This window comes from Psychrobacter piscatorii, from assembly GCF_001444505.1.
Classification (GTDB): Bacteria; Pseudomonadota; Gammaproteobacteria; order Pseudomonadales; family Moraxellaceae; genus Psychrobacter; species Psychrobacter piscatorii_B.
The window spans coordinates 1-57,671 of the sequence record NZ_LNDJ01000107.1; the positions used below are offsets into that span (position 1 = coordinate 1).

Consider the following 57,671-nt stretch of genomic DNA (forward strand, 5'->3'; position numbering starts at 1 on the left):
AGCATGAATTTTGTCCATTACACCGCAAATTATCAAGCGATACCGTCAGTAAATTATGATGAAAGCATCAAACCAATCCCCACTATGAGCCAAATTTATTGGCCAATGCTGTTCAGTATGCGTACAGCTTTGTGTCATAATGCTATGATTAAAACTTTGATATTGGCCATTTTTGGGCTGCCTTTTTCGCTCTTTATTTATTACGATTTTTAATCGCACTTACACCGCTACACGCTCACAGGTGATCCACTCTATGTCTACTATACTTCGCTCATCAGAAACTGGGCATATCGCCTTATGGAGACTTGCCAGTCGCCGCGCCATTATTACTTTAGTCATTGGCAGTGCGATGATGGTAGGGATGTCAGGCTGCGGGCAAAAAGGCGCTTTGTACTTACCAAAGTCCAGTAGCCAAACGGTAGAGGGTAGCCCATCTGTACTAAATAGTACGAGCCATCCACAAGATGCCGCTTTTGCTGGTATTGATGATGATACCTATCAAAAAAATGACTATCTAGATGAACAGCAAATACTGCCCGAGCCGAGTACAGATCCTAACGATTATTAATGTTTATTCTTACCCTTGATACCCTGATTATATTAGAGATGTTTATATGAGTCATTCTGAACTACATGCTGACGTAACCGATTCTGCTACTGGCGAAACTGTCACTATCCAAACTGAGCACGGTCTATATGTTGATCCTAAAGCGTTGAGCGCTCATCTGCCCGCGCTAAGCTATCGCGACGACGCGCTATATATGGAGCAGGTCAGTGTTGATGAGTTGGCAAAACAATATGGTACGCCATGCTATGTCTACTCAAAGCAGGCGATACTGGATGTTTATCAAGCCTATACCGATAGCTTCGCCAGTCTCGATCATCAGGTATGCTACGCGGTAAAAGCAAACTCGAATCTTGCAGTGCTTGGAGTGCTTGTGCAGGCAGGTGCTGGGTTTGATATCGTCTCTCGTGGTGAGCTGATGCGTGTATTGGCTGCAGGTGGCGCCGCGTCGCGCGTTGTCTTCTCAGGTGTTGGCAAAACTTACGGCGATATCGAATACGCACTGACCCAAGGTATTGGTTGCTTTAACGTCGAGTCGATCAGTGAGCTGACCTTGATCAACGAGGTAGCGGCAGCACTGAATAAACGTGCGCCAATCTCATTACGCGTCAATCCAAATGTCGATGCCAAGACGCATCCGTATATCTCAACAGGTCTTAAAGACAACAAGTTTGGTATTACCCACGAAGACGCCTTAGCGGTCTATCAGCAAGCGGCGGATTTATCGCATATTGATATCGTTGGTATTGATTGTCACATTGGCTCGCAGTTGACGGAAGTCGCGCCGTTTGTCGCCGCACTAGATAAAGTCATTGAGCTGATACATAGCCTGCGCGATCATGGTATTGAGCTGCGTCATATTGATTTGGGTGGCGGTCTAGGCGTGCGTTATATTGATGAGACGCCCGTGTCTATCGATGAGTTTGCCGAGGCTTTATTACCAAAGCTGAGCGAGCTTGGTTTGACCGTATTCTTTGAGCCGGGTCGTAGTATCGTTGCCAATGCTGGTGTGCTATTGACGCAAGTCGATGTACTTAAGCCGACTGAGCATAAGAACTTTGCGATTGTCGATGCTGCGATGAATGACTTGATTCGTCCTGCTTTATATCAAGCTGAGATGGCCGTGATTCCAAGTACCTTGCCGAGCGATGGTATTGATACAAATGGTACAAAGCCGTGGGACATTGTTGGCGCGATTTGTGAGACAGGGGATTTTTTAGCAAAAGATCGCTTACTGTCATTAGAGGCAGGAGCTGTCTTGGCAGTGACGGGCGCAGGGGCTTATGGCTTTACCATGAGTAGTAATTACAACTCGCGTCCGCGTGCCAGCGAAGTGATGGTATCAGGCAATAACCATCAGCTCATCCGCAAACGTGAAACGGTTGAAGCATTGTATGCTGACGAAATACTGTGGCAGGATAAATAAAGCCGCCAACCCGCCAGCACTGACACTGTTTTTGCATAATAAATAAAACCCACCGAGATAATAACGGTGGGTTTTTTATGGCAAACTCGAATGGGGTATATCGAGTTTGAGGTATAACGATAAGTTAGTATTTGATAGCGGTGATAATTATGATTGTATCTGACAGCGTGCTAATATAAGCCATACATAAAAATAGGATAGGACATCAAAGATATGCTAATAGAATTTACTAAAATGCATGGGCTGGGCAATGATTTTATGGTTATCGATTTGGTGACCCAGCGCTTAGATTTGACCAAGGAGTTGGTAGAGTTATTGGGAGATCGCCACCTAGGTATTGGCTTTGATCAACTGCTTGTGGTCGAGCCACCGATGCGCCCCGATGTTGATTTTAGTTACCGTATTTTTAACACGGATGGCACCGAGGTGGAGCAATGCGGCAATGGTGCGCGCTGTTTCGCTCGTTTTGTGCAAGCACGTAAACTGTCATTTAAGCAGCGTCTACGGGTTGAGACGGCGAGCGGCATTATCTCTTTGACCACTGATCGGTTTGGTTGGGTAGAGGTTGATATGGGTAAGCCCAAGTTTGAGCCAAATGAGATTCCCTTTAGCCCAAGAGCCACGACCAAAATCCAAAACACTTATCACCTCGATGTCAATGGCACACCTGTACAGCTATATGTCGCCAATATGGGCAACCCACATGCCGTTATCAAAGTTGATGACGTTCTGGACGCTGAGGTCGAGACGTTAGGCAAAGCCATTGAGTCCCATCCAGCGTTCCCAGATCGCGTCAACGTGGGCTTTATGCAAGTGATGAACCAGCGTCATATTCGTCTGCGTGTGTATGAGCGCGGCGTGGGCGAGACGCAAGCTTGCGGCACGGGCGCCTGTGCAGCAGTTGCAGTCGGTATAAGAGAGGGCTGGCTCGATGAAGGCGAAGAAGTGCGCGCGCAGCTCTATGGTGGCAGCATGATCATCAAGTGGCAGCCTGGCTATTCAGTTATGATGACAGGTCCGACTGCTTTTGTTTATGAAGGAGTCTTTAGTCCGGATGGTTTGATGGCGCAAGCAGGTATTAAACCAAGTTCTGAAGGCTGATATCTGTCGTTAGAAAAATGATATCAATAACATGGGTGCTTCTGATATGGTTATGTCCACTCATCAAGACGGTCAGACAACGCAAACGGCACCTTGGCTATCAGCTGAGTTGGCGGCGAATATAGAGTCAGATGCCGCGCTACGAGCGTTATTAGCACCTGTCCATCGTTGGCTCAATACGCTGTCCGTGCGTAATCACTCACCAAATACGCTGACCGCTTATTTTGCTGGCTTAAACCAACTGGCACTATTCTTACGCGGTAAGCGTCTGACGTGGACGCGTTGTGATAAGCGCCAACTGGCTCAGCATATTAGTCAGCGTCTCGATGAAGACAAGCTTGCGCTTGCTAGCGTTCAGCAAGAGCTGTCAGCGATTCGGCATTTTTATGGTTGGCTCATAGAGGAGGATTTGGCACGTATCAATCCAACGACTGGCTATCAGCTCAAGCGTAGCCCTAGACCATTACCCTCTATCGCTGATGTGGATTTATTGACGCAGTTACTCGATCAACAAATCCCTGATACGTCAGAGCAAGCGCGCCTGTGGCTGCGTGATAAAGCCATGTTTGAGCTGCTCTATAGTAGTGGTCTACGTGTTGGCGAGTTGGTCGCACTCGATATGGCTGATGTGGACTTGTCTGATTTACGGGTGCGAGTCACTGGTAAGGGTAATAAAACTCGCTTAGTACCATTAGGTGCAAAGGCAGCAGAGGCGATAACACGCTATCTACCGCATCGCAATCTATGGGTCGAACAGATGGACAGCGCCTTGTTCATTAGCGAAAAACTCGGCACCAGACTATCGACGCGAGCAGTACAGCAGCGTCTAAAAGTTGCGGCGACTCGCGCAGGTATTGCGCAAAACATGTATCCACATCTACTGCGTCATTGCTTTGCCTCACACATGCTGTCAGGTAGTGGTGACTTGCGTGCCGTGCAGGAGATGTTAGGACATAGCGATATCAGTACCACGCAAATTTACACCCACGTTGATTTTGCCAAATTAACACAAGTCTATGATCGCGCCCATCCACGAGCCACCCACACTCAAAATGATGAAAATCCTACCTAATTAAGTAATCTATGGTTTAAGCAATCTACGGTTTAAGTAATCTACGGGACTTCCTAAACTACGCCAAACGATGGCAATCAAAGATAGGTAATTTCTGTCGACCTTGCACTTGAGCTTGCTTGTCTAATGATGCCATGACGATGGCGTATCCTTTATCTATGTCAGATGTCGTAGACAGATTTAGCTCACTGCTATCATGGCTCGCAATAACGCTGCCATCAAAAGCAGTAATGGTAGTATGTCCCCACGTCTGGCGAGTATTGCCATCTTTATATGCATGATCGCCGCCCTGTGCTGCCCCGATCACCATACACTGACTGTCCAAAGCACGTGCCTGTAACAATAGCGACCAATGCGCTTGTCCAGTCAGATAAGTAAAAGCAGACGGTGCACTTAATATATCAGCACCTGCTTGACGTAAGCGCTGCGCTAGAGCAGGAAAGCGCAAATCAAAACAGACCATCATACCCAACTGATAGACAGCGTCGCCGGACTCAAGAGGCGCAACCACGGTCTGCGTGCCCGGCTCAAACGTCGCCGCTTCATTGTAGCTGCCTTGCTTGTCGGCTACGGTCGCGGTGAACAGATGAATTTTATCGTATCGTGCCACTCGCGACCCGTCTGGCGCAAACAATTGACTGACTTGGCGCAGCCGACCATCAGGAACGACCATGCCATCAGGCCGATAAGGGCAAGGCAGTGAGCCTGCCAGTAGATATATATTATGAGTGCGGGCATACTCTGCCATCGTCGCTGATAGCGCGTCAAAACGCTCTGCAGTCGCAAACTGCTGACCCATGCTACAGCAGTTTTCAGGTACGACAACGAGTTCAGCACCTTGCGATTTGGCATCAATGATCGCCGCTTTTATATTCGCTAAATTGCTATCGATGTCTTGCTGGCTGTTCATTTGAATGGCAGCTGTGCTAAATTGAGAGGGCATTGTTGTGTCAGTCATGACAATATTCTCCGTGACGGGTAAGTCTTGATGGCTGCTCATGACAATTTTTTATGACGTTTTTTATTATAAAATGTTGATGACGCTGAACAAACCATTCATAGTTATCGGTTGGTTATTAAGGCAAACATGCTAAATTTGTATCACAAACATACCAATCGTATCTGGATAGGATATAAATTAACGTAGCAAAATTGTGATAAAAAATGCTATCGTCATGTCCTGTTAAGGTGACATCATCGCCTTAATTGGCAAAATAAATACAATATGACCAAGACTGGAGTGTAATAAGCCGCCCATGAGTATGTCATTCGGATTGGCGAGCACGCTAAGCACCTCACAAAAACTGACACCGCAAATGCAGCAAGCCATTAAATTGCTGCAGCTCTCTAGTCTTGAGCTCGCACAAGAGGTTCAAGCCAAACTGGATAGTAATCCGCTGCTTGAACGTATCGAAGAGGATGATGACGAGTACGAGAATAACCGTGACGATAGAGCAGATGAGCTAAGCGAGTCATTAACACTTGATAGCTGGAATCAAAGCAGCAGTGACGCATCTAGCGCAGGATCTGATAACCATACAGACTATGGTGACGATAGCACTGACAGCTGGGAGAAACTGCAGCAATCTAGTATTGATGATGGAGCGATGGATAGTGATAGCAGTTTTGAGACGGATAGCTTCGATGCTAGCAGTTTTGATAAAGAGAATTACGCTTCGACATCAACAGGCGCAGGTAATAATAGAGGCGATGAGGATTTTGATAGTTATCAGGGCGGTACTTCGTCGACTATCCAAGATCACGTACGTTGGCAGCTCAACTTTAAGCGCCTATCAGAAGCGGACACATTGATTGCAGAGTATTTGATGGACTCTATGGATGACATGGGATTCATACGAATTGATATCGATGAGCTGCTACAGAGCTTTGATACCATGGCCAACTTTTATCAGTGGGATGAACGTGTCGAGTACGACGAGGTCATGGCCGTATTGCGTATGATCCAATCTTGCGATCCGATTGGCGTTGGCGCACGTCATTTGAGTGAGTGCCTAGCGATTCAGTTATCCAAGCTAGACGCCAATACTGCATATCTCAAAGAAGCAAAAGCGCTGCTAACAGCCGGCGAGCATTTAGTCAGTAACAATATCAAAGCGCTTACTGAACGGACAGGCCTTGCCCCTGAGAACATCACCCCTGCGCTTAACTTACTGCGTACCTTAAACCCTTCACCCGGATTACTCTTTCAGATCAACCAGCCTGATTATACCCAGCAGCCCGACAGTTACGACATTCCAGATGTATTAGTCACACCCATTAGGAGTCGTAAAGCCACTGCCAATGCTGAGGCATTAGAAGACGGTTGGCATGTACGCCTCAATCCTGACACCTTGCCGAAGCTGCGAGTAAACCAAGAATATGCCAATTTAGTCAAACGCGGTGATGACAGTCCGGACAACCAATATCTACGTGAAAACCTTACTGATGCGCGCCTCTTTATCCGCAGTATCGAAGAGCGCAACCAAAACCTATTAAAAGTAGCAACCAGTATTGTGCGTTATCAGCAGGAGTTTTTGCAGCACGGTGCGACGGCCATGCAACCACTTATTCTAAAGGCAATCGCAGAAGAAGTAAATCTACACGAGTCCACCGTTTCACGTCTCACTACCAGTAAGACGATTTTGACACCGCAAGGACTATTTTCACTAAAGCACTTTTTTTCTTCTCACGTCAGCAGTTCGGATGGCGATATCTCATCAACGGCCATCAGTGCCATGATTAAAAAGCTAATCGCTGATGAAGATCCTAAAAAACCGCTCTCGGATAGCCGTATTCAAAAAGAATTATTGGCAGACGGTATCGATATTGCCAGAAGAACTGTTGCCAAATATCGTGAAGCCATGAATATAGGTTCATCCACTCAGCGCAAACAGAAGTATTAATCGTTTAAATACAGCCATCTATAAATACATTGAGTAATTATTAATATTTCTGTGGCAAGATATAAAAAATAAAATTTTTTGATTATATAGAAACATGATAGAAACAACAGGTATTGTTACACTTAATTACAATTTAACGTCTTGCTACTATCTCTCTTTCATGACAAATTAGAGTCATACCAACAACGAAATCTAAGTGCCAATCTATAGTATTTACTTATAATGAATAAAGGAGACGATAAAAGGATACGTCGAAATCTTACTAGAGGCATTAGATAAGTTATTGGTAAGGCAGGATGATAAGAGCAGGAATGCGACTTCATCTGTTGAATGTAAGTTACAAATACAAGGACAATAATATGAATGTTTCTATCAGTGGTCACCATATCAGTGTTACCGAAGCTATGGACACAGCAGTTCGTGAAAAGCTTGAAAAAGTAGAGCGACACTTTGATCAGATACAGAGTATTAAAGTGATATTATCGTTAGACAATAGCGGCGCAAGTGATGGCGGTAAAAAAAGCCATAAAGCTGAAGCAATTATGCGCGTCTCAGGTCAAGAAATGTTTGTCCAAGCCTTAGAAGATGATATGTATAAAGCCATTAATGAGATGGCAGACAAACTTGATAGACAAGTACGCAAGTACAAAACTCGTCAAGAGCGTAAAAAGACGCAGGGTGCTGGGCGTGAAGACCGCTATCAAGACACCGCGCCTGCTGAAGCTGTACCAGCAGCTTAATCATACGTTTAATTGACGTTGATTAAGTGGGCAATCAAATCATCAAGAGCGTCTGAACAAGCTAAAAAATAAGAAATTTGACAAACAGCTATTTCATTCATTGGTGATCTATAAAAGAAAAAAGACCTCGAACGTTTGACACGTTGAGGTCTTTTTTAGTACGTCTCTAATGATGCGGTTAAGACTTGATAATTAATAAAAACTAATGACAGACTGAAATATAAAAAATTATCCTCCGCCCACAGCCTGTACGACTTCTATATTCATACCTTCTACAATACGCAATTGAGCCAGCTCACTCTTTGGTGTTAGCTCACCATCTACTTCAACGGCATAGCGTCCTTGACTGAGTCCAAGTTCATTGATGACTAATTGCACTGTCTGATGAGTGGTTTGTAAGTTTTTACCATTAACACTAATGGTGCTCATATAAAATCCTCCTTAATAATTTGAGATTCCTTGTAGTAATGGTCCTATAAGTATTAGTCGCAATATAGATGCTTTTAATCTTATAGGCGACTATTTGTATCTATACTCATAATATCAATCAATCTTCGGCAGGTATGAGTAGAATGGATTAATCCATTGAGTTCTCAAGTCGAAATGTAGAGATAGCAAGCCATAACCAACCTGCAATCATAAGAACCCCGCCAATGGGCGTAATCGCGCCAAACCAGCGCGGTGCTCCAAGCGTCATGGCATATAGACTACCGGCAAATATAATAATACCGATTTGCAATAACCAAGCCGTAGCTTGAGTGGTATATTTTAAGCGTATCAGTAAGCCCACAACTAATAGGCCCAGCGCATGTATGAACAAATACAGCGTCGCGGTATGCCACCATTCAAGCTGTTGTGCGCTGACAATATTCTCCAAACCATGAGCACCAAATGCACCCAAAGCGACAGCAATAGCCATATTAATCGCGGCAATACCGATCCAATTTAGCATGGCAAAACTCGTATTTTTTTAGAGCTACTGAATGTCATCTGGTAAAATCACGCTATCAATGGTCATGGCATCGCGGATTTTGTCCATCGCGTTTTTTTCGATCTGACGGACACGTTCAGCAGAGATAGAGTAAACCGCGGCCAGCTCGTGCAAAGTGGATTTTTGCTCAGAGAGCCAACGCTGCTCGACGATATCGCGTGAACGCTCGTCTAATGTCCCCATAGCAGCGATCAATGCTGACGAGTTGTTTTCTTCCCAGTCTTCTTCTTCCAACTGCTCAGCAGGATCGATGCCATCTTCCAAAAACAGCTGCGGTGCATAGCGACCGTCATCATCGTCGCTGGATTGCGCTTCAAATGAGGCGTCATAAGAGGTCAGACGCGACTCCATCTCGAGCACTTGCTTACGCGTGACATTCAAATCTTTGGCAATCGCGTCTGCTTCTTCTAGTGTGAGCTGATTGTTGGTTTTTTTTAGGCTGCGCAAGTTAAAGAACAATTTACGATGCGCTTTGGTGGTCGCAACTTTTACGATACGCCAGTTACGAATCACAAATTCGTGAATTTCAGCTTTGATCCAATGCACGGCAAAGGAGACTAAGCGCACGCCTTTATTAGGATCAAACCGTTTGACCGCCTTCATTAATCCCAAATTGCCTTCTTGAATTAAATCAGCTTGTGGCAGTCCATAACCTGAGTAGCTACGTGCAATATGAATGACAAAACGCAGATGTGACATCACCAGCAGACGCGCTGCCTCAACATCGCCCTCATCATAATAGCGATGGGCCAATTCTTGCTCTTGTACAGGCGTTAAGATCGGAATTTGATGCACAGTATTGATGTAGGCGCCCAGATTAACCCCCGGCGCTGCCAAATGGGTTGGCATTGCTGGCACCAAATCGCGTGTACTGGTATTGCCTAATGTACTGGCATCATAAGGTGGGCGCTGAGCTGCGGCTTTTAGTGCCGCATCGCGTTCCTCATTTTTTATAGGAGCTGTGCTGTCTTTTTTATTCGCATTCGCAGCATCAGAAGTAGTAGTAGCCATATTCTTGACCTTGGTTAAATAGTTAAGCAAATAGTCAGATAAAAATCTCTATAGTTGTAATTGTAAAGGACAGCAGCGTTTAGTTGCTATCAGTTTTGGTAATGATGAAGTGATATATTGTAGCGAAACGCTGCAATGATGTGCTATTGCCTGACAAATCAGTAACTTCATTGACGATTAACCCTAAGTAGTCGCTCGTTTGTGTTTGCTGACTCTGACGACAAAACGCTGTGATATCAGCTTGTGAGTTGGGATCCGTCGCGACCACATATAATGATTCACCAGCGGCTACATCGCGTAACGCAACCTTGGTTTTCAGCAGTGGCATTGGGCATGCAAGCCCGCGACCATCGACGAAACGCTTGATATTTAGTAAAGGTTGCTCTTCATCTATTTTCGTCTCAGTGCCAACATCTGGGCCACCATTCTCTACTGGCAACAAGTCTAACAGATGATTGATCTCTTGCTGTTCTGGATCGGATAAGCTCGCTGATAAGTAAATAGAGTGTGATGCACGTTTGATGGGTAATTGGCTATCAGCGGACATAATACAAACCTTACAAGTATCAATATTTCGGTTTCTTTATCAAAAAAGGCTCTAACAATTATTTTGATTATCGTCAATCTATTTACGGCAACCATGAGCTTACTATTATTGTGTTTAACCATTATACCAAATAGCCAATGTATAATTGCATTTGAATATAATCAACGCCATGTTCGGTTCATTAGAATCACACAGTCATGTTGCACAATCGTGACGGGTGGCTGAGTGATTGGTAGCTAAGCACATAGTAGAATTGACCTTATACAAACAAGCTCGTATAGTCAAAAAGACGTCGTCAACAATCTGATAGGATACGAATTTGTACCACGCTAATAGACCGCCACGACTTACTAAAGCCGCCAGCCATTCGTTAAATAAGCTGTCGGAAAGCTCGCTATCTAAACTATTTGGGCAAACAGATAGCCGCAACTCTGTGGTTTTATCTTTTTCAAATAGTATCAAAATCGGACTGTCAGTGACACTGCTGGTAATTGCTACAAGTGCTCATAGCAAGGATGGTGATGATAGCCAAGCTATGCCATTTGCCAATCATTCATGGCAAACAGTAGAGTCACAATCGTTAGAGCTACCCAATTTGCGCGGGCAAGGACTGAGCTTTGCTGAGCAGTATCAAAATAAAATGCTGGGTGAGTGGTCATTACAGAACATCAATGGTCGGGTCAAAATGGAGCACGACCCTTGGGTGCAAGAAACGGTAAAAGACATGACGTGGCGATTGAACGCGCAAGCCCGTCAGCAAGCACCACTTGGCTTAGTTATTCTTGATAATCCCAGCATCAATGCTTTTGCGGCACCTGGTGGAGTCATCGGGATCAATACAGGGACGATATTGGCCGCCAAAAGTATGGATGAGCTGGCAAGTGTCATCGCCCATGAAGTCGCGCACATCAGTCAACGTCACTATGAGCACAGCGCAGACGAGCGCAAAAAAGCCTTACTGATGCAAGTAGGCGGTATGTTGGCTGCGATTGCCGCATCAGCAGTCGATGGTGATGCGGCGGCGGCTGTAATGGCGGGTAGCCAGACAGCTTCTATGAATAGCAGCATGGCTTTTAGCCGTAACAACGAGCGCGAGGCCGACCGAGTAGGGATGCAAATCATGACCCAGGCAGGCTATGACCCTCGGGCAATGCCACGGTTTTTTGCCACGATGAATCAACAAAGCCAGCTCAATCAGGTTGAAAATCGCTTTTTACCAAGCTTTGTGCGCTCGCACCCGCTCAGTGATGAGCGACTGAGTGAGTCGCAGAGCCGTGCTGGGCAGTATCCCACACTGTCATTGAGCCAGCAGCAGCGCCATCAAGCCTTGTTTGATTTGCTCTATTGGCGTGTACAAGCTACTGGCAAACATGCTTCTGAAGTGACGCTCACAACCGCTGCTAAAAATAGTCTGGGTGCCAAACTTGCCTTAGTGAGTTGGTACGGAGAACAGCAGCGCATCGAAGAGGCTAATGAGGTATTGGCACAGATAAATAAACTCCCAAATACGCAGCGTCAAAGCCTAGAACCTTTACTATCGATTACTCATAGCCAGCTTTTAAGTGAACAAGGCAAATGGCAACAAGCTGCAGATATATTAGAGAGTCAGCAGCGTCTGTATCCTGAGCGCCGTGACTTACGCCTGTATTTGGCGGAAGCACTGACCAATAGCAATCAGCCATTAAGGGCACAAGCACTGCTAAAACCACTCACAGAGCAACAACCAAGCGATCGCTACGCATGGCAAAGTCTGCAGCTTGCTAATGAAAAGCTCGCTAAAACCGCAACGTCACCACAACTGGCTAATATTGCAACGATCAACGCATTGCGTTATCGCAGTTATGATCAACTTTGGAATGGGCGCTATGAGAGTGCGTTGACATCACTGACGCAGGCCAAGCAATTGACTGAAAACCTGCAAGCCACAGCACAAAGCAATAGTGCGCGCCCATTGCTAGCCAATATCAATGCAGAAATCAAAGCAATAAAAACCGCCAAAGACTTTGAGCCTTAGGCGGTTTGTAAATAGTCAGTTTTTCGTACAACAACGGGTGCGCTTGACGACATCATTTTCAGTAATAGCAGCTCATATGCCGGCTTGCTACCCAAAACGAAAAATTAGCCTTGTAGTGCATCTTTAACCATTTTAGAGATCAACGCAGGATCAGCACGACCAGCGGTCTTGTTTTTCAGTACACCCATCACGCTGCCCATATCACGCATAGAAGTGGCACCTTGCTCTGCGATTTCCGCGTTGACCAATGCCATGATTTCATCTTGATTCATTTGCTGCGGCATAAACTCATTGATAATATCAATTTCAAACTGCTCTTTGGCCGCCAAATCATCACGGCCATTTTCAGTAAAAATAGTGAGCGACTCTTGACGTTGCTTTAGCTGCTTTTGTAGCACTTCTAATACTTGCGCGTCATCAAGCTCTGTCTGACGATCAATCTCAATTTGTTTGACCACTGATTGTACGTTGCGCAGTATTTTGACACGCTCAAGCTCACGAGCTTTCATAGAAGTTTTGATGTTGTCTGATAACGTCTGTTTAAGTTGGCTCACTGCTATTATCCTTATTCGTTTGTTAAATGCTATTTGTTGGGTACTGTTTAATAAGTTTTTTTGGGGTAAAACCTGCTGAGAGCGGGCTTTGATAAAAAATTGCGTCAGCAGTAACAACGAAAATTGTAGCATAAAAAACGCCACTGATATCGATGGATAACAGTGGCGTTAGTGTAGCACTTGTACTTAACTAATCAGATTATTGATTAGTACATACGAGTGGTACGAATAGTTTCGCGTTGTAACTTCTTCTTATAACGCTTTACGGCAGCAGCTTTTTTGCGCTTACGTACTTGCGTTGGTTTTTCATAAAACTCACGCTTACGTACGTCTGATAATACACCAGCTTTTTCACAAGCGCGCTTGAAACGACGGATAGCGATATCAACTGGTTCGTTTTCTTTAACCTTAACTGCAGGCATGAAGACTCCTCGATTAGGATGAGATATAAGGGCATTAGTTTGGCTGTGTATTAGTATTTAGCCGTAATATCTCAAGATTACTGGCATCAGCTCAAACTAGGACAATTCTCACGCATTAGCGTAAGGGCAGGTATTTTAATAAAAAATACCAACAAAGTCAATGATTTTAACGGTTTATTGTCTATTTATACTTTGTTTAAAATGTATCGAGGCTGAGCTGTCAGGTTTTAGGTGGAGTTGGAGCATAAAGTTTAGTGTTAATAAAAAATCCCTACCGTCTATAACGGTTTAGTGGGAGTTTATGCTATGATATTTCCCATATTGTAGTCAGCATATAAACCGTTTTGTGCGTATTTTATTGAGGATGTTGGAATGAAAAAAACAGTATTGAACATGGTGTTAAGCACAGCTTTTATCGTGGCTTTGGGTGCGGGCGTGAGTGCTTGTAGCGGCGGCGAAGAGCATGAAGAAGTATTGGCGATCGATATGGTAGATGAAGCGGCTGAGCTAGCACGCGCAAACGCCCCTGAAGCAGAAGACATGGAGTTTCCAGAGACGGCACCGATGCCAGCGGCTGATGCAACAGCTGCAGATGGGACAGAAGCTGATGCCACTGCTGAAGCAGGTACGGCGGATATAAGCATGGCAGACGCGACCACCCCAGCCACAGAGAGTGCTGATACCGCGGCTGCGCCTGCTGCCACTGACAGCGCCGATATGGCAACACCTGCTGAATAAGCTTTTAATTAGACTCGTAATATAATATTGTGAGTTTATGAACTGCTACAAAAAATTTGGCCACAGACGCAACAAATAAAGGTAAGGTCATGATCGATATACAGCAGCATATAAAAAGACTGAGCTTATCTGTTATCAGTCTGAGTGTGTTATTAGTATTGAGCGCTTGTAGTGGTGATAACGCGACTACGGAAGAGTCCAGCGCAGCCAACGAACCTGCTGCTACGAGTGTTGAAGAAACAGTTGCAACAGAATCTGAAATTACGGTGCCTGAGCCTATGGCTGAATCTGAGACTACCGACATGGTGGTTGAAGAAAAGACTGCTGTTGTCGCTGAGCCTGAAGTGCTCGCTGCAGATGCTGGTGCTAAACTTTACGAGTCAAACTGTAAAGTCTGCCATACAGCGGGTTTATTGAATGCACCGAAATATGGTGACACAGCCGCTTGGGCGACTCGTTTGACCAAAGATAAAGAGACACTATACATGCACTCCGCTAAGGGCTTTAATAAAATGCCAGCACAAGCGGTAAATGGTGTCAGTGAGGCACAAGTCAAAGCCGCTGTTGATTATATGCTCGCGTCAGTAAGCTGATATAGTATATATAGAGTATACCAGTCATTGAAATTTGTTAAACTGACCGTCATTGTGACTGACAATGGCGGTTTTTTTATGCGCGTTTTCTATTACTATCGATTTTAAAAATATGACTGGCTGTGCGAAGCGGATTTGATTCGCTATTCAAAATTTTAAAGCGATATACAATAAAAACGCGGCAAAAAATAGTCCGAAAACAAAAGCATAAAGGCAAAAGTATGAAGGTATTGGGTTTAGAGACGTCTTGTGATGAGACAGGGCTTGCCATCTTCGATAGTGAGCAGATCAATAATGACAATCAAGGGTTGGTCGGGCAAGTACTGTACTCACAGATTGAGCTGCATGCGCTCTATGGCGGCGTTGTACCTGAGCTTGCCAGTCGTGATCATATTCGTAAGCTCGTGCCCTTACTCAACGAGCTGCTTGAGCAGTGTGATATGAGTAAAAACGACATCGATGCGATTGCCTATACTAAAGGGCCAGGGCTGATCGGTGCGTTGATGACCGGCGCATTATTTGGCCGCAGTCTGGCGTATGGTTTGGATATTCCTGCCATTGGTATTCATCATATGGAAGGGCATTTGCTCGCGCCGCTTATGGGTGCCAATCCGCCCGCTTTTCCTTTTGTTTCGCTGTTGGTCTCTGGTGGTCACACTTTACTTATAGCCGCTCATGGTGTGGGACAGTATGAGATATTGGGTGAGTCGATCGATGACGCGGCGGGTGAGTGCTTTGATAAAGCTGCTAAGATGCTAGGCTTGCCTTATCCCGGTGGCCCTAATATTGCCAAACTGGCAGAAGCTGGCAACCCTGATGCTTACGCACTGCCAAGACCGATGCTTCATCGAGGTTTGGACTTTTCATTTAGTGGTATGAAAACAGCGGTGCATAATCTGATTAAAGACACTGCTGGCTCTGATAGCGATCCGCAAATTCGTGCGGATATCGCTGCGAGCTTCCAACATGCAGTGGTCGATACACTGGTGAAGAAATGCGTCAAAGCACTCAAGCAAGCAGGTATGAGCCGTTTGGTCATTGCGGGCGGGGTCAGTGCCAATACGCACCTGCGCGAGATGCTAGAGGCAGAGCTGGCTAAGATCAATGCGACGGTCCACTATGCACCGCCCGCGCTGTGTACGGATAATGGCGCGATGATTGCTTATGCAGGGTTTGAGCGCTTGCAAGCTGGGCAGTCAGATGATTTGGCTGTTAGCTGTATTCCACGTTGGCCGATGACAGAATTGCCAGCCGTATAAATGAGCATTTGGTCCAACACGTTTATATGAATTAAGGACAGTCTATGCAGTGGCTTGCTATTGGTCTGGGAGCAGCATTTGGTGCTTGTTTGCGTGCGTGGTTGTCGCGCTTTAATGCGTTACACAACTGGATACCACTTGGCACGCTCGGCGCTAATATCTTGGGTGGACTGCTGATAGGACTGGCACTGGTGTGGTTTGAGCGCATGGGAAGTGGTCTATCTGATAACGTTCGTGTGTTTGTGATTACTGGGTTTTTGGGTGGGTTGACTACCTTTAGTACTTTCAGTGCAGAGGTATTTGGCTTTATCCATGACGGGCGACTGCTGGCAGGCTTAGCGCTCATCGGCTTGCACGTTGGACTGACATTATTAGCAACCGCGTTTGGCTTTTATTTCTTTAAGCTAGTTTTGTAGGCGTTGATAGATATTAATCGTTTAAGAGTCTGTTATCAGTGGTTCCATATTAACAGTCTGTTTTAAATGGTCTATTAATGAGTTTAAAGGGTGAAATAACTGGTTTCGTTGGGAATATACTATGGTATTAACCATCGTTTCTTCAGCTCTGGAGTATCTTCAACTACAGAATACAAGATAGCGACCCTATCAGTTAAGCAACTATCACTAGCTCTTGAATCTAGCTTTGGAAGGTATTTACTATCTATAAACCCTCCTCCCAACATTAAATCTTTATCTAAAGATATTACCTCTCCGTTCAAGTAAATTTCTCTTTTTTCAGCGTTAAATTTCACATCGTCTGTATTAAATACAGGCGTAGTAATGCTCTCACCGTCCGCCAAAAATAAACAGTTGTCTTTGAAGATAAATTTTCCCGATATCAAAGCAGCAAACTGAACATTGTTACTTTCATCGTAGTAAGAGAAAAAGTTACTTAATTTCGGCCTGTCATTTGCATTAACGACACTATTATTCATTGGCATACTAGAAGCACAAGCTGATAGAAAGGAACTTAATAAAACAAAAGTAAATAATTTTTTGATATTCATATTGACTCGCCCTAAAAATAAGATTGCATTGATTTTAAACTCTACGACTGAATACAGAAAGCTCTTAGTTAATATTTATCCTCGGAAAGCTTATTGTATGTACACTCTGACTATTTCAGCGAGTTAAACCCCTGATTTCATTAACCTAAAGCTAGATATTCAAGTCCTCACTAGGGAACCATCATTCCTCCAGCACCTATCTTAATGTAAGAAAGGGAACGATATTTTATAACCAAAAAATGTAATAAGCAGTGAAGTATTAAACGGGCTTTACAATCCCTTCCAATAAACTGGCAAAACCCTGCATATAAGCCATATCTTGGCTCGCCGTACGCGTCGCCGCATACAACTGACAATGTACGCCATCACCTAATGGTCGCGAGACGACCCAGCCTTTTTTCTCATATTCAGCAACCACCCAATCAGGCAATGCTGCCACACCGCGCTCGCTCGCGACCAACTGAATTAGCATCGCGGTCAGCTCTGTCGTACGAACACTCTTAAAGCTTACTTGTGCTGGCGTCATAAAATTGGCAATGATGTCGAGACGCTTGGCCTCTACTGGATAGGCAATCAATGTCTCGTTAATCAAATCATTGGGGTTAATAAATTTTTGAGCAGCTAAATCATGTGTTGGTGACAGCACCAAACGACTCTCATACTCAAACAATGGCTGATAGCTGATACCGTCGAGCGGCAAATCACTGGTCGTAATTAGTAGGTCAATATCACCTTCCATCAAGAGATGGTGCGGCTCAGGCTCAAACCCTGTGGCAAAATCCAGCTCAACATCCGACCACTCACGGCGATAGTGATTGAGTATCGGCATCAGCCAATCAAAACAGCTATGACACTCTGATGCCAGTCGTAATCGACCAGCTTGACCGTGCGCTAAGCGCTTTAGATCGTTTTTGGTACGCATGACTTGCGGCATGATATTATCCGCTAAGGCTAGCACAGCTTTACCTGCTGGCGTGAAAGTGAGCGGGCGGGTGCGACGATTAACGAGGCTGATATCGTAGTAGTTTTCTAACTCTTTTAATTGATGGGATACCGCAGACGCCGTGACATGTAGCTCATCGGCCGCTGCCGCAAGTGAGCCATGGGCTCTAAGCGCGGTTAATGTATTAAGATGACGAAGCTCAAGCATAATAGTACCTAACCGCTAAGGTGAGAAAAATTCATTATAGTGGATACTGTGTTGATTTTCACTCATAGATGTTGTCAATGAGTGATTGCTGCTAGCGTTTACGTAGCAACAGCTGTGAGATGACCACCAATACTAGCGAGGCAACCAATAATAACGTACCTATTGCATTGACTTCAGGTTTGAGACCGACTCGCACCATCGAATAAATACGTAGCGGTAAAATCTCATAACTAGGCCCTGTGACAAAGGTGGATACCACCACATCATCGAGCGATAAAGTAAAAGCAAGCAACCAACCGGCCATGACCGCTGGCAAGATAACTGGAATCAGCACTGTGCGCACCATCGTTGACTCACTGGCACCCAAGTCGCGCGCCGCTTCCATCAAGCGCTCATCTAAGCTGCTCAAGCGTGCAAAGACAGTAATCACAACAAAGGGTAGGCAAAAAGTAATATGTGCCAATAGCAATGAGACAAAGCCCAACTGCAAGCCAATTAATAGGAACAGCGCCAATAACGAGATAGCCAATACAATCTCAGGCGACATCATCAGGACAAATAGCAGCCCATTTAGTAAGCCTTTGCCGCGAAAGTTGTAACGATGTAAGGCGAGGGCAGTGAGCGTTCCTATTAAGGTTGAGACGGTAGCCGCGACTAACCCCAAGACAATAGAATGCCAAAACGCATCGAGCATCGCTTGGTTATTAAACAGTGATTCGTACCACTTTAGGCTAAAGCCGCCCCAGTTATAGCCAATTTTTGATTTGTTAAATGACATCACCACCAAAACAATGATGGGTAGATATAACAAAGTATAAATCAGACCGAGATAGCCTTTAGCAGCGATACTGCCAATCCTGAGTGTACGCGAATAAGACATTAGGCCACCTCGTTAAAGTCAGTCTTGCCAATGCGGCGACTACTGGCACGGTAGGCTAGTAATAATACCGCCATTGCCACTGTCAATAACACGCTAGCCGCCGCACCAAACGGCCAGTCACGGGCGTCTAGGAATTGGTTTTTGATGATATTACCGACCAATAAATTACGAGAGCCCCCCAAGATATCCGCCACATAAAACATACCCATCGCAGGCAAGAGCACAAGCAGCACCCCAGAGATAATCCCCGGCGTCGTTAACGGTAAGACCACATGCCAAAAGGTCTGTGTTTTAGTTGCGCCCAAATCCTGTGAGGCTAATAGCATGTCATTGCGTAAGTCAGTAAATACTGCATATAACGGCAGTACCATAAACGGAAATAATAAGTAAGTTAGGCCAGCAATGACCGCGCCTTGCGTATATAAAATATCGATAGGGGCATCAATGACACCGATTGCCAGCAGTGACTTATTAATCAAGCCATTATTCGCAAAGAGCAGCTTTAGCGCATAGGTGCGTACCAGAGAGTTGGTCCAAAAGGGCAGGATCAACAGCAGCATGAGTAACGGCTGCCATCGCACTTTTACCTTGGCCACGAGCCACGCAAAAGGGTAGCCCAGCAGTAGACAGATAACCGTTGTGATACCTGCCATCCATAATGAATGAACAAAGACCTCAAAATATAACGGATCAACCATGCGCACATAGCTGTCAATACTGACAGGTAAGCTAATAAAGGCGCTGCTATCTCGGGTTAAAAAACTGACCGCGATGACCAATATATTTGGTAATAGCGCAAATATCAGTAGCCAACCCCAGATCATCCAGAGCGTTGCCGTACGAAACGGACTTTTGCTGCCTAAGTGGTTGCGGGCCATCAGCTACCATCCTTTTGTACAGTCGCCTTGTTTGTATGGTCAGCGTCTTCTGGCAGTACCCACTCCCAGCCATCGACCCATGAGACCTTGACGCCTTCATTTAGTTTGTAATCAAAGCTTGGGTCATCTTCATCAAAAAACTCAGAGGCCTTAATGATATGGCCATTTGCCAATTCAATAATCGAGTCTAACGTACTGCCTTTATAATTACTCTCGATAACCCGTCCCAATAGTCCGCTATGCTCGTTATCTTTTGGATCATATATTCGTAGATCTTCGGGACGAAGTAGTAAATTAACGATGTCGCCCACTTGCACATCATTGGCAAAATTGGGTCGACGCAAGTTACGTAGCGTTGTTGGCCCTTCTTGCGCTTGAGCCTCACAGACTTCAACTTCGATGCGTCCATTGGTCACGTTGCCATCACGATCTGGAAGGTCTGGATAGACACCCTTGACCTCAGCTCTAAACAGATTGGTCTCGCCGATAAACTTGGCAGTAAACAAGTTAGCAGGAGTCTCATAAATCTCAATAGGCGTGCCGATTTGCTGGAACATGCCGTCTTTCATCACGGCAATGCGGTCTGACATCGACAGCGCTTCTTCTTGATCATGCGTGACAAATACAAAGGTAATGCCTAGCTCACGTTGCAAACGCTTGAGTTCAGACTGCATTTGCAAACGCAGTTTGTGATCAAGCGCGGATAGTGGCTCATCGAGTAGTAATAGCTTGGGGCGATTGATCACCGCACGGGCGATCGCCACGCGCTGCTGCTGCCCACCAGATAAATCCTGCGGTTTGCGATTGGCCAAATGCTCCAACTGCACCATGGCCAGCATCTCGCTGACGCTAGCTTGAATCTCAGCTTTTGGCACTTTTTTTAGCTTTAATCCATACGCGACATTTTGGGCGACGCTCATATGTGGAAACAACGCGTACTGCTGAAAGACGGTATTGACCGGACGTTTATCAGCGGATAAGCCTGCCATCTGTACGCCATCTAGATAGATTGTCCCCGCATTGGGTTGCTCAAAACCTGCAATCAAGCGCAGTAATGTCGTTTTGCCACAGCCTGAGGGCCCCAGCAGGGTCAAAAACTCGCCGTGCTTGATATCAAGGTTGATGTCTTTTAGAACCTCGGTTTGATCGTAGGTTTTTTTGATACCATTTAATTGCAGCAACGTCTTGTCATTTTGAGGTGACGCAGAGGTTTTGTGCGTGCTTGGCGATGGGTCGGTCATAATATCTGTTCCTAAGCGTCCAATAGATCAGAGCAGTAAATCAATGCAGCCATCAAGGTATCTCGATGTCATCAAAAAACTGGCAAGAGCGTAAGCACGATTTGATTGCTGCCTGATAGCTGTCTGATTGCTGCGTATTATAACAAACCCGTGATATAAATCAGTGCAAGTTCGTTATAAGTTACGCGAGTCGTACCGTCATAGCAGCGATGGTTACGGCTATATTTTTACAGTTATAGGTTGGTGTATAACGACATTTAAACAAAATTTTTTACCGTTTTTTGGCGTCTATTCCTATACAATCACGATATAGCTGACAAACATAAGGCATCTGATGGGTGAGTGTGAATAGTCATCTGCCCATTTATGTTTGCATACAAGTATATAAAGCCGTTTATAACTCTCATATTATTGATAATAAAGGATCTCTCATGCCTACTGATATACGTCCAACAACAGGTCAAGAAGCCCTTGAGCTTTTAAAAGAAGGTAATGCCCGTTACGTGGATAGTCTCACCAGTACCGATGAATATATGCAGCGTCGCCCAGAATTGGTCAAGGATCAAAATCCATTGGCCATTATTTTGGGCTGCTCGGATGCACGAGTACCTGTTGAGATTGTCTTTGATCAAGGCTTGGGGGATTTGTTTGTCATACGTGTGGCGGGCAATGTGGTGGCGCCATCACAGATTGGCTCAATCGAATTTGCCGCCGAAGCCTTTGGCACACAGTTGGTGGTAGTCCTTGGACATTCAAAATGCGGCGCGGTCACGGCCTGCGTTGAGACCTTGATCAATCCTGATCAGAACTATTCTCCTAATTTGCAATCGATCGTTGATCGCATTCGCCCAAGTGTCTATAACTTGCATGAGCTGGCGACCGCCAATGGTCAAGACGTCGATGCCGATGAGTTGGTTGATCGTTCTATCCGTGCCAACGTGCGCATGTCAGTGAGTCAGCTAAGACATGGATCGCGTGCACTAGAGGATTTGACTAACAGTGGTCAGCTACTCGTTGTCGGTGCTGAGTATGACCTAGAGACAGGTAAGGTACGATTCTTAGACAGCTAATATATATCTAGACATGAACACACTTTGTTCATATTCTTACAAAACCCTATCAATTATTTTGCCATTTTTTATTATGATGAGAGACAGCAGTGAATCATGACAGTCGTGATTCGCTTATTTATAATACTCTTTTTTGAATAACCTTAGGATAACTATGTCTACCAACGATAATAACGCAACCATCGCACAGCCTGCGAGCAGCATCAGTGCAGATGGTGTGCAGTCGATTTCAGCACAAACGACAGGTTTTACTTTCAATCACACTATGCTACGCGTCAAAGATCCTGTCAAGTCATTGGCGTTTTATACTGGCGTGTTGGGTATGACGTTGCTGGCGGTCAAAAAATTCCCTGATATGGAGTTTGATCTGTATTTCTTGGCAAAGCTAACTGAGAGCGAGCGCGACAACTTGCCAGCTGGTGATGATTTAGAAATTTTTGCTTTCCGTCAGCGCGGTATTTTGGAGCTGACCCATAATTATGGCACCGAGACAAAAGCGGACTTTAGCTATCACGATGGCAACCAAGACCCTCAAGGCTTTGGACACATTTGTTTTAATGTACCGAACTTGGATGAGGCCATTGCTTGGTTTGATAAGAACGATGTTGAGTTCAAAAAACGTCCAGAAGACGGCAGCATGAAAAACATTGCCTTTATCAAGGATGTTGATGGCTACTGGATTGAAATCGTACAAGCTGATTTGATGTCATAACTGGCAAAACAGTGGTGAGATGTTCATTTATTTATTCATTTAAACACGCGCTAAGACAGCAATAGGAGCAACCCTTTATGCCTACCCCTGACGTGAGCCGCCTATCGAACACGCTAACCGATGGTGTGACCGTCTATCAACAAGTGGTCTATACCACGCAAGACTTGGCAAGTGGCTTTATTGAGCGCATTCCATATTTTATAGCGGCGCTCATTGTGTTGGGGATTTTTTGGCTGTTGTCGATTATTTTCAAAAAAGTGGTGCATAAAACCTTAGGCGCGCGCGTGCGTCATCAAAACTTGGTGAAGGTATTTCAGCGCATAGGTGGGGCGCTTATTCTGTTTATTGGCTTTATGATCGCCATGGTTGTTGCTATTCCAGGATTTACACCAGCCAAATTAATCGGCGCGCTGGGTATTGGTTCGGTGGCGATTGGTTTTGCCTTCAAAGATATCTTTCAAAACCTACTCTCTGGTATTTTATTGCTAATCTCAGAGCCGTTTCGTATCGGTGATCAAATCGTCTCAGGGGACTACGAAGGAACGGTAGAAGATATCAAGATCCGTGCAACGACCATCAAGACTTATGATGGTAGGCAAGTAGTGATTCCAAACTCGGAGCTGTATACCTCGGCATTGACCGTCAATACCGCTTATAAGCAGCGCCGCTTACAAGTGGCGGTGGGCATTGGTTATGAAGACGATATCGAAACAGCAAAGGCTGAGATTCTACAAGCTTTGGATAAAGTTGAAAGCGTATCGAGAAAAGCGACGCCAAGTGTTATTGCGACAGGGTTTGGCGGCTCTTCTATGGATCTGATAGTACGTTGGTTTATTGATAACGGCACTCAGGCTAATAAAGTCGCTTCTATTCATCAAGTCATCGTAGAAGTCAAAAAAGCGCTGGATGCAGCCGGTATCAATATTCCATTCCCCATACGTACGATAGATCTAAGCGATCCTTCGGTGAAGTCTATTGTTAAGCAGATAAATAAGCAGCAAGATGAGGACGTTAATGATGATGATAATGCCAAAAAAGCAGAGACAGAGCAATTTGCTTAGAGCGTTATTTCAAAGAGCTGTCTTCACGTGATGTTTTTTGAGCAATAAAAAACCGCCATATTTAATGATATGGCGGTTTTTTTGTCTTTCTACAAACTATAGTGAATTCAGTATAAAAACGATACAGTGGGACTGGGATAAATTTTTCGCAGCATCGAGCACCGTAGGCACAGCACGTAAGGAAAATTTAGACCAGTTCCACCTTGATATATAATGTATCTGTTTTATTTAGGATTGATTATACTAGGCCAGTACAAAAAGTTAGTCATTCTTTGCTCTAAATTCGGTATGGCACGATTTGCAACTTGCGCCCACTTCACCAAAGGCAGGCTGGACGTCTTCGACACTAGTAGCCGACTGTGCAGCAGCATTTAGCTCAGCCGTCACTTTTTGAAAGTTGTCCGCTTCAGCACTGAAACCATCAGCATTTGACCATACGGCTTCAGTCGCGTTGCCCATGGCTTCTTGGTTTTCAAAGTGACTCCAAGGGTTTGCCGCATCTTCTGCCAAAAATGATGCCTGCTCTTTGAAAACCGCCGCATCAAAGGTATCAGGGGCTTTGACCATATCACCCATGACGCCCATCGCATCGCCCCAGCTTTTCATGCTGTCTTGGCGCGCTTTGATATCAGGATCGTCGCCTGCACCGCTACACGCTGTCAAACCCAGCGCCGCTGCCATTAAGGTGATGCTAAAAAAAGATTTCAAAGATTTTTTGGTATAAACCTGTGCCATATGACTTACTCCTTTAAACGTGGCTAATAGTAGGCATCGCTATCACGCTCGCCTTACCTCAAATATTATTATAAAAATATTTCTTAAGATTCTTTTGCGCACAGTGGCTGCGAAAGAGTCTCTACTATTGTAGCGTTTATCGGCAGAATGGGGGCAATATAATGTTATATCCTCGTAATCATCGGATGATATAAAACCCCTTTAGCAAATCGTTTGTTAGATATAAAAAAGGCCAGCGATAATCGCTGACCTACACTCTCAAACCTAACATTCTTGAGCTTTAAAAAAGCTTAGAGAGCCAACCAATCACGCGGCTTGAGATAATAATCAGTCAACTCAAACTCAGGTGTGCCCTCAGCCGGCTCAAACCGATAATGCCAGCTGGCAAGAGGTGGCATACTGACTAAGATCGACTCAATACGGCCGTTGCTCTGTAGGCCAAATAATGTGCCACGATCGTAGACCAGATTGTACTCTACATAACGGCCACGGCGATAGAGCTGAAACTCACGCTGTGCTTCGGTATAAGGCATATCTTTACGCTGCTCAAAAATCGGCATGATACCGTCAAGGTAACCATTGCCGACGGCTTTCATAAAGTCAAAGCATCTCTCAAAATCCCAGCCGCGACTCTCAAAGTTGACATCGTCGTAGAACAGCCCGCCAATACCGCGCTGCTCATCACGATGACGCAGATGGAAGTACTCATCACACCACTGCTTAAAGTCAGGGTAGACAGTATCGCCAAAAGGCGCGCACAGATCGTGACAGACCTGATGCCAGTGTACGCAGTCAGCAAGCACCGGATAAAATGGCGTCAGATCAAAGCCGCCACCGAACCACCAAATTGGATCTTCGCCTTCTGCTTCTGCCACGAACAAACGTACGTTGGCGTGGCTGGTTGGGACATTTGGGTTTTTGGGATGTACCACTAAGGACACGCCCATGGCTTGCGCTTTGCGACCAGCGATATTGGGGTGGCGTGCAGTGGCAGAAGCAGGCAAATTGTGGACATGGATATGACTGAACATCACGCCTGCTTTTTCGATGACCGTGCCATCTGTCAATACGCACGAACGACCGCCACCACCCTCTTTGCGCTCCCAATCGTCAGGGACGAAAGTTGCATTGCCGCCGCCATCGCGTTCTTGTGCCTCTAAGGCGTCGCAGATACGAGCCTGCAGTTCCACCAAAAACGCCCGTACGCGCAGGATGTCATGATTGGTTGGCGTGGTCTCTGACGCTACGGTTGATGGGTCTGCTTGGTTATCTATATTTGAAATACTCATAAGACATCTATTTATTTAGGTGTATGGCTGTATTAAAAACTTTATCGAGCATGTGCCCCATACGATCGCGTTTGGTTGCTAGATATTCAGCGTTCATATCGTTGACACCGACCAACAATGGCACCCGTTCGACAACGTCAATACCGTGCTCCGTCAAATAAGCAACTTTGTTTGGATTGTTAGTGATGAGTCTGACAGCATTGACACCGATATAGGCAAGCATCGGACCACACATATCATAGATACGCGCATCAGCAGGCAAGCCTAACATGAGATTGGCATCCAGCGTGTCGTGTCCCTGATCTTGGAGGGCATAAGCGCGAATCTTGTTGGTCAGACCGATACCGCGACCTTCTTGACGCAAATACAAAATCGCACCGCAACCTGACTCTTGGATGGCTTGCATGGCAGTATTGAGCTGTGGTCCGCAGTCACACTTTAATGAGCTAAACGCATCGCCTGTTAGGCACTCAGAATGAATTCGAACCAGCGGAATTGGTCTTTGCGACGACGTGTCATCTGAGCTAGGTGCTGTCGTTTGATCGACCACAGACAGACCGACGGTCAGCATAACATGCTCTTGGCCTTCGTCGTTTTCAAAGATATGAATATCAAACTCGCCATGACGAGTGGGTAGTTTGGCACTAGTGATAAATTGATATGACATTACTGTCCTGCATAAGCCTAAAGTCGTGGAGGTGAAGGGTTTGTGATAATGCTATTAAACCCGCAATAACATTCTAGCCTGAACGGTAAGGCCAAGATGATAGCAGTATAACCCTTTCATAAAGAACGCGTGCTTATTGTATTTATTATAAAAACACACAAAGTTCACAGACGACGCACGATGATTAAAGCGACAATTAAAAAAAAATGCTATTATGCCATACTATTTTGGTGGATACAGTGACAAGTCTTTATCCTTACATTACTATGTCGTCACTAACATCCGATATTGATGCAAAATAATAGGGCATAATAATAGTCCTTGGTATTAAAGCACGTAGTTTTGAGGCACGATCTACTGTGGTAGCGTGTTCATATGATACGTAGCGCAGCTATATACACGTAAAGTTGCATGAATAATTATATGGTCGATTACATCAATAATGATGTAGATATTATTGACGTCTCTCAATTGTAGCTATTGCTATATTGGAGACACGTCTTGTCAGCAGATTGGTAGGTATTGTACGGTTTATGCAGCAGTCACTTCATTCCCCAAAGTCTCAGTCCTCATCTGCATCAGTATCTGATTCTGCCGCCCAGCTATCGAGCTTACAGCAGACTTATACTGTGATTCCTCGCGTGCGTCCGCATACGCCATTGCTTGATGCCATTAACACACCTTCTGATATGAATACGCTTTCAACCACTCAGCTGATTACGCTGGCTGATGAACTGCGTCTTTTTTTGTTGTATTCAGCAGGACAAAGCGGTGGGCATTTTGGCGCCAATTTGGGTGTGATTGAGCTGACGATTGTATTGCATTATCTACTTGATGCTCCGCAGGATCAGATAGTGTGGGATGTGGGTCATCAGGCCTATGCGCATAAAGCCCTGACAGGTCGCCGTGAGCAGCTGGCAACGATCAGATCAAAAGATGGTCTGACTGCATTCCCAGAGCGTGCAGAGTCTATCTACGATACATTTGGCGTTGGGCATTCATCAACCTCTATCTCAGCCGGTTTGGGCATGAGCTTGGCGCTGCGCTATCAAGGCTACGCGCAGACCGTTGCCTGTATCATTGGTGACGGAGCGATGACTGGCGGTATGGCTTTTGAGGCGATGAACGACGCGGTACAGCAAGATGCTGATCTGCTTGTCATTTTGAACGACAATGATATGTCGATTTCTTGTTCTATCGGTGGTTTTTCGCGGCATTTAGCGATGCTTTGGGAGTCGGGCTACCAAGTCGATATCTCTGAGTCAGGTGAGCCTGTGCTTTGCCAGCGTCCTGATATGCAAGCATTTGATCGCCGCAAACGTCACAAAGAGATGCGTGATGTACCGCAATTAGAAGATAACTTATTCAAAGCGATTGGCTTTACCTATTTTGGTCCGTTTGATGGACACAATATCCCTGAGCTACTACGTGTGTTGTCAATTGCCAAGCAAGTCAAAGGGCCTGTTTTGGTACATATCTATACCACCAAAGGCAAAGGCTTTGCACCAGCAGAACTAGATCCGGTCGGCTATCACGCGATTAGTAAGCTACCAGCAGAGATTCATAATGAGTCTCAGAGCAAATCTGCAGAAGCATTAAAGCAAAACACAAAACCTGCGCTAAAATACTCGCAAGTATTTGGTAATTTCTTATGCGATAAAGCGGCCGAAGACGATAAGTTGCTCGCGATCACTCCTGCTATGGAAGAAGGCTCGGGCATGATTGACTTTGCTCGTCATTTTCCAACACGCTTTTTTGATGTGGCTATTGCCGAACAACATGCGGTCACGCTAGCGGCCGGTATGGCAACGCAAGGTGTCAAACCTATTGTGGCGATTTACTCGACGTTCTTACAGCGCGGATACGATCAGCTGATTCATGACGTGGCGCTACAGAATCTCGATGTCATGTTTGCAATTGACCGTGCAGGCCTCGTTGGTGAAGATGGTGCCACGCATGCAGGCGTGTTTGATTTTAGCTTTTTACGTTGTATCCCGAATATAGTGATTGCTGCGCCAAAAGATGAGAATGAATGCTACCATCTGCTCAATACTTGCTATGAACATCAGGGATGTACGGCAGTTCGTTATCCACGTGGAACTGGGACAGGCGCCGTTATCGAGCAGCCAGCACAGACTTATAAAATCGGTGAAGCCGTTATTGAGTCAGTATTGGGCAGCAATGATGCGCCTTATAAGCTAGCACTATTGGCTTTTGGTACGATGGTGGCGACTGCTCAGCAAGCGGCCGAGAGCTTAACCGGTGATGATACAGCGTTAGAGTGTCAGGTACATGTGGTCAATATGCGCTGGGTAAAACCGCTAGATACAGCTATGCTTGAGAGTTTACTGGCGCAAGGGGTGACGCATATCGCAACCATAGAAGAGCATATGATTATGGGTGGCGCGGGTAGTGCAGTGAATGAATACTTGCTCAATGAATCGGCTGCTTTCAAACGTCAGCGTCCAGCTGTTAGCAACATCGGTATTCCTGATCGCTTTATCGCGCATGGATCGCAAGCTGAGCAGTGGGCGGATTGTGGTTTAGATGTTGCAGGGGTTATTAAGCAGCTTAAGCAACTGTTGTCGTAAATTTTACTTTTTAGATTTGCAGTATTATTTACAAATTATTGTTTTAAAAGCTATTACTGTAAACAGATACTCGCTCTTTAAACAGAGCAAACGCCTGCTAGCCGTAGGTGCCAACTTTTTTACAACTTGCGCAGTTTGTATGACCACCAAAATACTGGGTTGGTCAGCGTGACGGTTTTTTCGTTTTTATCGAACAATTTTAGTATAATGCGGTTGCCTGTTATCAATTATCATGGATAACAGGCAGGTGTTTAATCGCATAGATGTGGTGTGATGCGGCGGCTGTTTGGCATGTTGTGGGCACAGAGTTGGTTTTATTTTTTATATTCATTCATCAAGCAAATAGGTTATTTATGGAACCCATGGTCGTCATCGCAGCGCGTACTGCTGAAAAAGTTGGTAAAGAGATTTTATATGCGCATCAAAACCGTCACAAAATCGAGTTAGATATCGAGTCTAAAGGACTTGATGGTCTGGTGACGCGCATCGATCGCTTTAGTGAAGAGCTCACGATTGAGACCCTAAAAGCCAGCTATCCGAATCATTCGTTTTTGGGTGAAGAGTTTGGTATGCAAGAAGGTCAGGGCGAAGACGCCGACTGGTGCTGGATTATCGACCCATTGGACGGTACCAAAAACTTCGTTCATGGTGTACCGCAGTTCTGCGTATCTATCGCTGTACAGCACAAAGGCGTGACGCAGCACGGTGTCATTTATGACCCAGTCCGTGACGAGATGTTCTCTGCTAGCCGTGGTAAAGGCGCACGTTTGAACCAACGCCGTATCAACGTCAGCGAACGCAAAACCATCGATGGTGGGTTTTTTACCACAGGTCATCCGCTTGAGCGTAAGCGCAATGGTGAAGTGATCTCTTATGCCAAGCAGCACTTTGAGAGCTTACAAAAGATCTCTGAAGCTGGTGGTCAGGTACGTCGTCTGGGTTCAGCGGCGCTTGATTTATGTTATGTTGCTGCTGGACGCTTTGATGGCTATTTTGAGATGTCGATTAAGCCTTGGGACATCGCAGCAGGTGAGCTTATCGTCACCGAAGCGCGCGGCGTTGTGGTCGATCACACGGGCGCGCACAACTCTATGACCTCAGGCTCTATCTTTGCTTGTAACGTCAAACTGCTCAAGCCATTGATGCAAACCGTCGTGCCAATTTGGGGCGATGTGATCTAATTATAAAATAAGCAGGCTTAAACGCTGAGCGAGTCAAATATTAAAAAGCTGGTTCCGTTAAGGAGCCAGCTTTTTTGTTTTTTTAACAGGTTTATCTTCAACGGTGATACCTTTAAACGCCAACTCTTGACTGACAGTTTCTAGCAACTGTAGCTCTTCTTCTATCAGCATGAGCATGTCTTGGACACGCGGTAATGCTTTACTGCAAGCAGTGATGCCAAACTCAATTTTATCTAAATAACTGGCCAAAGTAATATTCATGGCTTGACCGTTGAATACGATAGAAGCGGGATACAGTGATTGTAAGCGTGCACCATTCCAATATAGCGGCTTCTCAGAACCAGGAACGTGAGAAATAATGAGGTTAAAGGCTTGCTTTTTTGGAAATACGCCAGTCGCCAAGTTGATACCTTGCCATGCATAGGCGATGACGCTGTAATTAATGACTTGCGCTTGATTCATGCGGCGAAAGCGACGTTTGCCATTATTCATACTGCGATGGATAAGCTCTATCCTGCGTAATGGGTTGTCCAAATGTGTGCCCAAATTCGCTAGTACAAATGACAGCTGATTGCCCGATATACTATCATCAGTACGCAGTGACATCGGTACAAACGCAATCAGCGGCTTGCTGGGTAGCGCATCCATTGAGATCAAATAACGACGAATAGCGCCAGCACAGACGGCTAATACCACATCGTTTCTACTGATTTTTAATCTTTCGGCAGTTTTATTAAAGCGCTGTATGTCATAAGACTGCGCCGAGATACGACGTGATGCGGAAATGCGCCTGTTCAAAATACTCATCGGCGCGTCAAACGTACCGACATAGCCTTCATCACCATAGTTTTTCAGATTGTCTATCAGTTCTGTAAATACCGGTTTGATGGTAGATATTTGCTCTTTCATGATGCGCCTGATAGATCTTTCGGCAGGCAAAATAGCATTCATTTGATTACGGTGACGCGCCATCAGTGACCATACTGGTAGCGAGACGGGCTCAGTAGGGGATTGTGATAAGGATTTTTTTACCAAACGCATGGCAGCGATACCATCAACGAGCGAGTGATGAATCTTAAAATACCAAGCAAAACGTTCAGGCCCACCTTCTACTTCTGGCTCAATTCCTTCTATGACATGGCATTCCCAGAGAGGCATCGCACGATCTAACAGTCGACCGTGTTCTCTTGACACGTACATCAACAGCTCACGAATACGCCCAGGACTCGGTAGCGCCACATGATGTAAATGATGCTCAACATCAAAATCTTTGTCTTTTTTCCAAAACACCAAATGCTCTAGCACCTGATTGAACGGAAAGCTCGGCGGTACATCAGATTCTTGCATTTGTTTTACCAGCTGATAAACAAAGTCGCTATCAGCGCCCTCGGGTAATTCAAATAAAAACAATCCGCCAACGTGCATTGGTTGTTTACGCGACTCAAGAAGTAAGAACAACTGGTCGACTGCTGTGAGAAGTCGCATAATAAATCCTTTTATGACGATAATGAATAAACGATAATGAATAAAAATGATAGCTGACGGCGTGCTGACCCAACCAGATTTCCGTCTTATTATTTTATAATCGGTTTTTTGTTAGGGCTGACCCGAGCAAGCGCTTACTGGAAAAAATAGCCCGTCTGCGGTGAGCTGGCAGTTGCCATCTTACGCATTGGCATACGACCTGCCAAAAATGCGGCGCGGCCTGCCCATACGGCATGTTTCATGGCATGTGCCATCATCACAGGATTTTGTGCATGGGCAATTGCTGAGTTCATCAGAACGCCATCACAGCCAAGCTCCATGGCAATCGCAGCATCAGATGCCGTGCCAACACCCGCGTCAACCAATACGGGCACTTTGGCGTTTTCGATGATGAGGCTGAGGGTATGGCGATTAAGCAAACCAAGCCCAGAACCAATCAAGCTACCAAGTGGCATAATAGCGACACAGCCCATGCTCTCTAACTCTTGGGCGACGATAGGATCATCTGAGCTATAGACCATGACTTCAAAGCCATCATCGACCAGTACTTGAGCCGCTTTTAAGGTCTCAGTGATATTAGGATAGAGCGTTTTTTCATCGCCCAATACTTCAAGCTTAACCAGATTGTGCCCGTCCAATAACTCGCGTGCAAGTTTGCACGTACGAATGGCAGTTTCAGCATCGAAGCAGCCAGCCGTGTTCGGCAAAATCGTGTATTTGTCAGGAGAGATGACATCGAGCAAGTTTGGCTCATCACTGTTTTGTCCGATATTGGTACGGCGAATAGCGACGGTCACGATTTCTGCTGCCGAAGCGGCAATGGCTTCTCCAGTCTCGCTCATGTCTTTATATTTGCCCGTACCGACCAGCAGGCGAGAGGAAAAGGTACGACTACCAACGGTAAAAGTATCTTGCAAAAGTGGTGCCGGGTGAGTAGCAGTGCTAACGTTCTCTGACATAACTAAAAATCCTAATGGCGAGCGGGCAAGGTGGACAGAAAAAATATAACGAGATTTCTAAGTAATATTAAAAAAGTGCAGTAGACAATAATAGCGCACTGTTAGCAAAATAAAAAATCGCATGATAAGTTGGCTATATATACCGTAAAAATAGGCGAGTGGCGATACATAAAAAACGCCGACCACATAAAATAATACGCGTCTAAAACAAAATGTTATTATAACAAACTCATGCAATCTTACTTGCAATCTTTTTGGGCTTGGTCAGTCAAGCTCAGTGTATTTACAGTGCTTTGGTGTGATTGTCTATTTGACACTATCTCTATTTATTAGGTTGTCTTTATGATGCAGTTGCCGTACAGCTTCGCGAAACGCCATCAGATTTTGGCCATACTTGCCATTGATCCTGAGTTGCCGCCAACTTTGGTATTGACGAAAGCCACCCCACTGTCTGCGATTAATGAAGCGGTGCGGTTTTTGCAGCAGCAAGGCAGTCGCGGCGTACCAACTTACGAAAGTGTCAGCTCGGATGATTTTGAAAAACGTATGAACGCGGCTTACGCTGGTAATACCGGAGAGTCGCAGCATATCGCTGCTGGGCTTGAGGATCATCCGGATCTTGATAGTTTAGCAGATAGCGTCCCTGAGACTGAAGACTTGATGGATCAGCAAGATGATGCGCCGATTATTCGTCTGATTAATGCGCTGTTGTCAGAAGCCATTCGCCTAAATGCCTCAGATATTCATATCGAAACTTTTGAAAAACGTTTGGTCGTCCGCTTCCGCGTTGATGGCGAGCTTAAAGAAATCATCACGCCAAAGCGTCAACTCGCGCCATTATTAGTCTCGCGTATCAAAGTCATGGCCAAGCTGGATATCGCTGAAAAGCGTGTACCGCAAGATGGGCGTATTAGCTTACGCCTAGCGGGACGTGAGGTCGATGTGCGCGTATCGACACTGCCGTCGAGCTTTGGTGAGCGCGTGGTGATGCGTTTACTAGACAAGCAAGCGGGACGTCTTAACATGACGTATTTGGGACTGTCTGATAATGACTATACTGAGCTGAAGCGCTTGATTCATCGTCCACATGGGATTATTTTGGTCACAGGGCCGACGGGGTCGGGTAAGACCACCACGCTATATTCAGCGCTGACTGACTTGAATGACCAAACGCGCAATATCTTGACCGCTGAAGATCCGATTGAGTTTCAGCTGGACGGTATCGGACAGACACAGGTTAATAATAAGGTGGATATGACCTTTGCCAAAAGTCTGCGTGCGATGTTGCGTCAAGATCCAGATGTGGTGATGGTGGGTGAGATTCGCGATTTAGAGACGGCAGAGATCGCTGTACAGGCGTCTTTGACAGGGCATTTGGTTTTATCAACGCTGCATACCAACACCGCGATTGGCGCGGTCACTCGCTTGCAAGATATGGGTGTTGAGCCATTTTTATTATCGTCGTCACTGATCGGCGTGGTGGCACAGCGCTTGGTGCGTACTTTATGCTCACATTGTCATGGCTGGCAGGCAGCGGACACCGAACAAGCCAAACTTTTTACCGAAATTGGTATTGAGAAGGTATTGGACAGCGATATTGAAAATGCAGCAAGTAAGGCGATTCGTCTACCCAAGCCAGTAGGCTGCGATAAATGCAATCAGTCAGGGTTTAAAGGACGTACGGCGATATATGAGGTCGTACCAGTTGATGATACGCTGCGCCGTATGATTCATAGTAATACCGCTGAGTATGAGTTAGAAGCGTATGCTCGCCAGCAGACACCATCGATTCGCGCGGATGGTCTACGTAAAGTGATAGAAGGGCGCACGACACTAGAAGAGGTACTGCGAGTGACGAAAGAAAGCGCCCTAACGGATGATACGATACTGGTATAAATGCTTAGCTATAAACGATGAGAAACAGTATTTGGAGAACAGTGTCTGGTGCGCAATGTCTGAAAAGCAGAAAAAGATAACTGAGCGAAATAGCCAGTTATCTGATCTTTTTTTTCGAAATTAACAGGGTTGCAAACAGTTAAATAAAATATATACAAACCTACCTATTTATTACTATGATAGATAGATTATATCTATAATATAGAGAGCAAGTTATGGGGAAACTGGTTAGTATTGGGGAGGCTGCCAAACATTTCGGGGTTGCTCAATCCACATTAAGACGTTGGGATGAGGATGGTACGTTAGTCGCCAAGCGAACCGAAAACGGGCATAGGCGATATGATTTAAGTGAAATCAGACCGCATTCCTTGAATACACCACCTAAATTAGACCGAAAAACCATTGCTTATGCTCGTGTGTCGAGTCGTGATCAAAAAGACGACTTACTTCGCCAGTCTCAAGTTTTGGAACTTTATTGTGCCAGGCAAGGCTGGACTTTTGAGACGATTACCGATCTTGGTAGTGGAATGAATTATAAAAAGAAAGGCTTAAAAGACCTGCTTGATGACATACTGAGCAATAAAGTTGAACGGCTGGTAATTACCCATCAAGACAGGCTTTTACGATTTGGTGCAGAACTGGTTTTCATGTTGTGTGAGGCTCGTGACGTTGAAGTGGTAATAATCAATCAAGGTGAAGAGTTGAGTTTTGAGCAAGAATTAGCCCAAGATTTATTGGAGATTATCACCGTATTTTCAGCGAGGCTATACGGCTCTTGCAGCAAGAAAAACCAACAATTAATAGAGGCGGTTAAAAAAGCATTATGATCCGTGGACACATTATCGAACTCAAGCCAAACAACGTACAGGCAAATCACCTTGCTCGTGCTTGTGGCGTGGCGAGAAAAGCCTACAACTGGGCTTTGCATGAGTGGCAGCGGCAGTATGCGCTTGACAAAGCGTACCGTGATGCGTGTTTGGCCGCAGGCGTTGAGGTTGATACTAAAAATCTAAACAAGCCCTCACAGGCGAAGCTCAGACGCGAATTGAACGCCATTAAGCGTAAATTATTCCCCTATATGCTGGAAGTGACCAAATGCGCTCCGCAGGCGGCAATCATGCAGTTGGGTGATGCTTATAACAACTTCTTTAAAGGCTTAGCGAAATACCCAACCGCTCGTAAAAAAGGCCGTGACGATAGATTCAGTTTATCCAACGACCAATTTGCCATTAAAGGTAAATCCATTCGTATCCCAAACTTGGGCTGGGTTCGCTTAAAAGAAGCTTTACGTTTTGACGGCAAGATCATGTCAGCCACCATCTCTAAACGTGGCGGTAAGTGGTTTGTTAGTGTGGCTGTTGAAATACAAAAAGCTGTAATTCCTACTAAAAAGACAGGTAAAAGCGTTGGTGTTGATCTTGGTATTACCGACTTACTGGTTTTATCAGACGGCACTAAAATTAAATCGCCAAAACCACTTCAAGCAAACCTTAAAAAACTAAGAACGCTAAACAAAGCGCTCAGTCGCACTAAAAAAGGCAGTAAAAACAGAGAAAAAGCGAAAACCAAGCTCTCTCGTTTGCACTATAAGATCAGGTGTATTAGGCAAGATTCTCTCCATCAAATCACAACAAGTCTGGTTAATGAGTTCGATGTGATTGCGATTGAGGATTTGAATGTCAAAGGTATGGTTAAGAACAGGCGGCTATCAAGAGCTATCAGTGACTTGGGTTTCTTTGAGTTTAAGCGACAGCTTATCTACAAAGCCACTGAGCAAGGCAAGGTTGTGAAATCAGTCGGACCCTTCTACCCAAGCTCAAAAACCTGTTCAAACTGCAATCATATCCTTGGTAAAGATGAGCTAACATTGAAAATGCGTGAGTGGTTGTGCCCTAACTGTCAGGTTTCTCATGACCGTGACCTCAACGCCAGCATCAATATTTTAAATAACGCGACTGTTATTTTAACAGCTGCATAATCCTGTTTATTGGACGGTGAGTTCCATCGCCAATTAAAAAAGTCTGTGGAGTCGTGGTCAGTCTAAATCTCAAATGAGAAATAGCGCGTGACAATGAAGCAGAAAGAAAACGTCAAACCTATCTAATAGTCAATATTGGCTAGGTTTGAGTAAGATTTTTGGAACGGATTGCCATCAGCCAAAAAAGTCGGGCTAGATTTAGTATTAGCGGCAGGAGCTGTCGCCGGATTGGCGTTAGCACCAACAGCCAAGCCTAATGAGCACATAGCAACCAGTGGTACGATAGATAAATAGGTGCTAAGTTTGGACATCCTTGTCTCCTTACTGAGTTGATTGATCATAAATATGCTAGATGCGCCACAAAATGCAGATAGTAAATGTTATGTCGGTTTAATCGATTATTTGTTATTAATAGTCTCGTCATCTGCAGAGAGTGCGTCGTCTTGCTCGTTATCTACTGTAGTATCCGTATTATTTTCTGAGGCATTTTCATATGCTTTGCCTTGGCGGCGCGCCTCTAGTTCAGATTTTGGAATCCAAGCCCAAGTCATCTCCACTACAATCGGGTCGCGGTCACTATCAGATTCACGGTCATCAATGACGCAAGGGATAACCATTTCACCTTTTGGCGTATTTAAAATCTGTAAGCGCTGCTCATCAGATAGACTGGCTACGGCTGCAATTTGACCTTTTTTGATCGGGCGATAAAAATTAACGGAATAAGATTTAATCAGTAGTACGCGATCAGAGGGTAAGTTTAACCCCAGAATGAAGCCTGTTGCCGTTTCAGCCAGTAAAGTAATGGCTACTGCATGGATTGAACCAATATGATTCTGTACCCCTTTGACATTGTTTAGACTGACGATGACTTGATTGGGCTCAACCATTTCATAGTACACGCCTGTTGTCCCTACGTAGGGTACAACTTTGCCAAAGGCTTTTGAGAGAATACTTGAGCGTGCACTGGCAGGTAGATATTTGGTCACAGACAACAGTTTGGTAAATTGATTACTGATTGGTTTTAGCGTGCTGCTGGGTTTTTCGATGGATGATCTTGTGCTGTCAGAGACTTTGGCTGGTTTTTTATTGGTCAGCTTGACGGGCAGTTTTTTTAATAATCCTGACATACAAATTTCCTTAACGTAGATAAATCGAATGTTGTTTTTGATAGTGGCAAACAGTAACTGTTAGCAAAGCCATTACAAACACTATGGTACATTAACCGCTGCTTTCCTACTATTATTAGCATGAACTGCTGCGCTTATAAAACAGCAGTCATCTATATTGTGTTGCTAGGATATAGTTTTAAATAATTAAAATCGCTCAATGGTGATGCACGGATCTGCTTAGTAGACAATCTCTTACGAGACCACCGCGCTATAATAGCGTGATGTTGGTACGTCTTATTTCATAAATTTTCAATACTGGATGATGCTATGTCTGATATGTACACACGCGAGCCGACCAATATTATTTATACTGGCGTCGCGGGTACTGGCAAAACCTATCGATTGCTCCAAATCGCGAAGCAATATACCGATTATCTGCCTGAGACAAATAATGAAGCGCTACTTGGGCAGCTGTTGCAAAGCCTAAGCTGGCGTGAAGTACTGTGTTTGATATTTTTAGACTTACGGGCTGAACAACAGGATTTGGTCAAAGTGCGAGAGCTTGTCGACCATCCTTTTTTTATCACTAAAGCGGCACAAAACGCACGTGATAAAAACCTAGAGAGCACTGCTTGGTTAGAGCTTCGCAGACATAGTCCTATAGATTCTAAAACCGTCAGTTTTGATAATCGAGCCAGCCAAGCGTACTTTGATAAAGATAACAGCGGCGCATGGTATTTACTGCCTGAGAGTATGGTGTTGCTAACAGAGTTGTCACAGCAATTGGCGGAGTTTCAGCAGGCACAGCATGATAACCAGTCCAATCAAAACCAAAACTCTGGTCAGCAGCGTTTTAGTATGGTGAGCTTCCATCAAGCTTATGGTTATGAAGAGTTTGTCGAAGGTATTCGTCCTGTTATGAGCGGCTCTATCCAAGCAAATAACAGTCACTCGAGTAATACCCAGATGAGCTACGCCGTTCAAGACGGGGCATTTTTAAAGCTATGTCAGCGTGCCGCGCGTGACCCTCAGCATCGTTACGCGATGTTGATTGATGAGATCAATCGTGCCAATGTGTCACGAGTATTTGGCGAGCTGCTCAGTTTGATCGAGCCAGACAAGCGCGCTGGCAAACCAAATGCGATGATGGTTCATTTGGCGTATTCTGGGCGTGCTTTTAGTGTGCCTGCCAATGTTGATATCTACGCCACTATGAATACCCAAGATCATTCACTTGCGCCGCTTGATATGGCATTACGTCGACGTTTCCGCTTTATTGATTGTCCACCGCAGCCTGAATTATTACCGATAATTGGCCGTACCAGCGGCACGACTAATCGTGCACAAGCAGACACGGTAGATTTAAGCAAATTGCTAACAGGCTTAAACATGCGCATCACACAGACGTTGGGAGCCGAGGCGCAGTTGGGGCATGCTTTTTTATTTTCAGTCGATGATTTAGCTCAATTACAAATGGTGTTGGTCGAACAGATCATCCCGCAGTTGGCGCAAGCTGCGGGCGGTCAAGTGGTTATATTGCAGTATATTTTTAGAGATGAGCAGCAACCGCTAAGCACCCAGTTCATCCACGACAGCCAAACAATGATAAATAATGATTTGTATGATCCGATGAGTAAGAACCATGCAACGACGCAACATCAAATGTTTGCAGGGCAGGGCGCCTTTCTTGGTCAATCGATGAACGTAGGTGGCTATATGATGAATCCTGACCTTATTGCTAAGACTGGTGAGTTTGGCAAGCCCGCTATCTATCAGCGTTTGTACGAGTAAGGTGGCTGTTTAGTGAGAACTCATAATCAATACTATGCGCAAGGAAACTATATTAATGCAAATAATATTAATGCAGACAGTTTTTATGCTCGTATGCCTAACAGTAAGGCTCTCGTAGCAAATGTTATCACGGTATTTGAACATCAACGCCTCACAGCGCACGATTTCGCGCATGTCTCTGACTTTCATTGGCTAATGGCGCAAGAATTTGCCGTGTTTACCATCAAGCGTAAACAAGGACAGTGGCAACTCAAGGTTGGGCATCATATAGGAATTATCCTTTTGCCTAGTGGTATGACACTTGAGCTATTGCCAAAACTGAATCAATCCACTCAATATAATAATATTGCTCAGACTCGTCACTGGGTACAAGGCATGTTATCCGACTTGACTCGTCTTGATGCGCGTCAAAGTCGTAAGCTGCCTAATATGAAAAATTTGGGTCAGTTTAGTGGTCAGTCAATGCCATTATCTGTCGAGGCTCCGCCATTGTCAGACTGGCTATCAGAGCAGTTTTTGCAGCGCTTGGTTCGTTATCAGCCAACCCAGCACTATCAGGCGCAGATCAATAACCAATCATCGCTACAAGGGCGGCTGGTCATCAAAGAGCAGCTACGACACAACAGCATGCAGCCGCATAAGTTTGTCTGTGAGCGTAGTGTGCTCAGTCAAGATATGTTGGCCAATCGCTTGATTAAGAGCGCATTGGTATGGCTGATGCCGTTACTGCCTAGAGCTATATGTACACCGCTCTTACGGCCATGGCAGCCGTTATCTGGGCTAAACCAGCGTGAACGACAGCGACTAGAGTCAATATATAATCAAGCAAAGCAGCAGTTAAACGTCCTGCCATTACAAAAACAGCAGTTGCAAGCCGCACAGCAGTTGGTAGACCTAGCTTATTGGCTGTTACAGCAGTCAAATGCATCGACAGGTTATGGTATTGATCCCACTCGACCAAACCTACCTCAGCCAAGATTGTGTCTATTGATCGATATGAATCAGGCGTTTGAACAGTGGACGAGTCAGCGTATCGCATCGATGTTTCAGCAATTAAGTAGCAATTATCGTCCTTTTTACCAAACCCAAAGTGTCTGGCTCAATGATAGCGAGGGTCAAGCATGCGTATCGATACGACCAGATTTGCTGATATACAAAACGGCTGATAATGATAATAACCAAAATCAGAGTGACACCGCGGTTAGTAAAGAGACAGTAAACGGTTACTATAGCCACGTCATCGATATCAAATGGAAATATCTGCCTCATGCTGGTGCTATTACTGCCAGCGATGCCTATCAGTTGACCAGCTATGCACAGGCCTATCAAGCAGGGCAAGGTTGGATGGTATATCCTGTATTAGGAGACAAGAGACGACCAGTTGCGCTTAAGCAGCAGAATTATCGTGACAATGGCGATAATAAAAGTGACATTAGCAGTGACATTAGCGATGGTACTAAAAGTAACCACTCAAACCATGCGGATTTATGGCTAATACCGTTTGATGTGCTGACAGGTATGGTCAACGGTGATTTGCCTACGAATTTGAATGAGAAATAATGATTCCATCAATCATAAGAATCATGATTAACGAAGGTTTTTGAAGAGACTATTTTTATAAGAATGTCTTTTTTGAAAGAATTTAGCATTTATTTAAAATTAATCGAAAATAGGTGTTGACACAATCGCCTTTACCCCTTAATATGTGCACCTCGATAGCGAGGAACACTAACAAGTTAGCGGCATTGCCAACAACGAGTTAATCGACAAACTATCGTGATAATAGAGAATTTCGGAGTGTGGCGCAGTTTGGTAGCGCATCTGGTTTGGGACCAGAGGGTCGTAGGTTCGAATCCTATCACTCCGACCATCTATTTTAAGAGCCTTACAGGCTTTTTTTTATGTATAATGATTTAGTTTCTGATATAGTAAAAATTATATTATAGACTGAATGATAGTATATAAAAGTCCTCTAAGAGCGCCTGTAGCTCAGCTGGATAGAGCATCTCCCTTCTAAGGAGGTGGTCGCAGGTTCGAATCCTGCCAGGCGCGCCATTTAGCCTGCAAATCTTGCCTTCTTCTTGGCAGTAGTTATGGCGGTTGTAGCTCAGTTGGTAGAGCCCCGGGTTGTGATCTCGGTTGTCGTGGGTTCGAGTCCCATCAGTCGCCCCATTTTATTTTGCATTGTCTGCATATAAATCCTATCTTTATACTAAACCTTATCGAATAAATAGCACTCGCCACTGTTGGCGTTTTTTTGTGCCTGCTTGATTTCTATTTCTCTGTATTATCCTATAATATTAAACGGTTAAAGCTTTCTGAACTTTTGATTGTTTAACGATTCACTGACTTCTTATTCATATCGATTTTGCGATAGGTTTTTCTTCAAAACCTAAACTGACTGTGTCTGCTCTACTATTGGTTAGTACTGCTTATGAGTAAATAGACATCATGTTTTAAATCGGGCATTATGCTTAGGTCTTGATGCATCCTGCTGATTGAGACATCGTATTGGCTAGATCGAAAAAATTTAAAGCATTTTGGATACACACCCGCCTTTTTAAGATTTGTTGTTATTGACCCTGTATTATTGAGGAAATGATTGATGGACGCATTGAGCGTATTGCTACAGAATGTGCACCTATTTGAGACCAAGTATTATCGTTTGAATGGTGCTGGCAATTGGTCTTATTCTATGAGTAGAAAAGACACCATTTTATTTTACTTGGTGATGTCTGGTGGTTTTTGTATAGATGTTGGTAATGGCCTACGCGAAGCTCGTGCTGGTGATATGATTATGATCCCGAACGCGCATAAGCACGTAAGCTATGCACTCAATCATCATGGTGACGTGGCTGAACCCCTCGATGAATTACTGACCAATTGTCAAGATCGCACGCTTGAGATTGATGGCAATGGCGATCCTAATTCCTCATTGATTTTGATTGAATGTAAATACGATAAAGAGATGATTAGCCCTCTACTATCTGTGTTACCACCGATATTACCTGAGCTCAATGATGCGGCTGATGGTCGGTTTGAGGTAATTGATGTGGAGATCAAGCTTTTGACCTTGGAGTCTGAGCGCGAACGCATGGGCAAAACGGCTGTGATCAATCACTGGGCAAGCATCATGATGATTGAATGTTTGCGCGTTTATATTGAAAGCTTACCTGAGGCGACTGAGAATTGGCTAAAGGCCATGAAAGATCCGTTTTTGACCAAGGCGCTTGCAGCGATGCATGAGGCGCCAAGTCAAAGCTGGACCATTCATAAGCTTGCAGAGGTGGCAGGTATGTCGCGCTCGAGCTTTGCCCAGCGCTTTAAAGATACGGTAGGGATGCCGCCGCTCACTTATTTGATTGATTACCGCTTGCGTTTGGCAGCACGTTATTTGCGCTTACAGCAAAATAGTATCAGCCGTATCAGTGATATGGTGGGCTATGCGTCAGATTCAACTTTTAGTCAGGCGTTCAAACGCGTTTATGGTGTCTCACCAAAAGCATACCGTCAACAGTATCAACAACAAAAGCTTGCATAAGTTATTATTTTAACGTCCTCAGTGTTCATTTATTAAAAGCGTTAAGGCGACCAAGGTATCCTTAGCGCTTTTTTTGATTGATATATATCTAGCATTTGCCTAGGTAAAATACTTGGCAGTCAACTGGCGCTATTTTGGCTAGGCAAGGCTGACAATACGCTTGTGTTCAGGTACTATGGAATAATGAGTCGTCGAGGTGTGAGCGTTCATATTTGACGCATGATATGTGACTGTATATCCGTTGCATAAAAGGATCGAGACGATGTTTATTTTTGCTGCTGATGGTATGTTATGACTGAACCGACCGCAAAGCCAAGTACAGAAGCCAATAGCCACCAAGGTACTACTGCAACTGCTAAAAAAGAACAGAAATCTGATAAAGCTAATGGGCAAGATAACGTGCATGCTAGCAAAACGGTGTTAGCTAATACGGCTGAGATGCCTGATAAAGCGGCATTATTAACGCTATTTACTTTGTCAGATACCAAGGAGAGCATTGATGAAGTAGGCGCTAGCGAACAGCCTGACACCGATACATCAACCATACAGCCTACTGCCAATGAGTCAAACGTGGCTGCGCAGCGTGTGGCTCTTTATCATAGCCAGCACGAACGCACTCGACTGCTATATATGGCATCTGCCAATACGCGCCCCACGTATTTAGTACAAACCCTCAAATCACAATTTGCAGAATATCAGCAGTATTTGCTTGCTCAACAGCTTGATAAGCGTGGTTTGATGGATACGGAAATGCTTGAACGACTTTGGCAGCAGCTGCACGTGGTCGATGATATTATTGCAGATATCGTGCATCATATGCCCGCTCAGCAGCCAGCAGGTTGGCAGCTTACCACGCAGGATGGGCGCAACCCGCTGTGTTTTGCCACTGTCGGTAAGCTAAAACATGGCAAGCCAATCCGTGATCAAGGCAGTCTCAACAGCTACGTGCTAGGTCACTTTGGCGTGAGCAGCTTTACCTATGATCGGGGGTATTATATCGGTCACGTGGTTGGGTATTTATTCAGCTGTTATTTCTGCGCGCACTTATCTATCAGTTATGGTGTGGCAGCGCTCGGTCAGCAAGTCGTTGCTGATTATGACTATGCTAGTCTTGAGACGCCGCACATGGTCAGGCTGTTACAAGGTCTGGATGGGTATTGTAAAAAACGTGTCTATCAATTGGCAGTGATTTGTGCGCGCTTGAGTGTGTTTGCAAGTGATAAACGCATTGAGAGAATGCTGATTGCTGAGGTCAATGATTTTGATAAAAAGTTACAGCAGCAGCATTTGGATGTTTTATTATTACAAGGCTTGATGCCTGACAGTAATGACTCAACGCCGCTTTGATATAGTCAATCCTAAATAAAACAGATACATTATATATCAAGGTGGAACTGGTCTAAATTTTCCTTGCGCGCTGTGCCTACGCAGACAGAGGCTGCGAAAAATTTATCCCAGTCCCACTGTATCGTTTTTATACTGAATTCACTATAGATAGTTTTTATAGACATTACCCTTTTTGTTAAGCCATACATCCAAACCCCTACCTGTGACTTTTTTAGGATATCTGCCGCTATGCCCGCTTATCATTTTAAAGCGCTTGACGACCAAGGTAGTGTCCAAAAAGGCTTACTAGAAGGGGATTCTGCTCGGCAAGTTCGGCAGCAGCTGCGTGATAAGCAGTGGACACCAGTCGAAGTCAGTGCGGTCAATGACAGACAAAGCCAAAACAAAAGCCGCTATAAAAAACCATCTGCTTATGAGCTTGCATTACTCACACGCCAGTTAGCTGTGTTACTAGCGGCTGGTATTCCACTTGAAGAAACTTTGGCTGCTGTCGCTAAACAATCGCCAAAGACGCATATCAAATCTCTGATGCTGGCGGTACGCTCACATGTCCTCGAAGGCTTAAGCTTAGCACGAGCATTACAACAAGCCGCAAGCTTCCCACCGTTATATATTGCCACGATTGCCGCAGGCGAAAAATCTGGTCACTTGGATTTAATCCTTAATCAGCTAGCCGACTACACTGAAAACCGCTTTGCCCTTCAAAAGAAAATCCAAGGGGCGATGGTCTATCCGATTGTACTGATGGTCATGGCAATTGGCGTGATCATGGGGCTGATGAGTTTTGTGGTGCCCAAAATTGTCAAAGTCTTTGAGCAGTCCGAACAGGCCTTGCCATTGATTACTCAAGTCGTTCTGACGTTATCAAATATCATTACGCAGTGGTGGTGGTTAATGCTGCTGGTATCGGCAGGTACTGCGTTTTTGTTTTATCGTTTTGCCCAAACGCAGGCTGGGAAATTGGCAATAGATAGTATGGTGCTCAGGCTACCGATATTAGCCAGATTGTCTAAGGGATTGAATGCGGCGCGTTTTGCTAGTACGCTTGCGATTTTGGTGCGTTCAGGGGTGCCGTTGATTGAGGCGCTACATATTGGTGCGGCAGTGACGACCAATTTGCACATCAAGCAAACGATAGTGACTGCTGCTGATAGGGTCACAGAAGGCTCAAGTTTATCCAGCCAACTCGAAAAATCTACTTACTTTCCGCCCATGATGGTACAAATGATCAAAAGCGGTGAGAATTCAGGCGAGCTTGAAAGTATGCTCAGTCGGGCCGCCACAATGCAGGAGGCGGAGGCCACCAATTTTATCAGTACCTTACTATCATTGCTTGAGCCTTTGATGTTGGTTTTGATGGGCGTGGTGGTGATGATTATCGTGATGGCAGTGATGCTACCAATCGTTAATATGAATGACTTGGCAGGCTAGTCAATAGTTAACTGACTAGCTGAAAAACAGCCGATATGCTCTTCTCAAATTATCAACTATCTGCATTTTTATCCTCTCTTAATTACCTATCTTGCTAAACCCTACGTTAGCTTTCTTAAGATTTGCTTACTGTTGTATATTGTTGACCAAACAAAATTTTTGCTATGGTAAACCTAAGCACCACGTTATAGTGAAAGCGGGTGAAAACGATAGTGATAAATATCGATGATTATTTGGTGACGGCTACTTGCTGCTGATTACTTGTTGCTGCTGATTACTTGTTGCTGATGGTTACTTGGTATTGACTGTAATGACAATCTGAGCACAGCGCTGGATAAAAATAAAACCATGGTTTATAGTGACAATAATTTAGGGTTTGATTGATAAGCCCATAGACGCATGAGTGCTACTAGAACGCCACTTTTACTATTTACATAACTGTGATGACCAAAGCAATGACTATGACTGACACCCTTCAAGTAAATATTAGCCCAAAAAGTGCCAATACCAAAGATGACAATAATAATATTCAAGCCCATGGTGGTATTGTAAATGACCGTCAGAGAGTCCATTCAATGACACATCGCAGCTTGATAGGTAAGTCTAGACAATCGGGATTTACGCTTATTGAGATTATGGTCGTTATCGTTATCTTGGCTATTCTTGCAGGCTTGGTCGTCCCAAAAGTAGTCGGGCAAAGTGACAAAGCGCGTGTCAAAACCACTGAAACCGCGCTCGCTACCGTCTCCAACGCGTTAGACATGTATAAAGTCGACAATTCACGCTATCCGACGACAGCGCAAGGACTAGAGGCGCTTACCACACCGCCAAGTGACGCCAAAAACTATCCTGAAGGCGGCTATATAAAAGGTGGCTATCCTACTGATGGTTGGGAGAATGAATTGCAATATGTGTCGCCAGGTAGTGAAGGGCGAGCTTATGACTTGTTTTCTTTAGGTGCAGATGGACAGCAAGGTGGTGAAGGTCAGGATGCGGATCTTTATGCTCAGCTATAAAATTTAGCTTTGTCTGCATCTAAAAAATCTATACCAATAAAATATCGTTAAACGCACTTACTATCGTGCAATTAACGACCTATCAATATCAACCAGTATCTTTTTATTGGTTGATATTTTTTATCGATACGTAAAATAAATACCATCTGATATGAACCTTGTATTGAGGGTCAATAGTTTTATCAGTAGGTGTATGTCCGTACTGCCAGTCACTGGAAGCTAACATCAAAGGTAATAACTTATGTCAATAAAAATAGCAACACTACAATCAGTCGCTATCAATAAACGCGCTACTAAGTTCCATGTGCTTGCGTTTACTGTTGCAACCACCTCGTTGATGACAGCTTTATCAATGACATCAATCAGCGCACAGGCGGCAGGCTTGAACGACTTATTTAATACTAGTAGCGCATCCCAATCAAAATTTTTACCAGTGGATGAAGCTTTCCAAGTGACTAGCAGCACCAAAGCGACCTCTAAGGGCACGCGTTTATCCATCACGTTTGATATCACGCCAGGACATTATGTCTATAAAGACCAGCTCGCGTTAAGCTTTCCAAAAGGAATAAATGCGACACCATTTACCTTTAATCAGGCACCAGTGTCCATTGATGATCCAACCTTTGGTAAAGTTCCTGTATTTACGCAAAGGAGTGTTGTTGCCACCACGATGCTGACGACCAATAATGGTAAAGGGGCAAAAAATGCCCCGATTATCATTGGTTGGCAAGGCTGTGCAAAAGCTGGGCTATGCTACCCACCCGAAAAGATCAAAACTAAGGTAAATATTGCTGCGACACGTAGATAAATATTGAGAATGTTGATTCAAATATTGGTAATAACAGGTAGCTATTCATGCTCATGAAGACATCACAACAATCCCCATCATTGACTGCAAATACACATGCAAAAAAATCGTATGTCTTAGCATGTGCGATTGCTAGCAGCTCGCTATTGACAGGATTGTTAGCGACGTCAACGACGGCGCAAGCGGCAGGGTTGGGTGATCTATTTGGCAACAGTCAAAATACAGCGCAATCGAAATTTTTGCCAGTAGATGAAGCCTTTCAGGTGAGTAGCAGTAGTGCCTCTACCAAATCAGGTACGCGTCTATCTATTAATTTTGATATCACGCCTGAGCATTATGTCTATAAGAATCAAATCAAACTGACGCTACCTGCGGGCGTGACAGCGGCACCTTTTACCTTTAACCAAAAGCCATATTCAATCGACGATCCGACATTTGGTAAAGTATTGGTGTTTGATCAAGCCAATATGGTCGCAACTACCACATTGACCAGCAACAACGGCAAAAGCATCGATGATGCAGCGATTGTCATTGGCTGGCAAGGTTGCGCCAAAGCGGGATTGTGCTATCCCCCTGAAAAAATCAAAACTACAATCAATATCACAGCAGCATCTTCACAGAGCGCGACAAGTAATGCCAACACTGAGGCAGAACGTGCGTCTGTTGGCGAGACGGCCGCGAGCGACAATCTGACTGATGCGACGATATCTGCTGGGAATACTGAGACGACATCTATAACAACCAGTAGCACCACGGCGCAAGCAGAACAAGCGCTGATGGATGATGAGGTTATTGATTATGATCTAATCGATGATAGTACCTTGGAGTACGACTCTTTAGATGGTAGCACTGCAACGACCACGATTCCTAGAGCAAACGCCAATGTATCAAGTGACGCGACCAATAGCGAGAATGTAAATGCTAGCAACCTTGTTGATGGTGATCCCTTTGGTTTGGCGTCTCATCCTTGGCTCGCATTGGTGCTGCTATTCTTAGCAGGTCTAGGTTTGGCCTTGACGCCGTGTGTCCTACCGATGCTGCCCATCGTTGCCAATATTGTCGCCCGCGAGCAAAACCCAACGGTCAAACGCGGCGTCATTCTAACCACCAGTTACGCAATTGGTGTGGCGACTGCCTATGGTGTTTTGGGCGCTGTGATTGCGGTATTTGGCGAGTCATTAGGTATTATTGGCTGGTTGCAAAATCCTATTATTTTGATTAGCTTTGCGATTGTTTTTGTCTTGTTAGCGCTATACATGCTGGATGCTTTTACTGTACGTTTACCGCAAGCACTCAGCCGAAAAATGCAAGGGCTTAGCCAAGCAGGCGATAGCAAGCTTGGTAGCACAGGTGGTAGTTTGATTGCTGGATTTTTATCTGCATTAGTCGTATCTCCTTGCGTCTCTGCGCCATTATTCGGCGCGCTACTGGCAGTCTCTACCATTGGTAGTCCGCTATTGGGTTTCGCCGCCTTATTCATGCTAGGTTTTGGTTTGTCAGCACCGCTTATTTTAATTGGTGCTACTCAGGGCAAAATCATGCCAAAAGCAGGAGAATGGATGAACTGGGTCAAGCAAGGCTTTGCGCTACTATTATTCGCGGTAGCATTGCTATTAATTGAGCGCGTGTTTATATCGCCAGTGATGCTTATGGTATGGGCATTATGGTTTATGGTGGTGGCGACATGGGCGTGGAGCTGGATTGGCAAAAGACGCATGTTAACCCAAGCCATGAGTCTGATTGCTGGTATCTGGGCTGCTTGTTTGATCGTGGGCGCGGCATTAGGGAGTGATGATAGCCTGCATCCATTAGCCTCGCTAAGCGCTGCGCCGACGATGCTTCAGTCAACGACTGGTCAGCCGATGGGCAACGATAGTGCGGCGACAGATAAAACGATCACCACGCTTGCAGAGCTAGATACGATTGTTGCGGCAAATCCTAATGTCCTTGTCGATTTGACAGCAGATTGGTGTGTTGAGTGCCGTATCATGGATAAAAACTTATTTCATAATCGCCCTGCACAAATGCAAGACTGGCAGTTGGTGAGACTTGATATCACGGATACTACAGAAGACTCCAAAGCCGTTTTGTCACGCTACAAGCTGTTTGGCCCGCCAGCATTACTTTATTATCAAGGTGGTCAATTGGTTAATCAACAAGTGGGCGAAATCGGTCGCGTGGAGTTTGAGCAAACCTTAACGACGCTAAATAACTGATGGCTCACAACCCGTACTTAATAACCTGAGTAATTCTTTTGCTAAGGCTTAATAATGAAAAAAAGCCAGCGTATGCCAATAATGGTACGCTGGCTTTTTTCATGCCATAAAATTACGTTTATAATATCTTCTAAATGTTTGGTTTTACACGCAATATGTCTTTTTAAGCAGATTTAATATATCGATAACGCTAGTATAGTGATTATATTTTCATTACAATAAAGTAACAATACTGAAGGGGTATATCAGTTTGTCATAACTGCTTCTGATGTTCTCATTTTTTCTAGTTTTTTAGCGGCGACGCTAACAGTTATATTAATTAACTCACATACTCTGCTGGCGATAATGCTGGTTAGATAAAGGACATTTATGTTTGCCCACATCACCACTCAGCGTCAATTACAACGTACTCATGTAATCAGTCGTAACGCCAGTAGTCGCACATTACATACTCATTTGAGTATCGCAGTCGCTATTGCGTTGAGTTGTACAGCGGTACAAGTACAAGCAGCTGACAATAGTCAAACTTATAACGAACTGCCAGTACCAGAAGCGGCGTTTGAATATGAAACCGTTGAGATGCCGCAGAGCGTAACCACACAGAGCGGTAAAGTAATCAGCAAAGAATTTATTGCGCAACAAGCGAAGCTGTTTTCTGAATGTACGCAAGTGCAGAGCAGTGCCGCTCGTTTGGCTTGTTTTGATAAGGTAGCTGAACAAGGTAAAACACCAAGCTACACCACGACCAAACAACCAGTTGATTTGGCAAAAACATTCAAGACGACCATTTCGGGTAATCCACAAGTCGTTTTTGTGGAAGAGAACTCGACCAGTACTTTCAGTGATGAGAGCGCAACTGCTAATCAACAATCTACTACTAATGGCTTGGATACGGTCACAGACAATCAGCAAGAGGCTCAAGTTCTAGAAAATGTGGGTGTCACTCAAGCAGATATTGAAAAATACACACCACTCAGTTTGGCATATGATCTCGATCAAAACAGTGAGCGCGGTACTTGGACGGTAAGACCATACCGTCCGACTTATCTGCTGCCATTATTTTATACTTTTGATCCTAATTTAAGCCCAAGCACCCCTTCTCAAGAAATTGAACCTTTTGACTCTAATGACATACGTGAGACAGAGCTAAAATTCCAGTTGTCTTTAAAGAGTAAAGTCGCAGAGGATCTATTCGATACCAGCGCTGATCTGTGGTTTGGTTATACCCAAGAGTCACATTGGCAGGTGTATAACGAAGACAATTCACGACCATTTCGTGCTACCGACTATCAGCCTGAGATATTTTTGACTCAGCCTGTGACGGCAGATCTACCTTTCGGTGGACGTTTACGCATGTTAGGTGCGGGCGCTGTGCACCATTCTAATGGACAGGATGATCCATTATCACGTTCGTGGAACCGTGCTTATTTAATGGCAGGGGCCGAGTGGGGTAAGCTGTCAGTCATACCGCGTCTATGGGCTCGAGTGAATGGTGATAGCAGTAGCGACGATGACAACCCAGATATCGAAGATTACATGGGTTATGGCGATATCAAGTTTTTATATGATTTGCCTGCTGAGCAGAGCATTAGCGGTACCTTGCGCTACAATCCAAGCACCAATAAAGGCGCTGCCCAAATCGACTATATCTATCCATTGTCAGAAAACGTCAATGGTATGGTGCAGCTATTCCAAGGTTATGGCGAGTCCATTGTTGATTATAATCATGAGAATACCTCTATTGGTTTCGGTATCGTGCTGAATGACTGGAAAGGCCTCTAATATAAGCGAGTCTTACCATATTTATGATAATCAATAGTCTATGCACCGCTTAGTGCCTTATCAAACTGGACTGTGGCTGGCAGAGTATTTAAATGTACGCTGCCAGCTATGCCGTATTTATCGCAGTACACCACAGTCTCAGCTATTGATGCAGCAATCACAGGCTAATAGTAATGACGCATCGAGCGAACATTCTGAGTTTTCCCTTTCAAGCAATCCATCCTCGTTCGCTCATATTTTTCATCAAATCAATCACCGCTTAAATAGAGGTCTACTCTGCACTTATTGCCATAATAGTATCGCATGGCTGCCACAGCCTTTTGATGTTGACGTTGCTGCTGATAGATCCTTATCTATCCAAGTATCCACCTATTATGAATATCCAATCCGTCAAGCGATTCGGGCGTTTAAGCATCATGAAGACATGACAAAATTGCCCTTGTTGTTACATGCATTACGCCAGCTACCACGGCCACATGGCTGTCACCGTAATAATAGCGTGATTGTTGCCATGCCAACGACCAATCAGCGGCTAGTGAAGCGAGGGTTTGATCCTGTCAGTATTTTATCAGCACAGTTGTCAAAGCATTGGCAAATTCCTTTATGGCCCGGTGTGGAGCGCATTGATGATACGGTCAGTCAGCAAGGGCTCACACGCGCTGAACGTCTAAGCAATTTAGATAACGCTTTTGCTCTAACCGAAAAACCTCCGGTAAAACGCTTACTATTGTTCGATGATGTCTCTACGACAGGTGCAAGCTTGCAAGCATTGGCACGTGCATTCATCTCATCTGAGCAAACAGTGACCATAAACGCTCAAAGCCATAACAATTATCATATTTCTGCCTATGCGTTAGCTCATGGCAGTCAGTCCTAAAAATCATCTATCTAATTGAAATTATTAATATATTGCTTATGTATCATCGTAACGCTATATTATTAAATACATATATATTTACTGGTCTATCAAGTATGTATTATTGTTCATCCGTATATAATATGAACAGAATGTTGTGGAACAAAAATTGCATATTATTAGTTAAGCTAACTATAAAACTATTAGCAAAACTGACACCAGATTTTAGTTATTTTAAAACAAAAACTGATCAGAGACAGACATTAGCAGTGCTAAATAGGGATTTGATGTGAATGCATCTATGAATAGTCTACCGACCTCGCTAAGAACAGCCAATTCAGGTTTTACCTTGATTGAGCTGATGGTAACGATTGCTGTATTGGCCATCATTGTGAGTATTGCTGCACCAAATATTAGCACACAGCTTGCTAATCAGCGTGTTAAGTCGACAACTGCGATTTTAGCTAATGCATTAAAAGAAGCTAAAATAGAAAGCCGTATCCTTCGTCAGCCTTTAACTTTAGTATATAACGATAATACTAAAGTTATTAATATCCAAAATATAGTACCAAATAAATCAGCCACTACGATAGCAAGTTATAAGTATGATGCAAAAATAAGTATAAAATCAGCCACTACTAGCAGTCAATTTAGACCTAATAAAACTGCTGATGCTACTATGTATAATATTTGTGATAATAAAAATGCAGCTAGTCCTCGGCAAATCGAGGTTAACAATATAGGTAGTATAGTCATTAAAGTGGGAGGAGTCTGTACATGAATACTTTCACTTTTCAACGAGGCGTAGGTTTAGTAGAAGTTATCGTTGCATTATTGCTATTAGCTGTGGCCGTCTTAGGGTTTAGTGCTATGCAATTAGGTGCTGTGAAAGCAACGGATGAGAGTCTCATGCGCACTCAATCAATATCTGCGATAAAGACTTTGTCAGAGAGTATGCGCATCTTGCCTGATAGTAGCCCACTTTATAGAAAACAGGTAAACGATATTTATAAGAGTAGTACCTATAGCGATGAAAGTATTATTAGTTCTTATTGTATTAAAGCTAATGATTATGCTACTTCAGCCAAAAACTGTAATACAGCAAATTGCACATCAGAGGAAACAGTTAAATACAATGTTAGTACTATTGTGAAATCAGCTTGCTCAAAAGATATCGCTCTAAATATAGAAGTTTGTCCAAACACGAGTGGTATCAATGAACGTCAATGTATTATCGCAAGCTGGAATCAGACTAAGCCAACGATGTCAAATCAGGATGCTTCATGTACTGATGCGAGTGGTAGCTATAAGCCTGCAGCCTCATGTTTTATTATGGAGGCTTACTGATGTCAATATTGCCTTTAGATACATCAACACAGTCGATAAGTATTTTAGCAAAGAGACAATCTGGTTTTACTTTAGTAGAGCTTATGATTTCTCTAGTTTTAGGGTTATTAATATCAGCAGCAGTTATGCAAATCTACCTTGCAAACGTTAGATCTGCTACATTACAAGAGGCAGGATCAAGTATCATTGATTCCAATGTCTTTGGTATACCAGTTATAGAAGAACACATCCGACTAGCAAACTTAGGTTTAGCGGGAACAGTGAATGATACTAGTGAAGGCTCAGGTATAGTTTTAACTCAAACGGGTAATCTAAAAGGAATAAAGTTGAGTGGAAACGCAGATGTTCCTCTTGCTCTATTGACTAATACGGGTGATGTGACAGCTGTTGGTACAGGTAATCAGTGGTCAGCGAAGACAGCTACCAACACGCCTAGCGGACAGCTGACTATTCAGTTTAGGGCACCTCAAAATATGTACGATTGTGAAGGTAACTTGGCATTGGGACCCCGTGAAGTAAATATTAATAAGATCAAAAAAATTATCGATGGCCAAATAGTCATAGAGCGTTACTATCTACATGCTCAAGATGCATCTAAACCAAATCAACTCTCTTTATATTGTGACGCGGGTAAGTATATTACTGAAGATATGGACAAATACTCGGAGCAGGGTCAAACCAGTAGTCCATCTACTGTATTTTCAGACAAAAACGTTATAAAAGACTTTGGTGATAAAGGTATAGCGATTGTTGAGCAAATGGACTATTTTGATGTCTTATTAGGTACCAGAGATGGTGGCAACATTCGTTACTATACAGTCAAGCAATATAAAGATTCACTAAGTAAGCCTGAAATAATATCAGTAAAAATTGGTGGAGTCATACGCTCTAATAATGTGGTGCAAACGTCGGAATTAAATAATGAGTTTTCAGTTCTTGGAAAAAATATAAAACTGAAGGCTGATGCAACGGATGTAGAGAAAAAATACTTACGTTTTGCTTTCCAAAATGAAATCGCTTTACGAAATGCCAGACTAAACTTTTAAAACAAGGTGGGAATCCATGAGAAAGCTTTCATCTGTGCCCAGTGGTCAGCAAGGTGTTGCCTTGATTGTGGTTTTACTATTTTTAATATTGATTACTCTGGCAGGCGCTATCGCAGTAAAAAACAGTACTACGGATTTACGGCTTACCACAACCGAACAAGCAGACACCTTATTGCTCAATACTGCGGATAATACAAACAAAAATATTGAACAAGTTATCAATGTAGATAAGTCTGACCAAAGTGCGGCCTTACAGAAAAATATTGCTCTTAGTTCGGCAGGTATGTTTGGTTATTTTATGAATGTCGGAGCAGAAGAAAATAGAGATGATCAAATAGTATTTTGTTATCGCCCGCGTGGTTCTTATTTTTTTCAAATGAATGAAGCTACGGTGATAGACCCTAGTGGCGGTAGTAAGCTGGTTACAGGTGCTACAAGTTCAGGTGGATTTTGTCGAGTAAATAACGCTGAAGACTTTAGTAATGCTCGTAATAATGTGATGACGCAAGTAGCTGTCACTAGGCCTAGTAGTAGTATGCTGGCCTCAGAACCCTTTGAGTATGTACCGACACAGCGTTCGATTACCACAGCCAATGTTACTAGTAGTTCACCAAACTTTCGGTTGTTTAGTACCTCGTTTTTACCTGGGATGACCCAAGCAAGTGAACAAGAAATCTTAGATTGTCTAAAAAAACCCAATCAAAACGCTGCTGATTATGGCTATACCGAGAAAGATAAAGATAATAACGATGTTATGAAATACTATGACCAAACCTTAACACAGTGTTTAGCCAGTAAAGGTATACCTGCAAAAACATTGGTAGAAGATGTCAAGCTAGAAAACCTGCTCACGCCCGAGAAGTGCTTAGACTACGGGAAAGGGGATTCAAGTAATAAAATCAGTAAAGAATGCCAAAAGCTATTAAATATTTCTGCTTCTGGAGTTCCTCAATGAAAATATTGACTGGAACGAATCTGCGCGACACGGCTTTAATATATATCTCAAGGAGTACTATATGAAAAATTCAAGATCACTATCAGTACCAACGTATACTCCTTGGATGACATTTAAAGTCTCACCATTGGTACTGGCATTGTCTGCAATTGGATTTGTTACCACCCATACACAAGCAGCAGTTAGCTACAATGCGCAAGGTGTTGCAAGGTACAGTACATTAGGTGATTTGTCCATTTATCAGCCACCTGTAGGCGAGACCAAGCCTACGATCATGCTGATGTTGGATAAATCAGGCAGTATGGGCAATTTCTATAGAAATAACTATGGACGAATAGATAGTCTATGGATCGACTACGGTAGTGCAGACTACAAGAAAGCCCCTTATTCTATAACAGAAAATAAAGAAATTGAAAAGGAAGTTTGGGTTTGTGTTGACAGAAAAGGAAATGGGGACTGTAAAAGAAATGGTTGGGAGTTGAGAACATATATTGTTACTGAATCGATCAGAACAACATATCAATATCAAACAACCACTTTAAAAGGCAAAGACAATCAACCCTGTTATTACAGTAACTCTGATATAGATACTGTCAATAAAGCTATTAACCCTCCTAATGGCGGAATCGGTGACGGTTACCCTTCAGGATTTAAGGACAACTTTATCAGCCAGACATATTCAGATGATGGATATAGTTATGATATTACTTATTGTATAGATAGCAGTGTTCAAGATACTCGTACTGCTGCTGAAATTGCCGCAGGCGATATGCCAACCAACTGGCGTTTAGATAGAATAAGTGCTCTAAAGGCAGCTGTATTTAAACTGTTACGTAATCCCAAAATGGACGAGACGATAAGTATCGGGGCAGGTGCTTATGGATATAATGGTGGAACATACGGAAAAATTGGCGTTGCTGCCAAACCTTTGACAAAGGCTCAAAAGAATAAACTGCGCGAATATGTTGCTGGTTTGGACCCCTACGGAGGTACACCCATTGCAAAGGCTTTGGCAGAGGCAGGTGGCTATGTTTTAGGTAATAATACCAATGTTGGTGGTGCGACCCATAGTGGTTTTTATAATACTGAGGTCGACGGTGTTATTCGCAACAGTGATAACTATATAAAACCTGAAAGCTCACAGTGTGCAGGTACAGGTATATATATGCTGACTGATGGGCAGCCGAATAATGGCGCTTCTTATACCCAGACTATGATGCGTCCATCATTAAATAATAATAGCTTTCAATGTAGTATTAGCTCAATGGACAATACAGGTACTGCCTCTGGAGATCAAGCACGATGGGATTGCATCGGTGAATATGCTAAAGCTTTAGGAGATAAGGGCATCAAAACCGCTATGGTAGGTTTTGGTAGTAGCTTTGATGCTTTTAATAACTCGAATAACTATCGAACCATACAATCTGTACTGTCTGATGGTACGCCTTATGAAAAAAAATACTATCGCTGTGATCTTTTGACGGACAAGGACGCAAAAAATTCATGCAACTTAGGCATGGAATCGAATGATGATAAGACAGGGTTCACAGGTTTTGAGGGTGTCAATGAAAAAATAGGGGGCTTTGGCGAGGGTGGTTTTTATTATGCGAAAGACTCTAAGGATATCATAAATAGTGTTCTATCTTTTGTGACTAAACTTGACAACGATATAGCCAGTATCCCTTCTGGAACGATTACTATACCTCAAGAT

General features: G+C 44.2%; 54 protein-coding genes and 3 tRNA genes (1 of these 57 running past the window's edge). 38 read left to right on the forward strand and 19 right to left on the reverse strand.

From position 1 onward, the window contains the following. From AS194_RS13955 to AS194_RS11445, 5 genes are all read left to right on the forward strand, one after another. The coding region (locus AS194_RS13955) for a hypothetical protein (protein ID WP_227511644.1) at window positions 1–213 on the forward strand (213 nt) is incomplete at its 5' end. Between the two features lie 40 nt (window positions 214–253). Then, window positions 254–568 carry an LPS translocon maturation chaperone LptM gene (lptM, locus tag AS194_RS11430; protein WP_058025620.1) on the forward strand — a complete coding sequence of 105 codons (315 nt, stop codon included), beginning with the start codon at window positions 254–256 and terminating at the stop codon, window positions 566–568. Between the two features lie 46 nt (window positions 569–614). Next, window positions 615–1,991 carry a diaminopimelate decarboxylase gene (gene lysA / locus AS194_RS11435; RefSeq protein ID WP_058025621.1) on the forward strand — a complete coding sequence of 459 codons (1,377 nt, stop codon included), beginning with the start codon at window positions 615–617 and terminating at the stop codon, window positions 1,989–1,991. A gap of 213 nt (window positions 1,992–2,204) precedes the next feature. Further along, window positions 2,205–3,092 carry a diaminopimelate epimerase gene (gene dapF / locus AS194_RS11440; protein WP_058025622.1) on the forward strand — a complete coding sequence of 296 codons (888 nt, stop codon included), beginning with the start codon at window positions 2,205–2,207 and terminating at the stop codon, window positions 3,090–3,092. A gap of 46 nt (window positions 3,093–3,138) precedes the next feature. Further along, window positions 3,139–4,164 (forward strand): tyrosine recombinase XerC, encoded by a 1,026-nt coding sequence (locus tag AS194_RS11445; RefSeq protein WP_058025680.1) that lies wholly within the window; start codon window positions 3,139–3,141, stop codon window positions 4,162–4,164. A gap of 58 nt (window positions 4,165–4,222) precedes the next feature. Here the strand turns inward: AS194_RS11445 and AS194_RS11450 are convergent, their stop codons facing one another. After that, complete coding sequence (locus AS194_RS11450; protein WP_058025623.1) at window positions 4,223–5,122, reverse strand: nitrilase-related carbon-nitrogen hydrolase; 900 nt, start codon at window positions 5,120–5,122, stop codon at window positions 4,223–4,225. Window positions 5,123–5,420: 298 nt separating this feature from the next. Here AS194_RS11450 and rpoN point away from each other — a divergent pair, with 298 nt between their 5' ends. After that, complete coding sequence (rpoN, locus tag AS194_RS11455; RefSeq protein ID WP_058025624.1) at window positions 5,421–7,067, forward strand: RNA polymerase factor sigma-54; 1,647 nt, start codon at window positions 5,421–5,423, stop codon at window positions 7,065–7,067. Between the two features lie 359 nt (window positions 7,068–7,426). Then, on the forward strand, window positions 7,427–7,807 hold the full coding sequence (hpf, locus tag AS194_RS11460) for a ribosome hibernation-promoting factor, HPF/YfiA family (protein ID WP_058025625.1): 381 nt from the start codon (window positions 7,427–7,429) through the stop codon (window positions 7,805–7,807). A gap of 228 nt (window positions 7,808–8,035) precedes the next feature. Here the strand turns inward: hpf and thiS are convergent, their stop codons facing one another. The 4 genes from thiS to AS194_RS11480 form a co-directional block, all read right to left on the reverse strand. Continuing rightward, window positions 8,036–8,236, reverse strand: coding sequence for a sulfur carrier protein ThiS (gene thiS / locus AS194_RS11465; RefSeq protein WP_058025626.1), 201 nt, complete (start codon window positions 8,234–8,236; stop codon window positions 8,036–8,038). Between the two features lie 148 nt (window positions 8,237–8,384). Further along, on the reverse strand, window positions 8,385–8,759 hold the full coding sequence (locus tag AS194_RS11470) for a DUF423 domain-containing protein (protein ID WP_058025627.1): 375 nt from the start codon (window positions 8,757–8,759) through the stop codon (window positions 8,385–8,387). Window positions 8,760–8,783: 24 nt separating this feature from the next. After that, window positions 8,784–9,647 carry an RNA polymerase sigma factor RpoH gene (gene rpoH / locus AS194_RS11475; RefSeq protein WP_200960358.1) on the reverse strand — a complete coding sequence of 288 codons (864 nt, stop codon included), beginning with the start codon at window positions 9,645–9,647 and terminating at the stop codon, window positions 8,784–8,786. Between the two features lie 241 nt (window positions 9,648–9,888). Beyond that, window positions 9,889–10,356 carry a sulfurtransferase TusA family protein gene (locus tag AS194_RS11480; protein WP_058025629.1) on the reverse strand — a complete coding sequence of 156 codons (468 nt, stop codon included), beginning with the start codon at window positions 10,354–10,356 and terminating at the stop codon, window positions 9,889–9,891. A gap of 319 nt (window positions 10,357–10,675) precedes the next feature. On the opposite strand from AS194_RS11480, the gene AS194_RS11485 reads away from it, so the two are divergent. Further along, a complete protein-coding gene (locus AS194_RS11485) occupies window positions 10,676–12,370 on the forward strand; it encodes a M48 family metalloprotease (protein WP_058025630.1) in 1,695 nt (564 codons plus the stop codon). Between the two features lie 104 nt (window positions 12,371–12,474). Here the strand turns inward: AS194_RS11485 and AS194_RS11490 are convergent, their stop codons facing one another. Both AS194_RS11490 and rpsU read right to left on the reverse strand, forming a co-directional pair. Further along, entirely contained in the window at window positions 12,475–12,924 is a 450-nt protein-coding gene (locus AS194_RS11490; RefSeq protein ID WP_058025631.1) for a GatB/YqeY domain-containing protein, read from the reverse strand. Window positions 12,925–13,130: 206 nt separating this feature from the next. Then, complete coding sequence (gene rpsU, locus AS194_RS11495) at window positions 13,131–13,346, reverse strand: 30S ribosomal protein S21 (RefSeq protein WP_010195908.1); 216 nt, start codon at window positions 13,344–13,346, stop codon at window positions 13,131–13,133. A 372-nt stretch (window positions 13,347–13,718) separates the two neighbouring features. Between rpsU and AS194_RS11500 the strand changes: the two genes are divergently transcribed. The 4 genes from AS194_RS11500 to crcB all read left to right on the forward strand — a co-directional run bounded on the left by AS194_RS11500 (window position 13,719) and on the right by crcB (window position 16,352). Further along, window positions 13,719–14,084 (forward strand): hypothetical protein, encoded by a 366-nt coding sequence (locus tag AS194_RS11500; RefSeq protein ID WP_058025632.1) that lies wholly within the window; start codon window positions 13,719–13,721, stop codon window positions 14,082–14,084. Between the two features lie 89 nt (window positions 14,085–14,173). Continuing rightward, window positions 14,174–14,677, forward strand: coding sequence for a c-type cytochrome (locus tag AS194_RS11505; RefSeq protein WP_058025633.1), 504 nt, complete (start codon window positions 14,174–14,176; stop codon window positions 14,675–14,677). Window positions 14,678–14,898: 221 nt separating this feature from the next. Further along, a complete protein-coding gene (gene tsaD / locus AS194_RS11510; RefSeq protein ID WP_058025634.1) occupies window positions 14,899–15,936 on the forward strand; it encodes a tRNA (adenosine(37)-N6)-threonylcarbamoyltransferase complex transferase subunit TsaD in 1,038 nt (345 codons plus the stop codon). Between the two features lie 44 nt (window positions 15,937–15,980). Next, window positions 15,981–16,352 (forward strand): fluoride efflux transporter CrcB, encoded by a 372-nt coding sequence (gene crcB / locus AS194_RS11515; RefSeq protein WP_058025635.1) that lies wholly within the window; start codon window positions 15,981–15,983, stop codon window positions 16,350–16,352. Between the two features lie 119 nt (window positions 16,353–16,471). Here the strand turns inward: crcB and AS194_RS11520 are convergent, their stop codons facing one another. From AS194_RS11520 to potA, 5 genes are all read right to left on the reverse strand, one after another. Next, the gene (locus AS194_RS11520) at window positions 16,472–16,942 is read right to left on the reverse strand and encodes a hypothetical protein (RefSeq protein ID WP_058025636.1); all 471 of its coding nucleotides are present in this window, start codon (window positions 16,940–16,942) and stop codon (window positions 16,472–16,474) included. Window positions 16,943–17,201: 259 nt separating this feature from the next. Beyond that, window positions 17,202–18,092, reverse strand: a complete 891-nt coding sequence (locus AS194_RS11525; RefSeq protein ID WP_058025637.1) for a LysR family transcriptional regulator — start codon at window positions 18,090–18,092, stop codon at window positions 17,202–17,204. 91 nt (window positions 18,093–18,183) lie between these two features. Next, the gene (gene potC / locus AS194_RS11530; RefSeq protein WP_058025638.1) at window positions 18,184–18,972 is read right to left on the reverse strand and encodes a spermidine/putrescine ABC transporter permease PotC; all 789 of its coding nucleotides are present in this window, start codon (window positions 18,970–18,972) and stop codon (window positions 18,184–18,186) included. Beyond that, on the reverse strand, window positions 18,972–19,850 hold the full coding sequence (gene potB, locus AS194_RS11535) for a spermidine/putrescine ABC transporter permease PotB (RefSeq protein ID WP_058025639.1): 879 nt from the start codon (window positions 19,848–19,850) through the stop codon (window positions 18,972–18,974). The genes potC and potB overlap by 1 nt, the downstream gene beginning before the upstream one ends. After that, the gene (gene potA / locus AS194_RS11540; RefSeq protein WP_058025640.1) at window positions 19,850–21,091 is read right to left on the reverse strand and encodes a spermidine/putrescine ABC transporter ATP-binding protein PotA; all 1,242 of its coding nucleotides are present in this window, start codon (window positions 21,089–21,091) and stop codon (window positions 19,850–19,852) included. Before potA ends, potB begins: the two co-directional genes overlap by 1 nt. A 431-nt stretch (window positions 21,092–21,522) precedes the next feature. Between potA and AS194_RS11545 the strand changes: the two genes are divergently transcribed. The 3 genes from AS194_RS11545 to AS194_RS11555 all read left to right on the forward strand — a co-directional run bounded on the left by AS194_RS11545 (window position 21,523) and on the right by AS194_RS11555 (window position 23,934). After that, window positions 21,523–22,161: a carbonic anhydrase gene (locus AS194_RS11545; RefSeq protein ID WP_058025641.1), complete on the forward strand. Its 639-nt coding sequence runs from the start codon at window positions 21,523–21,525 to the stop codon at window positions 22,159–22,161. 154 nt (window positions 22,162–22,315) lie between these two features. After that, window positions 22,316–22,873, forward strand: coding sequence for a lactoylglutathione lyase (gloA, locus tag AS194_RS11550; protein WP_058025642.1), 558 nt, complete (start codon window positions 22,316–22,318; stop codon window positions 22,871–22,873). Between the two features lie 77 nt (window positions 22,874–22,950). Then, the gene (locus AS194_RS11555; protein WP_058025643.1) at window positions 22,951–23,934 is read left to right on the forward strand and encodes a mechanosensitive ion channel family protein; all 984 of its coding nucleotides are present in this window, start codon (window positions 22,951–22,953) and stop codon (window positions 23,932–23,934) included. Between the two features lie 261 nt (window positions 23,935–24,195). Here AS194_RS11555 and AS194_RS11560 read toward each other — a convergent pair whose 3' ends face one another. The 3 genes from AS194_RS11560 to ribA form a co-directional block, all read right to left on the reverse strand. Beyond that, on the reverse strand, window positions 24,196–24,669 hold the full coding sequence (locus AS194_RS11560; RefSeq protein ID WP_058025644.1) for a c-type cytochrome: 474 nt from the start codon (window positions 24,667–24,669) through the stop codon (window positions 24,196–24,198). A gap of 290 nt (window positions 24,670–24,959) precedes the next feature. After that, complete coding sequence (hemF, locus tag AS194_RS11565) at window positions 24,960–25,958, reverse strand: oxygen-dependent coproporphyrinogen oxidase (RefSeq protein ID WP_058025645.1); 999 nt, start codon at window positions 25,956–25,958, stop codon at window positions 24,960–24,962. Window positions 25,959–25,965: 7 nt separating this feature from the next. Continuing rightward, the gene (gene ribA / locus AS194_RS11570) at window positions 25,966–26,625 is read right to left on the reverse strand and encodes a GTP cyclohydrolase II (RefSeq protein ID WP_058025646.1); all 660 of its coding nucleotides are present in this window, start codon (window positions 26,623–26,625) and stop codon (window positions 25,966–25,968) included. 533 nt (window positions 26,626–27,158) lie between these two features. Here ribA and dxs point away from each other — a divergent pair. Both dxs and AS194_RS11580 read left to right on the forward strand, forming a co-directional pair. Next, on the forward strand, window positions 27,159–29,216 hold the full coding sequence (gene dxs / locus AS194_RS11575; RefSeq protein WP_058025647.1) for a 1-deoxy-D-xylulose-5-phosphate synthase: 2,058 nt from the start codon (window positions 27,159–27,161) through the stop codon (window positions 29,214–29,216). 353 nt (window positions 29,217–29,569) lie between these two features. Continuing rightward, complete coding sequence (locus AS194_RS11580) at window positions 29,570–30,397, forward strand: inositol monophosphatase family protein (protein ID WP_058025681.1); 828 nt, start codon at window positions 29,570–29,572, stop codon at window positions 30,395–30,397. A gap of 57 nt (window positions 30,398–30,454) precedes the next feature. On the opposite strand, the gene AS194_RS11585 is transcribed toward AS194_RS11580, so the two are convergent. Further along, on the reverse strand, window positions 30,455–31,882 hold the full coding sequence (locus AS194_RS11585) for a WS/DGAT/MGAT family O-acyltransferase (RefSeq protein ID WP_058025648.1): 1,428 nt from the start codon (window positions 31,880–31,882) through the stop codon (window positions 30,455–30,457). 134 nt (window positions 31,883–32,016) lie between these two features. After that, entirely contained in the window at window positions 32,017–32,799 is a 783-nt protein-coding gene (locus tag AS194_RS11590; protein ID WP_200960359.1) for a thiazole synthase, read from the reverse strand. 384 nt (window positions 32,800–33,183) lie between these two features. On the opposite strand from AS194_RS11590, the gene gspE reads away from it, so the two are divergent. From gspE to AS194_RS11605, 3 genes are all read left to right on the forward strand, one after another. Continuing rightward, a complete protein-coding gene (gspE, locus tag AS194_RS11595; RefSeq protein WP_058025650.1) occupies window positions 33,184–34,737 on the forward strand; it encodes a type II secretion system ATPase GspE in 1,554 nt (517 codons plus the stop codon). A gap of 215 nt (window positions 34,738–34,952) precedes the next feature. Next, on the forward strand, window positions 34,953–35,564 hold the full coding sequence (locus AS194_RS11600; RefSeq protein WP_058025651.1) for an IS607 family transposase: 612 nt from the start codon (window positions 34,953–34,955) through the stop codon (window positions 35,562–35,564). Further along, window positions 35,561–36,715: an RNA-guided endonuclease InsQ/TnpB family protein gene (locus AS194_RS11605; RefSeq protein ID WP_058025652.1), complete on the forward strand. Its 1,155-nt coding sequence runs from the start codon at window positions 35,561–35,563 to the stop codon at window positions 36,713–36,715. The genes AS194_RS11600 and AS194_RS11605 overlap by 4 nt, the downstream gene beginning before the upstream one ends. 122 nt (window positions 36,716–36,837) lie before the next feature. Here the strand turns inward: AS194_RS11605 and AS194_RS11610 are convergent, their stop codons facing one another. Then, a complete protein-coding gene (locus tag AS194_RS11610; protein WP_058025653.1) occupies window positions 36,838–37,026 on the reverse strand; it encodes a hypothetical protein in 189 nt (62 codons plus the stop codon). Window positions 37,027–37,113: 87 nt separating this feature from the next. Beyond that, complete coding sequence (locus tag AS194_RS11615) at window positions 37,114–37,842, reverse strand: DUF4442 domain-containing protein (protein WP_058025654.1); 729 nt, start codon at window positions 37,840–37,842, stop codon at window positions 37,114–37,116. Window positions 37,843–38,151: 309 nt separating this feature from the next. Between AS194_RS11615 and AS194_RS11620 the strand changes: the two genes are divergently transcribed. From AS194_RS11620 to AS194_RS11705, 18 genes are all read left to right on the forward strand, one after another. Then, window positions 38,152–39,615, forward strand: coding sequence for an McrB family protein (locus AS194_RS11620; protein ID WP_058025655.1), 1,464 nt, complete (start codon window positions 38,152–38,154; stop codon window positions 39,613–39,615). A gap of 12 nt (window positions 39,616–39,627) precedes the next feature. Then, window positions 39,628–41,175, forward strand: coding sequence for an McrC family protein (locus AS194_RS11625; RefSeq protein WP_227511645.1), 1,548 nt, complete (start codon window positions 39,628–39,630; stop codon window positions 41,173–41,175). Between the two features lie 233 nt (window positions 41,176–41,408). After that, window positions 41,409–41,485: transfer RNA gene (locus AS194_RS11630), tRNA-Pro, on the forward strand. 108 nt (window positions 41,486–41,593) lie between these two features. Continuing rightward, window positions 41,594–41,670 (forward strand) — tRNA-Arg (locus AS194_RS11635). Window positions 41,671–41,711: 41 nt separating this feature from the next. Beyond that, window positions 41,712–41,787 (forward strand) — tRNA-His (locus AS194_RS11640). Between the two features lie 433 nt (window positions 41,788–42,220). Next, the gene (locus AS194_RS11645; protein WP_058025656.1) at window positions 42,221–43,156 is read left to right on the forward strand and encodes an AraC family transcriptional regulator; all 936 of its coding nucleotides are present in this window, start codon (window positions 42,221–42,223) and stop codon (window positions 43,154–43,156) included. Between the two features lie 291 nt (window positions 43,157–43,447). Further along, on the forward strand, window positions 43,448–44,503 hold the full coding sequence (locus AS194_RS11650; protein WP_058025657.1) for a hypothetical protein: 1,056 nt from the start codon (window positions 43,448–43,450) through the stop codon (window positions 44,501–44,503). Window positions 44,504–44,731: 228 nt separating this feature from the next. Continuing rightward, on the forward strand, window positions 44,732–45,934 hold the full coding sequence (gspF, locus tag AS194_RS11655) for a type II secretion system inner membrane protein GspF (RefSeq protein WP_058025658.1): 1,203 nt from the start codon (window positions 44,732–44,734) through the stop codon (window positions 45,932–45,934). 575 nt (window positions 45,935–46,509) lie between these two features. Further along, entirely contained in the window at window positions 46,510–46,950 is a 441-nt protein-coding gene (gene gspG, locus AS194_RS11660) for a type II secretion system major pseudopilin GspG (RefSeq protein WP_058025683.1), read from the forward strand. A 241-nt stretch (window positions 46,951–47,191) separates the two neighbouring features. Beyond that, window positions 47,192–47,758 (forward strand): protein-disulfide reductase DsbD domain-containing protein, encoded by a 567-nt coding sequence (locus AS194_RS11665; RefSeq protein ID WP_058025659.1) that lies wholly within the window; start codon window positions 47,192–47,194, stop codon window positions 47,756–47,758. 47 nt (window positions 47,759–47,805) lie between these two features. Next, window positions 47,806–49,974, forward strand: a complete 2,169-nt coding sequence (dsbD, locus tag AS194_RS11670) for a protein-disulfide reductase DsbD (protein WP_058025660.1) — start codon at window positions 47,806–47,808, stop codon at window positions 49,972–49,974. 369 nt (window positions 49,975–50,343) lie between these two features. Further along, window positions 50,344–51,756 carry a phospholipase A gene (locus AS194_RS11675; RefSeq protein ID WP_058025661.1) on the forward strand — a complete coding sequence of 471 codons (1,413 nt, stop codon included), beginning with the start codon at window positions 50,344–50,346 and terminating at the stop codon, window positions 51,754–51,756. A 40-nt stretch (window positions 51,757–51,796) separates the two neighbouring features. After that, window positions 51,797–52,633 (forward strand): ComF family protein, encoded by an 837-nt coding sequence (locus AS194_RS11680; protein WP_058025662.1) that lies wholly within the window; start codon window positions 51,797–51,799, stop codon window positions 52,631–52,633. A 268-nt stretch (window positions 52,634–52,901) separates the two neighbouring features. Next, window positions 52,902–53,393, forward strand: coding sequence for a Tfp pilus assembly protein FimT/FimU (locus AS194_RS11685; RefSeq protein ID WP_227511646.1), 492 nt, complete (start codon window positions 52,902–52,904; stop codon window positions 53,391–53,393). Then, window positions 53,390–53,959 carry a type IV pilus modification protein PilV gene (gene pilV / locus AS194_RS11690; RefSeq protein ID WP_058025664.1) on the forward strand — a complete coding sequence of 190 codons (570 nt, stop codon included), beginning with the start codon at window positions 53,390–53,392 and terminating at the stop codon, window positions 53,957–53,959. Before AS194_RS11685 ends, pilV begins: the two co-directional genes overlap by 4 nt. After that, on the forward strand, window positions 53,959–55,005 hold the full coding sequence (locus AS194_RS11695; protein WP_058025665.1) for a PilW family protein: 1,047 nt from the start codon (window positions 53,959–53,961) through the stop codon (window positions 55,003–55,005). Before pilV ends, AS194_RS11695 begins: the two co-directional genes overlap by 1 nt. Window positions 55,006–55,021: 16 nt before the next feature. Then, the gene (locus AS194_RS11700; protein WP_058025666.1) at window positions 55,022–55,960 is read left to right on the forward strand and encodes a hypothetical protein; all 939 of its coding nucleotides are present in this window, start codon (window positions 55,022–55,024) and stop codon (window positions 55,958–55,960) included. A gap of 61 nt (window positions 55,961–56,021) precedes the next feature. Next, window positions 56,022–57,671 carry the beginning of a PilC/PilY family type IV pilus protein gene (locus AS194_RS11705; RefSeq protein ID WP_058025667.1) on the forward strand. 2,550 nt of this gene lie beyond the right edge of the window, so only the first 1,650 of its 4,200 coding nucleotides appear in the window; it begins with the start codon at window positions 56,022–56,024; its stop codon lies off the right edge, out of view.

Excerpts from the sequence above, each read along its gene's own strand:
- AS194_RS11645 (WP_058025656.1), top strand. The coding sequence starts at position 42,221 with ATGGACGCATTGAGCGTATTGCTACAGAATGTGCACCTATTTGAGACC.
- AS194_RS11580 (WP_058025681.1), top strand. The coding sequence starts at position 29,570 with ATGGAACCCATGGTCGTCATCGCAGCGCGTACTGCTGAAAAAGTTGGT.
- lptM (WP_058025620.1), top strand. The coding sequence starts at position 254 with ATGTCTACTATACTTCGCTCATCAGAAACTGGGCATATCGCCTTATGG.
- AS194_RS11615 (WP_058025654.1), bottom strand. The coding sequence starts at position 37,842 with ATGTCAGGATTATTAAAAAAACTGCCCGTCAAGCTGACCAATAAAAAA.
- pilV (WP_058025664.1), top strand. The coding sequence starts at position 53,390 with ATGAATACTTTCACTTTTCAACGAGGCGTAGGTTTAGTAGAAGTTATC.
- AS194_RS11680 (WP_058025662.1), top strand. The coding sequence starts at position 51,797 with ATGCACCGCTTAGTGCCTTATCAAACTGGACTGTGGCTGGCAGAGTAT.
- ribA (WP_058025646.1), bottom strand. The coding sequence starts at position 26,625 with ATGTCATATCAATTTATCACTAGTGCCAAACTACCCACTCGTCATGGC.
- rpoH (WP_200960358.1), bottom strand. The coding sequence starts at position 9,647 with ATGCCAACCCATTTGGCAGCGCCGGGGGTTAATCTGGGCGCCTACATC.
- AS194_RS11470 (WP_058025627.1), bottom strand. The coding sequence starts at position 8,759 with ATGCTAAATTGGATCGGTATTGCCGCGATTAATATGGCTATTGCTGTC.
- AS194_RS11505 (WP_058025633.1), top strand. The coding sequence starts at position 14,174 with ATGATCGATATACAGCAGCATATAAAAAGACTGAGCTTATCTGTTATC.
- AS194_RS11585 (WP_058025648.1), bottom strand. The coding sequence starts at position 31,882 with ATGCGACTTCTCACAGCAGTCGACCAGTTGTTCTTACTTCTTGAGTCG.
- AS194_RS11605 (WP_058025652.1), top strand. The coding sequence starts at position 35,561 with ATGATCCGTGGACACATTATCGAACTCAAGCCAAACAACGTACAGGCA.
- lysA (WP_058025621.1), top strand. The coding sequence starts at position 615 with ATGAGTCATTCTGAACTACATGCTGACGTAACCGATTCTGCTACTGGC.
- dapF (WP_058025622.1), top strand. The coding sequence starts at position 2,205 with ATGCTAATAGAATTTACTAAAATGCATGGGCTGGGCAATGATTTTATG.
- thiS (WP_058025626.1), bottom strand. The coding sequence starts at position 8,236 with ATGAGCACCATTAGTGTTAATGGTAAAAACTTACAAACCACTCATCAG.
- AS194_RS11600 (WP_058025651.1), top strand. The coding sequence starts at position 34,953 with ATGGGGAAACTGGTTAGTATTGGGGAGGCTGCCAAACATTTCGGGGTT.
- crcB (WP_058025635.1), top strand. The coding sequence starts at position 15,981 with ATGCAGTGGCTTGCTATTGGTCTGGGAGCAGCATTTGGTGCTTGTTTG.
- AS194_RS11545 (WP_058025641.1), top strand. The coding sequence starts at position 21,523 with ATGCCTACTGATATACGTCCAACAACAGGTCAAGAAGCCCTTGAGCTT.
- AS194_RS11675 (WP_058025661.1), top strand. The coding sequence starts at position 50,344 with ATGTTTGCCCACATCACCACTCAGCGTCAATTACAACGTACTCATGTA.
- AS194_RS11520 (WP_058025636.1), bottom strand. The coding sequence starts at position 16,942 with ATGAATATCAAAAAATTATTTACTTTTGTTTTATTAAGTTCCTTTCTA.
- potB (WP_058025639.1), bottom strand. The coding sequence starts at position 19,850 with ATGGCCCGCAACCACTTAGGCAGCAAAAGTCCGTTTCGTACGGCAACG.
- potC (WP_058025638.1), bottom strand. The coding sequence starts at position 18,972 with ATGTCTTATTCGCGTACACTCAGGATTGGCAGTATCGCTGCTAAAGGC.
- gloA (WP_058025642.1), top strand. The coding sequence starts at position 22,316 with ATGTCTACCAACGATAATAACGCAACCATCGCACAGCCTGCGAGCAGC.
- AS194_RS11555 (WP_058025643.1), top strand. The coding sequence starts at position 22,951 with ATGCCTACCCCTGACGTGAGCCGCCTATCGAACACGCTAACCGATGGT.
- AS194_RS11620 (WP_058025655.1), top strand. The coding sequence starts at position 38,152 with ATGTCTGATATGTACACACGCGAGCCGACCAATATTATTTATACTGGC.
- gspE (WP_058025650.1), top strand. The coding sequence starts at position 33,184 with ATGATGCAGTTGCCGTACAGCTTCGCGAAACGCCATCAGATTTTGGCC.
- AS194_RS11500 (WP_058025632.1), top strand. The coding sequence starts at position 13,719 with ATGAAAAAAACAGTATTGAACATGGTGTTAAGCACAGCTTTTATCGTG.
- dsbD (WP_058025660.1), top strand. The coding sequence starts at position 47,806 with ATGCTCATGAAGACATCACAACAATCCCCATCATTGACTGCAAATACA.
- AS194_RS11480 (WP_058025629.1), bottom strand. The coding sequence starts at position 10,356 with ATGTCCGCTGATAGCCAATTACCCATCAAACGTGCATCACACTCTATT.
- AS194_RS11525 (WP_058025637.1), bottom strand. The coding sequence starts at position 18,092 with ATGCTTGAGCTTCGTCATCTTAATACATTAACCGCGCTTAGAGCCCAT.
- AS194_RS11700 (WP_058025666.1), top strand. The coding sequence starts at position 55,022 with ATGAGAAAGCTTTCATCTGTGCCCAGTGGTCAGCAAGGTGTTGCCTTG.
- AS194_RS11695 (WP_058025665.1), top strand. The coding sequence starts at position 53,959 with ATGTCAATATTGCCTTTAGATACATCAACACAGTCGATAAGTATTTTA.
- tsaD (WP_058025634.1), top strand. The coding sequence starts at position 14,899 with ATGAAGGTATTGGGTTTAGAGACGTCTTGTGATGAGACAGGGCTTGCC.
- gspG (WP_058025683.1), top strand. The coding sequence starts at position 46,510 with ATGACACATCGCAGCTTGATAGGTAAGTCTAGACAATCGGGATTTACG.
- hpf (WP_058025625.1), top strand. The coding sequence starts at position 7,427 with ATGAATGTTTCTATCAGTGGTCACCATATCAGTGTTACCGAAGCTATG.
- AS194_RS11560 (WP_058025644.1), bottom strand. The coding sequence starts at position 24,669 with ATGGCACAGGTTTATACCAAAAAATCTTTGAAATCTTTTTTTAGCATC.
- potA (WP_058025640.1), bottom strand. The coding sequence starts at position 21,091 with ATGACCGACCCATCGCCAAGCACGCACAAAACCTCTGCGTCACCTCAA.
- gspF (WP_058025658.1), top strand. The coding sequence starts at position 44,732 with ATGCCCGCTTATCATTTTAAAGCGCTTGACGACCAAGGTAGTGTCCAA.
- dxs (WP_058025647.1), top strand. The coding sequence starts at position 27,159 with ATGCAGCAGTCACTTCATTCCCCAAAGTCTCAGTCCTCATCTGCATCA.
- AS194_RS11665 (WP_058025659.1), top strand. The coding sequence starts at position 47,192 with ATGTCAATAAAAATAGCAACACTACAATCAGTCGCTATCAATAAACGC.
- AS194_RS11650 (WP_058025657.1), top strand. The coding sequence starts at position 43,448 with ATGACTGAACCGACCGCAAAGCCAAGTACAGAAGCCAATAGCCACCAA.
- rpoN (WP_058025624.1), top strand. The coding sequence starts at position 5,421 with ATGAGTATGTCATTCGGATTGGCGAGCACGCTAAGCACCTCACAAAAA.
- AS194_RS11450 (WP_058025623.1), bottom strand. The coding sequence starts at position 5,122 with ATGACTGACACAACAATGCCCTCTCAATTTAGCACAGCTGCCATTCAA.
- hemF (WP_058025645.1), bottom strand. The coding sequence starts at position 25,958 with ATGAGTATTTCAAATATAGATAACCAAGCAGACCCATCAACCGTAGCG.
- rpsU (WP_010195908.1), bottom strand. The coding sequence starts at position 13,346 with ATGCCTGCAGTTAAGGTTAAAGAAAACGAACCAGTTGATATCGCTATC.
- AS194_RS11610 (WP_058025653.1), bottom strand. The coding sequence starts at position 37,026 with ATGTCCAAACTTAGCACCTATTTATCTATCGTACCACTGGTTGCTATG.
- AS194_RS11445 (WP_058025680.1), top strand. The coding sequence starts at position 3,139 with ATGGTTATGTCCACTCATCAAGACGGTCAGACAACGCAAACGGCACCT.